This is a genomic window from Campylobacter concisus (assembly GCF_003048835.2).
GTDB classification, from domain to species: Bacteria; Campylobacterota; Campylobacteria; order Campylobacterales; family Campylobacteraceae; genus Campylobacter_A; species Campylobacter_A concisus_D.
Map to the genome: position 1 here is coordinate 1,551,540 of NZ_CP060705.1, position 57,671 is coordinate 1,609,210.

At 39.5% G+C, this 57,671-nt stretch carries 57 protein-coding genes and 1 tRNA gene (2 of these 58 cut by a window edge); 28 read left to right on the forward strand and 30 right to left on the reverse strand.

Annotation, left to right across the window (positions count from 1 at the left end; all coding sequences use genetic code 11):
• From atpG to obgE, 12 genes are all read right to left on the reverse strand, one after another.
• A protein-coding gene (atpG, locus tag CVT08_RS07825) for an ATP synthase F1 subunit gamma (protein WP_107855862.1) crosses the window boundary here: on the reverse strand, positions 1-432 show its 5' end (the start). 456 nt of this gene lie to the left of the window's left edge; the window shows 432 of its 888 coding nt (coding positions 1-432); its start codon is at positions 430-432; its stop codon lies beyond the left edge, outside the window.
• Positions 433-441: 9 nt separating this feature from the next.
• Positions 442-1,959 carry a F0F1 ATP synthase subunit alpha gene (gene atpA / locus CVT08_RS07830; protein WP_103567601.1) on the reverse strand — a complete coding sequence of 506 codons (1,518 nt, stop codon included), beginning with the start codon at positions 1,957-1,959 and terminating at the stop codon, positions 442-444.
• A 14-nt stretch (positions 1,960-1,973) separates the two neighbouring features.
• Positions 1,974-2,504, reverse strand: a complete 531-nt coding sequence (locus CVT08_RS07835) for a F0F1 ATP synthase subunit delta (protein WP_107855861.1) — start codon at positions 2,502-2,504, stop codon at positions 1,974-1,976.
• Complete coding sequence (locus CVT08_RS07840; RefSeq protein WP_021089024.1) at positions 2,504-3,016, reverse strand: F0F1 ATP synthase subunit B; 513 nt, start codon at positions 3,014-3,016, stop codon at positions 2,504-2,506. The genes CVT08_RS07835 and CVT08_RS07840 overlap by 1 nt, the downstream gene beginning before the upstream one ends.
• A 9-nt stretch (positions 3,017-3,025) precedes the next feature.
• Complete coding sequence (locus CVT08_RS07845; protein ID WP_107855860.1) at positions 3,026-3,448, reverse strand: FoF1 ATP synthase subunit B'; 423 nt, start codon at positions 3,446-3,448, stop codon at positions 3,026-3,028.
• A 95-nt stretch (positions 3,449-3,543) separates the two neighbouring features.
• Positions 3,544-4,404: a ParB/RepB/Spo0J family partition protein gene (locus tag CVT08_RS07850; protein WP_009294347.1), complete on the reverse strand. Its 861-nt coding sequence runs from the start codon at positions 4,402-4,404 to the stop codon at positions 3,544-3,546.
• 15 nt (positions 4,405-4,419) lie between these two features.
• Complete coding sequence (locus CVT08_RS07855; RefSeq protein WP_012001330.1) at positions 4,420-5,202, reverse strand: ParA family protein; 783 nt, start codon at positions 5,200-5,202, stop codon at positions 4,420-4,422.
• A complete protein-coding gene (locus CVT08_RS07860; RefSeq protein WP_107855859.1) occupies positions 5,199-5,834 on the reverse strand; it encodes a biotin--[acetyl-CoA-carboxylase] ligase in 636 nt (211 codons plus the stop codon). The genes CVT08_RS07855 and CVT08_RS07860 overlap by 4 nt, the downstream gene beginning before the upstream one ends.
• A 1-nt stretch (position 5,835) precedes the next feature.
• On the reverse strand, positions 5,836-6,624 hold the full coding sequence (gene thiD, locus CVT08_RS07865) for a bifunctional hydroxymethylpyrimidine kinase/phosphomethylpyrimidine kinase (RefSeq protein ID WP_107855858.1): 789 nt from the start codon (positions 6,622-6,624) through the stop codon (positions 5,836-5,838).
• 16 nt (positions 6,625-6,640) lie between these two features.
• Positions 6,641-7,546 carry a methionyl-tRNA formyltransferase gene (gene fmt, locus CVT08_RS07870; RefSeq protein ID WP_107855857.1) on the reverse strand — a complete coding sequence of 302 codons (906 nt, stop codon included), beginning with the start codon at positions 7,544-7,546 and terminating at the stop codon, positions 6,641-6,643.
• Between the two features lie 16 nt (positions 7,547-7,562).
• Positions 7,563-7,898 carry a GDP-mannose dehydrogenase gene (locus tag CVT08_RS07875; protein WP_107855856.1) on the reverse strand — a complete coding sequence of 112 codons (336 nt, stop codon included), beginning with the start codon at positions 7,896-7,898 and terminating at the stop codon, positions 7,563-7,565.
• Between the two features lie 46 nt (positions 7,899-7,944).
• Positions 7,945-9,003, reverse strand: coding sequence for a GTPase ObgE (gene obgE / locus CVT08_RS07880; protein WP_107855855.1), 1,059 nt, complete (start codon positions 9,001-9,003; stop codon positions 7,945-7,947).
• A 175-nt stretch (positions 9,004-9,178) separates the two neighbouring features.
• On the opposite strand from obgE, the gene polA reads away from it, so the two are divergent.
• On the forward strand, positions 9,179-11,815 hold the full coding sequence (gene polA, locus CVT08_RS07885) for a DNA polymerase I (RefSeq protein ID WP_107855854.1): 2,637 nt from the start codon (positions 9,179-9,181) through the stop codon (positions 11,813-11,815).
• An 87-nt stretch (positions 11,816-11,902) separates the two neighbouring features.
• Here polA and CVT08_RS07890 read toward each other — a convergent pair whose 3' ends face one another.
• Positions 11,903-12,337 (reverse strand): DUF2809 domain-containing protein, encoded by a 435-nt coding sequence (locus tag CVT08_RS07890; protein ID WP_230855924.1) that lies wholly within the window; start codon positions 12,335-12,337, stop codon positions 11,903-11,905.
• A 334-nt stretch (positions 12,338-12,671) separates the two neighbouring features.
• Here CVT08_RS07890 and CVT08_RS07895 point away from each other — a divergent pair, with 334 nt between their 5' ends.
• On the forward strand, positions 12,672-14,339 hold the full coding sequence (locus tag CVT08_RS07895; RefSeq protein WP_107855853.1) for an anaerobic C4-dicarboxylate transporter: 1,668 nt from the start codon (positions 12,672-12,674) through the stop codon (positions 14,337-14,339).
• A gap of 44 nt (positions 14,340-14,383) precedes the next feature.
• Here the strand turns inward: CVT08_RS07895 and flhB are convergent, their stop codons facing one another.
• Entirely contained in the window at positions 14,384-15,457 is a 1,074-nt protein-coding gene (gene flhB / locus CVT08_RS07900; protein ID WP_107860947.1) for a flagellar biosynthesis protein FlhB, read from the reverse strand.
• 144 nt (positions 15,458-15,601) lie between these two features.
• Between flhB and CVT08_RS07905 the strand changes: the two genes are divergently transcribed.
• The 3 genes from CVT08_RS07905 (at position 15,602) to rpmA (ending at position 17,254) form a co-directional block, all read left to right on the forward strand.
• The gene (locus tag CVT08_RS07905; RefSeq protein WP_107855852.1) at positions 15,602-16,564 is read left to right on the forward strand and encodes a hypothetical protein; all 963 of its coding nucleotides are present in this window, start codon (positions 15,602-15,604) and stop codon (positions 16,562-16,564) included.
• Positions 16,565-16,670: 106 nt separating this feature from the next.
• Positions 16,671-16,985: a 50S ribosomal protein L21 gene (rplU, locus tag CVT08_RS07910; RefSeq protein ID WP_002942523.1), complete on the forward strand. Its 315-nt coding sequence runs from the start codon at positions 16,671-16,673 to the stop codon at positions 16,983-16,985.
• 11 nt (positions 16,986-16,996) lie between these two features.
• Positions 16,997-17,254, forward strand: coding sequence for a 50S ribosomal protein L27 (gene rpmA / locus CVT08_RS07915; protein ID WP_002942569.1), 258 nt, complete (start codon positions 16,997-16,999; stop codon positions 17,252-17,254).
• 120 nt (positions 17,255-17,374) lie between these two features.
• Here rpmA and uvrA read toward each other — a convergent pair whose 3' ends face one another.
• Positions 17,375-20,203, reverse strand: coding sequence for an excinuclease ABC subunit UvrA (gene uvrA, locus CVT08_RS07920; RefSeq protein ID WP_107855851.1), 2,829 nt, complete (start codon positions 20,201-20,203; stop codon positions 17,375-17,377).
• A gap of 173 nt (positions 20,204-20,376) precedes the next feature.
• Between uvrA and CVT08_RS07925 the strand changes: the two genes are divergently transcribed.
• From CVT08_RS07925 to CVT08_RS07990, 14 genes are all read left to right on the forward strand, one after another.
• Positions 20,377-20,661: an NADH-quinone oxidoreductase subunit I gene (locus tag CVT08_RS07925; protein ID WP_002942606.1), complete on the forward strand. Its 285-nt coding sequence runs from the start codon at positions 20,377-20,379 to the stop codon at positions 20,659-20,661.
• 102 nt (positions 20,662-20,763) lie between these two features.
• Positions 20,764-21,177, forward strand: coding sequence for a nucleoside-diphosphate kinase (gene ndk, locus CVT08_RS07930; RefSeq protein WP_002942517.1), 414 nt, complete (start codon positions 20,764-20,766; stop codon positions 21,175-21,177).
• 14 nt (positions 21,178-21,191) lie between these two features.
• Entirely contained in the window at positions 21,192-21,551 is a 360-nt protein-coding gene (locus CVT08_RS07935; RefSeq protein WP_107855850.1) for a hypothetical protein, read from the forward strand.
• Between the two features lie 11 nt (positions 21,552-21,562).
• A complete protein-coding gene (gene rpmF / locus CVT08_RS07940) occupies positions 21,563-21,709 on the forward strand; it encodes a 50S ribosomal protein L32 (protein WP_002942540.1) in 147 nt (48 codons plus the stop codon).
• A gap of 3 nt (positions 21,710-21,712) precedes the next feature.
• A complete protein-coding gene (gene plsX, locus CVT08_RS07945; protein ID WP_009294377.1) occupies positions 21,713-22,702 on the forward strand; it encodes a phosphate acyltransferase PlsX in 990 nt (329 codons plus the stop codon).
• A gap of 3 nt (positions 22,703-22,705) precedes the next feature.
• Positions 22,706-23,710, forward strand: a complete 1,005-nt coding sequence (locus CVT08_RS07950) for a beta-ketoacyl-ACP synthase III (protein WP_107855849.1) — start codon at positions 22,706-22,708, stop codon at positions 23,708-23,710.
• Between the two features lie 197 nt (positions 23,711-23,907).
• Positions 23,908-24,507, forward strand: a complete 600-nt coding sequence (locus tag CVT08_RS07955) for a peroxiredoxin (protein ID WP_021086863.1) — start codon at positions 23,908-23,910, stop codon at positions 24,505-24,507.
• 122 nt (positions 24,508-24,629) lie between these two features.
• The gene (locus CVT08_RS07960) at positions 24,630-25,712 is read left to right on the forward strand and encodes a PilZ domain-containing protein (RefSeq protein WP_103567624.1); all 1,083 of its coding nucleotides are present in this window, start codon (positions 24,630-24,632) and stop codon (positions 25,710-25,712) included.
• A gap of 8 nt (positions 25,713-25,720) precedes the next feature.
• Positions 25,721-28,009, forward strand: coding sequence for an ATP-binding protein (locus tag CVT08_RS07965; protein WP_107855848.1), 2,289 nt, complete (start codon positions 25,721-25,723; stop codon positions 28,007-28,009).
• Between the two features lie 59 nt (positions 28,010-28,068).
• Positions 28,069-28,680, forward strand: a complete 612-nt coding sequence (gene plsY, locus CVT08_RS07970) for a glycerol-3-phosphate 1-O-acyltransferase PlsY (protein ID WP_107855847.1) — start codon at positions 28,069-28,071, stop codon at positions 28,678-28,680.
• Positions 28,677-29,003 carry a dihydroneopterin aldolase gene (locus tag CVT08_RS07975; protein WP_107855846.1) on the forward strand — a complete coding sequence of 109 codons (327 nt, stop codon included), beginning with the start codon at positions 28,677-28,679 and terminating at the stop codon, positions 29,001-29,003. The genes plsY and CVT08_RS07975 overlap by 4 nt, the downstream gene beginning before the upstream one ends.
• Positions 29,004-29,079: 76 nt before the next feature.
• Positions 29,080-29,751, forward strand: coding sequence for a homeostatic response regulator transcription factor HsrA (hsrA, locus tag CVT08_RS07980; RefSeq protein WP_002942555.1), 672 nt, complete (start codon positions 29,080-29,082; stop codon positions 29,749-29,751).
• A gap of 38 nt (positions 29,752-29,789) precedes the next feature.
• Complete coding sequence (locus CVT08_RS07985; protein ID WP_196381040.1) at positions 29,790-31,007, forward strand: sensor histidine kinase; 1,218 nt, start codon at positions 29,790-29,792, stop codon at positions 31,005-31,007.
• Between the two features lie 3 nt (positions 31,008-31,010).
• Entirely contained in the window at positions 31,011-32,459 is a 1,449-nt protein-coding gene (locus tag CVT08_RS07990) for a Ppx/GppA phosphatase family protein (RefSeq protein ID WP_107855845.1), read from the forward strand.
• 451 nt (positions 32,460-32,910) lie between these two features.
• Here CVT08_RS07990 and CVT08_RS07995 read toward each other — a convergent pair whose 3' ends face one another.
• From CVT08_RS07995 to CVT08_RS08040, 10 genes are all read right to left on the reverse strand, one after another.
• Entirely contained in the window at positions 32,911-33,789 is an 879-nt protein-coding gene (locus CVT08_RS07995) for a hypothetical protein (protein ID WP_002942603.1), read from the reverse strand.
• The gene (fliN, locus tag CVT08_RS08000; RefSeq protein ID WP_002942551.1) at positions 33,786-34,103 is read right to left on the reverse strand and encodes a flagellar motor switch protein FliN; all 318 of its coding nucleotides are present in this window, start codon (positions 34,101-34,103) and stop codon (positions 33,786-33,788) included. Before fliN ends, CVT08_RS07995 begins: the two co-directional genes overlap by 4 nt.
• Complete coding sequence (locus tag CVT08_RS08005; protein WP_107855844.1) at positions 34,100-34,519, reverse strand: chemotaxis protein CheX; 420 nt, start codon at positions 34,517-34,519, stop codon at positions 34,100-34,102. The genes fliN and CVT08_RS08005 overlap by 4 nt, the downstream gene beginning before the upstream one ends.
• A 77-nt stretch (positions 34,520-34,596) precedes the next feature.
• On the reverse strand, positions 34,597-35,346 hold the full coding sequence (trpA, locus tag CVT08_RS08010; protein WP_107855843.1) for a tryptophan synthase subunit alpha: 750 nt from the start codon (positions 35,344-35,346) through the stop codon (positions 34,597-34,599).
• Positions 35,339-36,520, reverse strand: a complete 1,182-nt coding sequence (gene trpB / locus CVT08_RS08015; protein WP_107855842.1) for a tryptophan synthase subunit beta — start codon at positions 36,518-36,520, stop codon at positions 35,339-35,341. Before trpB ends, trpA begins: the two co-directional genes overlap by 8 nt.
• The gene (locus tag CVT08_RS08020; protein ID WP_107855841.1) at positions 36,513-37,124 is read right to left on the reverse strand and encodes a phosphoribosylanthranilate isomerase; all 612 of its coding nucleotides are present in this window, start codon (positions 37,122-37,124) and stop codon (positions 36,513-36,515) included. The genes trpB and CVT08_RS08020 overlap by 8 nt, the downstream gene beginning before the upstream one ends.
• The gene (gene trpD / locus CVT08_RS08025) at positions 37,124-38,728 is read right to left on the reverse strand and encodes an anthranilate phosphoribosyltransferase (RefSeq protein WP_107855840.1); all 1,605 of its coding nucleotides are present in this window, start codon (positions 38,726-38,728) and stop codon (positions 37,124-37,126) included. The genes CVT08_RS08020 and trpD overlap by 1 nt, the downstream gene beginning before the upstream one ends.
• A gap of 83 nt (positions 38,729-38,811) precedes the next feature.
• Positions 38,812-39,384, reverse strand: coding sequence for a recombination mediator RecR (recR, locus tag CVT08_RS08030; RefSeq protein ID WP_103567635.1), 573 nt, complete (start codon positions 39,382-39,384; stop codon positions 38,812-38,814).
• Positions 39,381-40,637: an ArsS family sensor histidine kinase gene (locus CVT08_RS08035; protein WP_021086841.1), complete on the reverse strand. Its 1,257-nt coding sequence runs from the start codon at positions 40,635-40,637 to the stop codon at positions 39,381-39,383. Before CVT08_RS08035 ends, recR begins: the two co-directional genes overlap by 4 nt.
• The gene (locus CVT08_RS08040; protein WP_009294394.1) at positions 40,634-41,305 is read right to left on the reverse strand and encodes a response regulator transcription factor; all 672 of its coding nucleotides are present in this window, start codon (positions 41,303-41,305) and stop codon (positions 40,634-40,636) included. The genes CVT08_RS08035 and CVT08_RS08040 overlap by 4 nt, the downstream gene beginning before the upstream one ends.
• 123 nt (positions 41,306-41,428) lie before the next feature.
• Here CVT08_RS08040 and dnaJ point away from each other — a divergent pair, with 123 nt between their 5' ends.
• Complete coding sequence (dnaJ, locus tag CVT08_RS08045; protein ID WP_107855839.1) at positions 41,429-42,571, forward strand: molecular chaperone DnaJ; 1,143 nt, start codon at positions 41,429-41,431, stop codon at positions 42,569-42,571.
• Positions 42,572-43,593: 1,022 nt separating this feature from the next.
• Here dnaJ and pyk read toward each other — a convergent pair.
• Entirely contained in the window at positions 43,594-45,045 is a 1,452-nt protein-coding gene (gene pyk / locus CVT08_RS08050) for a pyruvate kinase (RefSeq protein ID WP_107855838.1), read from the reverse strand.
• Between the two features lie 92 nt (positions 45,046-45,137).
• Between pyk and CVT08_RS08055 the strand changes: the two genes are divergently transcribed.
• The 5 genes from CVT08_RS08055 (at position 45,138) to CVT08_RS08075 (ending at position 51,164) form a co-directional block, all read left to right on the forward strand.
• On the forward strand, positions 45,138-46,199 hold the full coding sequence (locus tag CVT08_RS08055; RefSeq protein WP_021089010.1) for a TRAP transporter substrate-binding protein: 1,062 nt from the start codon (positions 45,138-45,140) through the stop codon (positions 46,197-46,199).
• Between the two features lie 116 nt (positions 46,200-46,315).
• Entirely contained in the window at positions 46,316-47,065 is a 750-nt protein-coding gene (locus tag CVT08_RS08060; protein ID WP_107855837.1) for a hypothetical protein, read from the forward strand.
• Between the two features lie 10 nt (positions 47,066-47,075).
• On the forward strand, positions 47,076-47,258 hold the full coding sequence (locus CVT08_RS08065) for a hypothetical protein (protein WP_107855836.1): 183 nt from the start codon (positions 47,076-47,078) through the stop codon (positions 47,256-47,258).
• A gap of 67 nt (positions 47,259-47,325) precedes the next feature.
• A complete protein-coding gene (locus tag CVT08_RS08070; RefSeq protein ID WP_107855835.1) occupies positions 47,326-47,973 on the forward strand; it encodes a hypothetical protein in 648 nt (215 codons plus the stop codon).
• The gene (locus CVT08_RS08075) at positions 47,970-51,164 is read left to right on the forward strand and encodes an Mbeg1-like protein (protein WP_107855834.1); all 3,195 of its coding nucleotides are present in this window, start codon (positions 47,970-47,972) and stop codon (positions 51,162-51,164) included. The genes CVT08_RS08070 and CVT08_RS08075 overlap by 4 nt, the downstream gene beginning before the upstream one ends.
• Before the next feature lie 41 nt (positions 51,165-51,205).
• On the opposite strand, the gene CVT08_RS08080 is transcribed toward CVT08_RS08075, so the two are convergent.
• Positions 51,206-52,405 (reverse strand): molybdopterin molybdotransferase MoeA, encoded by a 1,200-nt coding sequence (locus CVT08_RS08080; protein ID WP_107855833.1) that lies wholly within the window; start codon positions 52,403-52,405, stop codon positions 51,206-51,208.
• Between the two features lie 135 nt (positions 52,406-52,540).
• Between CVT08_RS08080 and yedE the strand changes: the two genes are divergently transcribed.
• From yedE to CVT08_RS08095, 3 genes are all read left to right on the forward strand, one after another.
• Positions 52,541-53,599, forward strand: coding sequence for a YedE family putative selenium transporter (gene yedE / locus CVT08_RS08085; RefSeq protein ID WP_107855832.1), 1,059 nt, complete (start codon positions 52,541-52,543; stop codon positions 53,597-53,599).
• A 113-nt stretch (positions 53,600-53,712) separates the two neighbouring features.
• Positions 53,713-53,789, forward strand: a tRNA-Met gene (locus CVT08_RS08090).
• A gap of 1,454 nt (positions 53,790-55,243) precedes the next feature.
• Entirely contained in the window at positions 55,244-55,468 is a 225-nt protein-coding gene (locus CVT08_RS08095) for a hypothetical protein (protein WP_107855831.1), read from the forward strand.
• A gap of 235 nt (positions 55,469-55,703) precedes the next feature.
• On the opposite strand, the gene CVT08_RS08100 is transcribed toward CVT08_RS08095, so the two are convergent.
• The 3 genes in view from CVT08_RS08100 to CVT08_RS08110 are tightly spaced (at most 41 nt apart) and all read right to left on the reverse strand, a layout consistent with a single transcriptional unit that may run on beyond the window.
• Positions 55,704-56,924 (reverse strand): site-specific integrase, encoded by a 1,221-nt coding sequence (locus tag CVT08_RS08100; protein ID WP_107855830.1) that lies wholly within the window; start codon positions 56,922-56,924, stop codon positions 55,704-55,706.
• Positions 56,917-57,399 (reverse strand): hypothetical protein, encoded by a 483-nt coding sequence (locus CVT08_RS08105; RefSeq protein ID WP_159070984.1) that lies wholly within the window; start codon positions 57,397-57,399, stop codon positions 56,917-56,919. Before CVT08_RS08105 ends, CVT08_RS08100 begins: the two co-directional genes overlap by 8 nt.
• Positions 57,400-57,440: 41 nt before the next feature.
• On the reverse strand, positions 57,441-57,671 hold the end of the coding sequence (locus CVT08_RS08110; protein WP_103643807.1) for a tyrosine-type recombinase/integrase. 1,338 nt of this gene lie beyond the right edge of the window; 231 of the gene's 1,569 nt are visible here — the last part of the coding sequence; its start codon lies off the right edge, out of view — the gene reads right to left on this strand; the stop codon is at positions 57,441-57,443.

Genomic DNA, 57,671 nt, shown 5'->3' on the forward strand with positions numbered 1-57,671 from the left:
GACATAAGTCTCAAGTAGTTCAACACCTTGGAAATTGAAAAATTCTATACCTTTTTTACCAACAGCTCTTAGTCTAACTTTGATCTTTTTGGCTTTTAGCTCATCGATCATGCGTCTAACTGTCTTTATAGTCTGGACGTTAAAGCCACCGCAAAGCCCTTTATCAGCCGTCACAAATATAATATCAACCTTTTCTACACTCTTTGTTGTATTAAAGAATTTACTCTCAGCCATAACTGAAGCGTATTGATTGATCTTATAAGCTATCTCTGATAAAACCTCATTGATCTTAAGTGCGTAAACTCTAGAGTAGCGTGCAGCCTCTTCAGCTTTACGAAGCTTTGCTGTTGAGACAAGCTTCATCGCACGCGTCGTCTTTTGAGTGTTCTGGACGCTCTTGATCTTTCGTTTTATATCTTTTAAATTTGACATATCTTAGCCCTAGTTAGCGGCAAAAGTCGCTTTAAAATCTTTCAACGCTTTATGTAAAATTTCTTCTACTTCTTTATCAAGAACCTTTTTAGTTCTGATCTGCTCAAAAATTTCAGGGTATTTTGCCTCGATATATGGATATAGCTCAGCTTCAAATTTTGTTACATTTGTAGTTGCAACGTCATCTAAATAGCCCTTAGCACCAGCAAATATAATAACTACTTGATTCTCAACTGGAAGTGGAGAGTATGGAGGTTGTTTTAGTACTTCAACCATCTTTTGACCGCGCTCTAGTTGTTTTCTTGAGCTCTCATCAAGATCACTTGCAAACTGAGCAAATGCTTGTAGTTCGCGATACTGAGCAAGGTCTAGTCTTAGGTTGCCAGAAACTTGTTTGATAGCTTTGATCTGAGCTGCACCACCGACACGAGAAACAGAAAGGCCAACGTTGATCGCTGGGCGGATACCTGAGTTAAATAGGTCACTCTCAAGGAAAATTTGACCATCTGTAATAGAAATAACGTTTGTTGGAATATAAGCCGAAACGTCGCCCGCTTGAGTCTCGATAATAGGTAGAGCTGTTAAAGATCCCGCGCCTAGTGCGTCATTTAGCTTGCTTGCTCTTTCTAGAAGTCTTGAGTGAAGATAGAAAACGTCGCCTGGATAAGCTTCACGGCCTGGTGGTCTTCTTAGGATCAAAGACATCTCACGATAAGCAACCGCGTGTTTTGACAAGTCATCATAGATGATTAGCGCGTGGCGAGAGTTATCTCTAAAGTATTCACCCATTGTTACGCCAGCATATGGAGCAAGGTATTGAAGTGCAGCTGCATCACTAGCACCAGCATTTACAACTATCGTGTAGTCCATAGCGCCGTATTCTTCAAGCTTTTTAACGACTTGAGCAACGGTTGATTGTTTTTGACCGATAGCTACATAGATGCAAATGACATCTTGACCTTTTTGGTTGATGATAGTATCGATAGCAACTGTTGTTTTACCAGTTTGGCGGTCGCCAATGATTAACTCTCTTTGACCTCTACCAATTGGCACAAGTGCATCGATAGCTTTGATACCTGTTTGAAGTGGCTCATGAACGCTTTTTCTTGCCATGATACCTTTTGCTTTTTCTTCGACGAAGCGAGATTCAGTAGCTTCGATTGGCCCTTTTGCATCGATTGGCTCACCGAGTGAATTTACAACACGGCCGATCAATGCGTCGCCAACTGGAACGCGTAGAAGTTTTTTAAGTCTTTTTACAGAGCTGCCTTCTGTGATACCGCTAGTTTTTCCAAGGATAACTATACCAACACTGCTCTCTTCAAGGTTAAGAGCCATACCTTTTTCGCCGCTTTCAAATTCAACCATCTCGCCAGCCATAACGTTTTTCAAACCATAAACGTTAGCAACGCCATCAGCGACTGAGATGACTTTACCGGTCTCTTCTACATCAACACTTAAATCAAAATTTTCAATACGCTCTTTGATTATCGTGCTAATTTCGTCAGCTTTAATTTTTGCACTCACGCTTTCACTCCTTTTTAAATTGCTTTTAATATATATTCACTCATTTGACTTTTTAGTCTGTCGATAGAGAAATTTACCTCGACACCTAAATCATCTAACTCAACTTTTACGCCGTTGTAATCGCTCTTTGAGCCATCAAGCTTGATCTTAGAGTCAAATTTCTTAGAGAAATTCTCTTCTAAAGCTTTTAGCTGCTCAGCACTTAGATCAAAATTTCCAATAACCTCGCCGCGATATGTATTTTCAAGCAAAGATTGCTCTATCTTCATCTCATTTAATATCGCTGGGATAAGCTCTAGTCTTTTGTTTGCACCAAGAAGCTTTATAAAATTTGCAAATTTGGCGTCTGAATTTTTTACTAGAGAAAGTATAAATTCTACCTTTTTTGCAGCTTTTAGAGTTGGCAAGCTTATAATGCTCTTAAATTTTTCGCTTCCAAAAGCGGCAGCTAGCTCAACTAAATTTTCAATAAATGCGTTTAGTTCACCGGGCTTTGCATCGCTCAGGATCGCTTTAACATATTTTTTGGCTACTACTTCATTCATTAGCTAACCTTTTTAAGTATGATATTTACAAGCTCTTTTTGATCGACTTTTAGGCTATCGCTTGAGAAAATGTCACTCAAAATTTCATTTACAACGCCTTTTGTCATCTTGCGCTCTTCAAATTCTTTTTGCTCTTTGTAACCTTTTTCGATATTTGCGATATCGTTTTGAGCCTCTTTTTTAACTTTAGCAGCTAAATTTACAGCCTCTTTTTTCGCAGTTTCTATTAGGGCATTTGCATTTTGCTTAGCCTCTTCTACACGCTTTAGAACGTCATCTTTTTTAGCTTTAGAGTCGCGAAGCTTCTCTTGGATGCTCTCGAGCTTATTTGCGATCCTGTCGATCCTGCTTTGATAAAGAGCTTTTAGTGGCTTAGCAGCAAAATAGACCAAAATACCAAAGAAAAGTAAGAAGTTTAGCGTTCTCTCAACTATATCGTAGTTTGTTCCGCCATGCTCGCTCGCATATGCCAGAAACGGAAGTGCTAGAAAAAATAAAATTTTTATCTTCATAAATTTCCTTTAAATTTTAGAGAGCTTAGCATTTAAAGCAGCCCTAAGTTCTGGTAGTTTAGCTGCTAGATCTGCTTTTAAGCTATCTTTTTGAGAGCTTAGAGCATTTAGGAATTCGTTGTAGTCAGCTTCTAGGCTACTTTTCACAGCATTAACCTCTTTTGAAGACTCTTCTCTTGCCAGATTTAAGGCCTCTTGTCTTATTTTGTTGGCCTCTGCTCTTGCGTTTTGTATGATCTCTTCGATCTCTTTTTCATGAACGCTTAGATCACTTGCGTTTTTGCTCGTACTCTCTTCGTCATGTTTTATAGAGGCATTTCTGTCATCTATAAATTTGAGCATTGGCTTATATAGCAAGGGATTTAAAATGGCGATCAGGGCAAAGAAAACGATAGCCGTTAAAAGCATCAAAGGCACATCTATTTCTAACATCCGCTCTCCTTATTTTGTTATTAAGTTTTGTTTAATATTCAAATCAAAGTCTGATTTTACAATAAATTACTAAAAATAAAAATAAATTTGTAATTCTATTTTAGCTTAGCTATAAATTCTTCTACCTGTGAAATGTCGCTAAATTCTAATATTAAATTTTTAGATTTTACTTTCGTCTTTATCTTTAAATTTTTAAAAATTTCTTGTAAATTTGATAATTTCTTGCTCATTTCTTCTGAAATTTGAGGTTTTGGCTCTTTTACTTCTTCTTTATTTTTTATCTTTTTTACTAAAATTTCTGTATCTCTAACACTTAGTTTTTGTCCAATGATCGTATCAACAACCATTCTTTCTTCTTCGCTACTAAGTCCTACGATGACTTTAGCGTGGCCTTGCGTGAGCTTATCTTCTTGCAAAAGTCTTTGCGTGTAGTCGCTAAGCAGCAAAAGCCTCATCGTATTTGTTATCTGAGTTCTGCTCTTGTGGATGATGTTTGCTAGGCCATCTTGCGTGATCTTATACTCGTTTATGAGCTCTTTATATGACTTTGCAAGTTCTATTGGATTTAAATTTTCACGTTGTATGTTTTCGATAAGCGCAAGCTCTCTTAAATTTTGAGACTTGATATCAGCGATGATCGCCTTTATCTTGCTTGCTCCAAGCATCTTTGTAGCACGGTATCTACGTTCACCAGCTATTAGCATGTAACCGTCATCTTTTTTGATGACGATTATTGGTTGTATTAGTCCGTGCCTTTTGATGCTAGCACTTAGCTCTTTTAAAGCCTCTTCGTCAAAATGCGTTCTTGGTTGGTATGGGTTTGGTAAAATTTCATCTATATTTATCTCTTCGACTATCTCAGAGTCGTTTAAATTTGCGATCTCTTTGCTGTAGGCCTGCTCTACATCTTCAAGTATCGCGCTAAGTCCGCGCCCTAATCCACCTTTTTTCGCCATTTTTTTCCTTATTTTTTAGTTTAAAATACAATATGCCAAATTTTGATATGCGATCGAGCCTGGTGATTTTATATCATAAAGTATCACCGGCTTGCCAAAACTTGGGCTTTCAGCAAGTTTTACGTTTCTTGGAACGACTACAAATTCGTCTTTTCCGTCCTTGCTCTTAAAGAGCTTATTTTCAAAATGCTGCTTTAAATTTGCAATGGTCTCTTTTGAGAGATTGTTTTGCGAGCTAAACATTGTCGGTAAAAAGCCCTTTATATTTAGCTTTGGATTTATCGTTTTTTTGATGATCTTTACAGTGTTTAGGATCTGCGCCAAGCCCTCAAGTGCGTAAAATTCGCACTGGATCGGGATGATCACACTATCGCTTGCACTAAGAGCATTTATCGTGATACTACCAAGTGCCGGAGGACTATCGATGATGATAAAATCATAGTCGTCTACAACTTCTGAAATTTTGTTTTTAAGGATTAGTTTATAGTCTTTGCTTTGGTCGTTAAATTCTTGCTCGATGCCGACAAGTCCGATATTTGACGGAGCTAAAAAAAGCGTTGGTATCTCAGTTTTTAGTACGATTTGTGAGAGCTTTTTTCTATCTGTTAAGACGTGATAGATGTTAAACTCATAATCGCTTCTGCTAAAACCAAGTCCTGTCGTTGCGTTTGCCTGCGGATCGATGTCTATTAATAATACTTTTTTCTCAGCAACCGCCAGTGATGCGGCTAAATTTACGGCCGTTGTGGTCTTGCCAACGCCGCCTTTTTGGTTAGCTATTGTTATTATCTCGCTCATCTTAAAGAATATACCTTTTCCCCGTTTAATAATATCGCTCCATCCTCGCAAATTTCAGCATCCTGAAGCGAAACAGCTCTATTTGCAATATGCGTAATAAAACTTTTTGACTTGCAAAAGTCTATCCTAAATTTGCTAAAAATTGGCTTCCATAAAATCTTTTTATCAAGCATGCTAACAAAGCCCCAAACTAGCTCATCTACACTAGCTTTTATGTCTAAAATGCCCGCATTTTCGGGCGCGCTAGCTAAATTTATCCCCATGCCACAAATGTAAATTTCATCCACTTTATTTGTCAAAGTGCCGCCTATTTTGCGCTCATCTACGTAAAAATCATTTGGCCATTTCAGCCAACACTTTGAGCCAAGATCGCTCAATACCTCACGCATCAGCATAGAAAAATATATCGAGATCGAGGGCGGAGGTATGTCGCTTGGCAGCTCATCTTCGCTTATGCAAAATGACATAAATAAATTTCCACCAAGGCCCTCCCAGCTGTTGCCGCGGCTGCCGACCCCTTTTGTTTGATTGTACGCCACGACCATGTGCGGAGGCTTTATCTCGCCGTTTTTTAGGGCGTCTATCAAAAATTCCTGCGTCGAAGGCAGACTTTGAAAAAACTCAACCTTCAAATCACACCTTAAATTTATAGAAGTGATTTACTGGATTTTGTCCGCCGCCGATAATGACTGCGTTTTTAATAGCATTAAAGATATAATCATGCGCGTTTTTCACGCTCTCTTTTAAACTATGGCCATTTGCTAAATTTGAAGCGATCGCGCTTGATAGCGAACAGCCTGAGCCATGTGTCGCTGTCGTTTTTATGCGCTCGTCGCTAAAAATTTCATACTCGTTGCCATCATAAAATATATCAAGCGACTTGCCTTCTATCTCGCCACATTTTAGATAGACGCTCTTTGTGCCAAATTTTAAAAGATCTTTACAAGCCTCTTTTAGCTCGCTCTCGCCCTTTAGCTCATGCTTTAAAATTTCACGCGCTTCAAAGATATTTGGCGTGATCACGCTCGCAAGCGGGAAAAGCTCCTCCACGATCGCATCTTTTGCAGCACCTTCTAGCCAGATGTCGCCATTTTTACAGCTCATGACTGGATCAAGCACGACTGGCGGTAAATTTTTGATCTCTCTTAGCGTTTTTGCGACGCTTTTGATGATCTCAACGCTTGGGACGACGCCTATTTTTATCACATCAACTCTTATATCATCAAATATCGCCTTGATCTGATCCTCAATGAGCTTTGGCTCAACTAGCTGCATGCCAAATATGCCCTTTGTATTTTGAGCAGTGACTGCCGTAATCGCTCCCATCGCATATACGCCGTGTGCTATAAAGACCTTTATATCAGCTAAAACTCCAGCTCCACCGCTTGGATCAACACCTGCTATACTTAGCGCATTTTTCATAACCGCTCCTTTAAATTTATTTTAATTCATCACCAACGCTAAGGTGCTTACCATTTATATATGCTTTTGCGTTTGTTGGCTTTTTGCTTGGCTCTTGAAGCTCGTAAATTTTAACTGCACCACCCTTACAAGCTACCACAACGTGATCTTTTTCTACGCTTAAAATTTCTCCACTTTTGCCACTTTTTTCACTTAGCTCAAGAGATAAAATTTTAAGACCACTTGCTAGATAAAGTCCTGGCCAAGGTGTGAGCGCACGAAATTTATTATAAATTTGCACTGCCTCTTCATCAAAGCTAAAAAGTCCGTCGCTCTTACTTATCTTTTTGCAGTGCGTGGCCTTGCTCTCATCTTGCTTTTGTGGCTTTAAATTTTCAAAATTTCTTAGCACTTTTACGATTAGCTCGCCACCAAGCTCGCCTAGCTCACTAAAAAGCTCGCTTGACATCTTACTCTCGCAACGCATGTAGATGAAGTCTAGCATATCGCCAGTATCAAGGCCAGCATCCATTAGCATTGCAGTCACGCCAGTTTGCTTCTCGCCTGCTAGTATGGCGCTTTGTATCGGGCTAGCACCTCTATATTTTGGCAAGATCGAGGCATGTAAATTTATACAAGTCGCCACGTCAAGCACACTTTGTGGCAAAATTTTGCCATAAGCTGCCACTACGATAAAATCAGGCTCAAATGCCTTTAGCTCGGCAATCACCGCCTCATCTTTTAGCGTATTTGGTGTAAAGACTGGCACGCCTACTAGCTCATTTTGTGCGTAAATTTTGACCTCGCTTGGGGTTAAAATTTGCTTTCTGCCAACTGGCTTATCAGGCTGGGTAAAGACCGCTTTTATGTTAAAGCCAGCTTCTTTTAGGTGTCTAAGTATCCTAACCGCATAATCAGGCGTCCCCATAAAAACTACATTCATCACTTTCCTTTAAATTTCAACGACTTTTATTTTGATCTGCGTTTTGCCTGCTTGGCGGCCAAGAGGCGCATGGATCTTTCTGCCAGCTAATCTTTTGCAATACTAAATTTCTTAGCTCATTAACGCTAACTTTGCCACTACAATCAAGATCCAGCCTTTTAAATTCATCACTAGTGCATAGATCTGGCGCTATTTTTAGTTCAGATGGCGCCTTACATGCTCTCCACTCATCTAAATTTAGCATGCCGTCACGATCTATGTCATTAAAATCCAAAAACATATATATTGGATCCGCTGGATCACAGCTATATGCACCAAGGCAAAATAGCATAATGCAAAAAACTTTCTTCATTTTATCTTCTTAAATTTCTATGCTCAAAGCACTAAAAAGTCGCAACTCAAAGCTCTTTTTTTAGCAGCTCAAGCAGTGCAAATTTAAGCTCGTCGATGTTCTCATTTGTCGCTGAAGAGATCGGCAAAACAAAGTATGGTTTTTTGGCGTCAAAGCTGTATAGGTCTTGCTTATAGACAAATTTACCATCTTGATTTGGCTCTAAATTTATGTTTTTCATAAATTCTCTTATATTCTCATCTAAATTTTCAGCCGCATCGACTCTGGTGATCGCGATAGCATAGTCCCTGCTGGCAAGCACGCTTGAAAATTTAGCCACCTCTTCTTTTAGCACGCTAAACTGCTCGCTCATGCTTCTGTAATTCGCACTATCTATCATAAAAAGCAAAATTTTATTTCTCTCGATGTGCTTTAAAAACTGCACGCCAAGGCCGCGTCCGTCGCTCGCTCCCTCTATGATACCAGGGATGTCGGCCATGACAAAGCCACTAAACTCATCTACCTCGACAAGTCCAAGCTTTGGCGTAAGTGTCGTGAATTCGTAGTTTGCTATCTGTGGCTTGGCGTTTGAGACGGCTGAAATTAGGGTTGATTTGCCAACATTTGGAAAGCCAACAAGGCCCACGTCAGCTATTAGCTTTAGCTCGAGCCTGACCTCTATGCTCTCTTCTGGCATGCCCTTTTGAGCGTATTCTGGAGCTTGGTTGATAGAGTTTTTAAAGTGAAAATTTCCTAGTCCGCCCTTGCCACCTTTTAAAAATAGCGTCCTTTGCCCCTCTTCTACCATGTCGCAAAGCAGCTCGTTTGTCTGTGCGTCATAGACTGCCGTTCCTGGTGGCACGATGAGCTCTAAGCTCTCGCCTTTTTTGCCAGTCATGCGTCTGCCCATGCCAGCCTCGCCGTCGCTCGCTCTCATCGCCCTTTTGCCCTTGTAGTTTGCCAGTGTGTGGGTGTTATTGTCGCAGACAAAATATACATCTCCGCCGTCACCGCCATCTCCGCCGTCTGGGCCGCCTAAAATGACGTGCTTTTCGCGGCGAAAGCTTACTGCACCAGCTCCGCCGTGGCCTGAGCTTAGGGTTAATTTCACGCTATCTATAAACATTTTTTACCTTAAATTTATCTATTATTTAGTTTGAATTTTAGGCGAGATTATATCTTTTAAATGATTAAAATTTGTTTTGTATTCAAAATGTTATTTTTTTCTTGCCACATCATAAATTTAGAAAATCAGCCAAATTTTTGCCTAAATTTCATAAAATGGCGCAAAAGGATAGAGAATGAAAACACTTACGATTATTGATACTTTTGGCTTCTTTTTTAGGCTTTACTACGCTATGAGCGGGCTTAAAAACAGAGATGGCAAACCAAGTGGCATGATAAGTGGCTTTGCAAATTTTATAGCGAGCCTAAAAGATGAGTACCAAAGCGACTACCTCATCTTCGCACTTGATAGCAAAGGCAAGACCCTGCGCCATGAAATTTTGGGCGAGTACAAGGCAAACAGGAGCGAGCCGCCAGCTCAGCTAAAAGAGCAGCTGCCAGTTTGTATAGATATGATAGAAAAAATGGGGCTTTACAGTCTTAGCCGCGAGGGCTACGAGGCTGATGATATCATCGCAAGTGCGGTTAAAATTTGCAAAGATAAAGATATATTTGTGCGAATAGTCACGCACGATAAAGACCTTTACCAGCTCATAGAAGACGGCAAAGTGAGCATCTACAGCCCACAAAGCAAGATCGACCACGATAGCGCTAGCTGCTTTGAAAAGTATGGCGTCTATCCAGCTCAGGTGAGGGACTTTCTAGCCATCGCAGGAGACAGCTCAGACAATATCCCAGGTGTCAAAGGTATCGGCGCAGTGGGAGCTAAGAAGCTTTTGGCTGAGTATGGCAGCCTAGAGGGAATTTATGAAAATTTAGCCCTTCTTAGAAACGAGCGCACCAAAAATATGCTAGCAGCTGCAAGGGACGAGGCGTTTTTGAGCAAAAAGCTAGCCACGCTCTTTGATGACGCGATCACTTCGCTTGATCTTGAGCACTCTAAATTTCCAGAGCAAAATCCTTTGATAAACATCTCAGAAATTTTAAAAGAGTACGATCTAAACAGGCTTCTTAAGAGCTTGCAAAAAGAGGAAAATGCTGAATTTAAACTTGGCTTTAGAGCAAATTTACTACTTGATGAAGCGAGTGTTGAGAAACTGCTTGCCGACATTACGCCTGAGACCATCGTCGCCTTTGACACCGAGACCACGGGCGTTGATAGCAAGAGCGCAAAGATCGTTGGCTTTAGCTTTTGCTTTAACGACGAGGACGCCTACTACGTGCCAGTAGCTCACAACTACCTAGGCGCACCAAAGCAAATAGGCCTAAAATTTGCCACTTGGGCGGTAGGACAAATTTACAAAGGCTGCGTGATCGGACAAAATTTAAAATATGACTTTGAGATAGTAAAAAACAACCTTGGGCTAAACCCGCCTGCAAATTTCAAAGATACAATGATCCTTGCGTGGCTTAGCGATCCAAACTCGAGCGTTGGCATGGATGCGCTAGCAAAGAGGCTCTATGACTATGACACGATCAAATTTGAAGATGTGGTCAAAAAGGAGCAAACTTTTGGCGATGTTCCACTAGAAAATGCCGCTAAATACGCCGCTGAGGACGCTTGGATAACGCTTAAATTTTATAAAACCTTTCAAAACACGCTTGATAAAAATTTGCTAGACCTTGCCGACACGCACGAGTTTCCTTTTATCCTCACGCTTTTTGACATGGAGCAAAACGGCATCAAGATAAACGAAGCTAAGATGCAAAAGCTCATCCTTGAAAACGACACCAAACTAAAGGCGCTAACAAGTGAAATTTACGAGCTAAGCGGCGAAAATTTTAATATAAACTCAGTAAAACAGCTTGGCGTTATACTTTTTGAGCATCTAAAACTTCCAACCAAAAAGAAGACAAAAACAGGATATAGCACCGATGAGAGCGTGTTAGCTGAGCTTAAGGACGCTCATCCAGTGATCGAGAAAATTTTGGCTTACAGAGAGCTATATAAACTGCAAAGCACCTACTGCGAGCCACTTTTAGCGCTTGCGAAAAAGGATGATGGCTCTAGAATTTACACGAGCTTTTTGCAAACTGGCACGAGCACCGGGAGACTTTCAAGTAAAAATCCAAATTTACAAAATATCCCAGCTCGTGGCAGCCTCGCAAAGGACGTCAGAGAGTGCTTTGAGGCGCGCGAGGGGTATAGCTTTGTGGGGCTTGACTACAGCCAGATCGAGCTTAGACTGCTAGCTCACTTTAGCCGTGATCCTGCGCTTCTTGAGGCGTTTAAAAATGACGAGGATATCCACGCAAGGACGGCTATTAGTATATTTGGTAGCAGTGACGGGCAAAATAGAGCCGTGGCAAAGAGTATAAATTTTGGCCTCATTTACGGCATGGGCTCAAGCAAGCTCGCAAATCAAGTAAATATCACAAGAGCCGAGGCAAAAGAGTATATAGAGCGCTATTTTAAGGCATTTGAGACGATCAAAGAGTTTTTGGAGAGCATAAAAATTTCAGCTAAAAACGAGGGCTTTGTGCAGACACTGCTTGGCAGAAGGCGCTACTTTGACTTTAAAAGTGCCACGCCTATGCAAATAGCTATGTTTGAGCGCGAGGCGGTAAATACGGTCTTTCAAGGCTCTGCGGCGGATCTTGTCAAGATGGCGATGGTAAAAGTTAGAGCAAATTTAGATGAAAACGCAAAAATGCTGCTTCAGATCCACGACGAGCTAATTTTCGAGGTCAAAGACGAATTTGCGCAGGAATTCGGAGAAACGACACAAAAGACGATGGAGGAAATTTACACGTTAAATGTGCCACTTAAAACATCGCTAAATATCGCGAAAAACTGGGGCGAGTTAAAATAGAGCAATTTTGGCTAGCTCATTTAAATTTGAGCGAGCTAGTCAAATTTGATTTTAAAATAAAAAACATATATGAATAGGTATTTAAATTTACCATGCTTTGCTTTTTTGCATAGATAAATTTTCAAACAGATAAGCTAAAATGCAGCCAGCTAAGTAGCAAATAATGTCTGTCAAGTCAAATGTCCCACCAAAAATTATCCGTAATGTAGAGCTTTTCACATCTAAAATTTCAAGAATTTTGAGGTATTGCGCGGCTTCTATAAAAAGTGAAATGATAAAGACAAAAATGGCTAAATTTATAGGAGCCACCCTAAATATAGCTCGCCCAAACGCATAAAGCATCGCAGTAGCTAGCACATCGCCAATATAATGTCTTATAAAACCACCTTTAATAAAAATCGCAATATAAATTTCCATCGCCAAAATAATAATGCCTATCACCGACCAGATTACTCTTTTATTTTGGCTAAATTTGCTTTTGTTTATAGATAAAGGTATCGCTTCTTTAGTATTTTCTCTCAAATTTATCCTTTTAAATTTATCTTGCAGATTTTAACATAGATAAAAAATGCTTCTCAAATTTTAGAATTATATAAAAGAAAACTTAAATTTTTATATTAATAATTTTTAAAAACAAAGCATGAAAAATTTAGATTTTATAGTTTATACAAAGTAAAATTTATAAATTTAGAAAGAGTGACAATGATACAAAAAAATAGACCAAGAGGACCTATCAACAAGCTTTCAACTAATACAAAACTATCGCTTTTGTCAAATTAATCTTAAAATATAAGTTTAATCTCAATTCATAAGAGATATAATCAACATTAAATTTACATTTAACTTAGGAGGTTTCATGGATTTTCTCATGAATTTAAGTGAAGGCGTGCAGTTTGCTATCCAGCTTCTCATCGTCCTTATCTGTTTGTTCTACGGAGCTAAAAAAGGCGGTATAGCGCTTGGTATGCTAGGCGGTATCGGTCTTATAGTTTTAGTTTTTGGATTTAATATCGAGCCTGGTAAGCCTGCTATCGATGTTATGCTAACCATTTTAGCCGTTGTTGTGGCTAGTGCTACACTTCAAGCTAGTGGTGGTCTTGACGTTATGCTTCAAATAGCAGAAACCATACTTAGAAAAAATCCAAAATATGTAAGTATCCTAGCTCCATTTGTAACATGTACGCTTACTATTTTATGCGGAACTGGACACGTTGTTTATACTGTGCTTCCTATCGTTTATGACATCGCTATCAAAAACGGCATCCGCCCAGAGCGTCCTATGGCTGCAAGCTCAATAGCTTCGCAAATGGGTATCATCGCTAGCCCAGTTTCAGTCGCTGTTGTAACCCTTACTAGCTTTCTTATCAACGCTAAAACTCACTTAGCTGGTTTTGATGGATACTTAGACCTTTTAAAGATCACTATCCCATCAACATTTTGTGGCGTTTTGGCGATAGGTATTTTTAGCTGGTTTAGAGGCAAAGACCTTGATAAAGACGAAGTCTTTCAAGCAAAACTTCAAGATCCTGAGTTTAAAAAATACGTTTATGGCGATAGCGCAACACTTCTAGGCAAAAAACTTCCTATGCACCAATGGGCTGCAATGTGGATATTTTTAGGCTCTATCCTTGTAGTCGCACTTCTTGGATACTTTAAAGATCTTCGCCCAAGCTGGACTACTTATAAAGACGCAACAGTCGTTCAAGTAATAGCAAACCTTCCAACTGAGCAAAAAGTCTTAAAAACCTTAAAGATCAAAGACGCCAGCATCCAAACAGAAGCTGCTGAGCTAAAAGTTTCAAACGATAAGTTAAACTCAAATCAAAAAGCTCAATCAGTGAAAATTGTCGGCAAAGACGGCACACAAACTCTTACTCGCACAGCTGATGGTGCAGTAACATATATAAATGAAAAAGGTGCAAAAGAGGAATTTCAAGGCGCTTATATTAACATAAGCAACAAACTAGCCTCTTCAAAGAGCCTAAGCATGGTTCATGTTATCCAAATTTTCATGCTTTTAACTGGCGCTATAATATTGATATTTACTCCAACAGATGCTAGCAAGATCGGCAAAAATGAGATCTTTAGATCAGGTATGATCGCGCTTGTTGCGGTATTTGGTATCTCTTGGATGGCTGAGACTATGTTTGCAGTACATACTCCGATGATGAAAGAAGCGCTTGGTGGCATCGTAAAAGAGCATCCTTGGACCTATGCGGTTATGCTACTTATCATCTCTAAATTTGTTAACTCTCAAGCTGCAGCCTTGGTTGCATTCGTGCCATTAGCACTAAACATCGACGTTAACCCTGCTGTAATCCTAGCCTTTGCGCCAGCTTGCTATGGATACTACATCCTACCAACATACCCAAGCGACCTTGCGGCTATTCAGTTTGACAGAAGTGGCACGACACACATTGGTAAATTTGTTATCAACCACAGCTTCATATTCCCAGGCCTTATCGGCGTTATAGTCTCTTGTATATTTGGCTATATCTTCGCTACTGCATTTGGCTATCTATAATAGATAAATTTCTTGCTACCCTTTGGTGGCAAGAAATTTCTTCATCAAAGTTTATCTTGAAATTTCTGCTTATTACTCATATAAACAAAGCTTAGCACTTCAGCCACAGCCCTAAAAAGATGCGCTGGTATCGTATCATCGACCTCACAAACTCTATAAAGTTCCCTTGCAAGAGGTGGATTTTCATAAATTTGCACTCCGTTTTCAACCGCTACCTTTTTTATCTGAAGCGCTAAAAAATCAACCCCTTTAGCAAGTATTATCGGTGCCTCGTCACGGCTCTTATCGTATCTGATCGCCACGGCGTAATGAGTTGGGTTTGTGATGACGACGTCAGCTTGTGGGATGTTTTGCATCATTCGTCGTTTGGCTGCACGCATTTGCGCTTGGCGGATCCTGCCTTTTACCTGCGGGTCACCCTCCATCTGCTTGTACTCGTCCTTGATCTCTTGCTTGCTCATGCGAAGATCCTTAAAATACTGAAAACGCACGATAAGCAAGTCAGCAAGACCGATCACAAAAAGTATAAAAAGCATAACACTAACTAGGATGATGAGTTTCTCTTTTAGCCACGCAAGCTGGTCAAACATAGAAAAAAATAGCGTGTGTGGAAGCTCTTTGATAAACTGCAAGAAAAAGTAAAATCCAACTCCAAAGACGATGCTTACTTTAACGACGATCTTGACGCTCTCGATCGCCTTTTTCATAGAAAATAAATTTTTTAGCCCTTTTAGTGGATTTATCTTGCCAAAATTTGGCGTTATGGGCTTTGTGGTAAATATAAAACCAAACTGCATTACATTTGCGATTATGCCGGCAACCGCGACGCAGATGCAAACTGGCAGGATCATCAAAAGCGCCCTGCCAAAGGTATTTACAACGATCATCTTTACCGTTGGCAAGGTCAGTGGCTGACCGATAAATTTAGAGTAGTAGATGTAAAGCGAGATGACCTGATCTTTCATGAAATTTAGCATAGCAAGCAACACACCAATAGCGATAACTAGGGTCACGAAGCCTGATAGGTCCTGACTTTTGGGGACGTTGCCGTCCTTACGGGAGTCTTCTATCTTTTTGGGGGTCGCTTCTTCGGTTTTTTCCTGATCTTCGCCTGCCATTTTTGTCCTAGGGGTGCTTAAATTTGGGGCGATTATAGCCAAAATGCGGTTAAAATATCCGCTAAATTTAACTTTTTGTGGGCCAAAAAACTAAGCCATTTTAGGCGTTTTTGGCTAAAATTAGCAAAAATAAGGAGAGGTAAAATGTCATTTTTAGAAAGCTTGTTTAACATTTTTAGAGCCAAAAAACCACCAAAAAGCGATGAAGAGCTACTTTTAGACGAGTACGCAAGCATTTACGCCGAGATAAAAGAAAAAAATTTAGACGAATACGACTTTTTATGTGAGCTCATACGATTACTCTCTTTTTCAAGAGCCAGACGCTACGACTTTTGCCTTGAAAAGTGTCTAGCTGATGGCGACGCCGAGGCACTAAATGATCTCATTTTTCAATACGCTAAGCTAAATTTACTCCCAGGATGCAGCGGTGGATATGACCAGTGTGAGAAGCTCATACCGGCATTTTTTGCTATCGCTTGTGGCAACACAGATAGCATGGCAAGTATCTTTCCAAAAGGCCTGCCACCTAGCAAAAACGGCTATAAATTTCTATGTGTTATGCATGATCTGCTCACGGCGATGCTTTGGCAAGATGAAAATTTACTTGACCCTGCCATAGAAAAAGCACGCGCTTTTGCAGAGTCCAAAAAGCCAGCAAACGAAAGAGAGGCGGTTAAATTTGTACTAGCCTTACATGAAAAAGATACGGCTGCCATGAGCGAGCATTTGCAGAAATTTTGCTCCACTTTTGGCAGGACAGATGCGCCTAAATTTGAAAAACGCCTCTACATTTTTGCGCATGGACTTCACGCTTTGGCGCGCTACTTTTTACCGCTTGAACTCTTTAAAGAGATAAAGCTACCAAAAAATGAAAATTTCAGTAAATTTTACGCACAAAGGCTCTTTCAAAATGAAATTCCCAAGCCAAAACTTTATTTTGTTTTTCCGCCTGAGCTTGAACTAATAAATGTGATCTTAAGCGCACCAGTAGCCAAAACGCTGATATATCAGCCACATTTGCCAAATGACAAAACATTTTTCTTAGATCATACATCTATGATAAGAAATTTAGCTGACGAGATCGTAAGATCAGGGGCATTAAAGTAGAATTTATAAACTTTTAGCTAATATTCACACCTTACAACCAACAAAGCTCCATAAATCTTTTGCAAAAAAGTGCTTTTTGGTCTTACCAAATTTAGAAAGGTAGAGTATGTCAAAATACGCTATATTTAAGCATGGTGGTAAGCAATATCGTGTTAGCGAGGGCGAGTTCCTTAAGCTAGATCACTTTAGCGCTGAAGCTAAATCAACCGTTGAGATTACAGAAGTTTTAGCTGTAAACGACGGCGAAGTAAAGGTAGGTGCGCCATTTGTTAAGGGTGCAAAAGTTGTTCTTGAGGTCGTTAATGAAGGCAAAGACAAAAAAGTAGTTATCTACAAAAAACGCAGACGTAAAGACTCAAAACTAAAACGCGGCTTTAGAAGACAATTTACACGTGTAAAAGTCGTAAGTATCGCAGCTTAAGGAGATAAGATATGGCACACAAAAAAGGTCAAGGTTCAACCCAAAATAACCGTGATAGTATCGGACGCCGATTAGGTGTTAAGAAATTTGGTGGCGAGTTCGTTCGTGCTGGAAATATAATCATCCGCCAAAGAGGAACAGCAACTCACGCTGGAAATAACGTAGGTCTTGGCAAAGATCACACTATTTTTGCATTAGTCGATGGCTTTGTAAAATTTGAAAGACTTGATAAAAACAGAAAAAAAGTATCTGTTTATCCAGCTGCATAATCCCAGGGGCATTCGCCCCTTTTTCTTTTTAAATCTACTAAAAATTTAACAAATTTAATTTATCTTACTTATTATATATAGCTTGGCATTTTAGACAAACACCAAACTATTAAATTTATTTTATTTCGCTTTTAATAAAGCAAGCTCTTGCGCTAGAAATTCCCCTGTGTAGCTGCCAGTTTTTTTGTAGTTTTTAGCCACCTCTTTTACATTGCCACACGCTATTACTTTACCGCCTTTTGCGCCGCCTTCTGGTCCCATATCTACGATATAGTCGCAGTTTTTGATGACGTCCATATTATGCTCGATCACAAAAACAGAATTTCCAAGATCAACTAGGTGATTTAGCACCTTTACAAGCCTATCTACGTCAGCAAAATGAAGTCCCGTCGTTGGCTCATCAAGGATATAAAGCGTATTTCCAGTGTCACTTCTACTAAGCTCCTTTGCTAGCTTTACGCGCTGCGCCTCGCCGCCGCTAAGTGTGACTGCATTCTGTCCAAGCGTGATGTAGCCAAGCCCCACGTCTTGCAGTGTCGTGAGCTTTGAAGCGATCTTTGGCACAGCCTTAAAGAACTCAACCGCCTCATCAATGCTCATATTTAGCACCTCGGCGATGTTTTTGCCTTTGTATAAAATTTCCAAGGTCTGAGCGTTATATCTGGCGCCATTACAAACGTCACAAACCACGTTAATGTCAGGCAAAAAGTGCATCTCGATCGTGATCTCGCCCTCGCCTTGACACTTCTCGCAGCGCCCACCTTTGACGTTGAAGCTAAAGCGCCCTATTTTATAGCCCCTAAGTTTAGCCTCTTTGGTCTGCGCAAACAAATTTCTTATCTCATCCATCACGCCAGTGTATGTCGCTGGATTTGAGCGTGGAGTGCGGCCTATCGGGCTTTGATCGAGGTATATGACCTTGTCTAAATTCTCAAGTCCGCTTAAATTTACCCCAGCTATCTTTTTTACTTTTTTGGCTCTATTTAGCTGCTCCTGAGCCTCTGGAAGCAAGGTCTGAAGCACTAGCGAGCTCTTACCAGATCCTGAGACACCGGTGATGCCAACTAAATTTCTAAGTGGAAATTTAGCGGTTAAATTTGAGATATTGTTGATATTTACATTTGAAATTTCAAGCCACTTCTCAGCTTTTCTATTTTTTTGATAGTCGATCTTTTTCTTACCATTTATGTATTGTGCAGTCTGGGTGTTTGAGCTTAAAAGCTCTTTTGCCGTGCCTGCAAAGACCACACTACCGCCAAATTTACCAGCTCCAGGGCCGATATCTACGATATAGTCAGCCTCTTCTATCGTCTTTTTATCATGCTCGACGACGATTACGGAGTTGCCTTTGGCTTGCAAATTTCTAAGCGTTTTTATAAGTTTTAGAGTATCTCGCTCGTGCAGGCCGATACTTGGCTCATCAAGCACATACATGACGCCACTTAGCCCGCTTCCTATCTGGCTTGCGATCCTGATGCGCTGTGCCTCGCCACCGCTGATCGTCCTAGCATCACGCCCAAGCGACAAGTAGCCAAGCCCTACGTCGTACAAAAAGAAAAGCCTTTCGTTGATCTCTTTTAAGATAGGTTTTGCGATCGCCTTGTCATAGTCGCTAAGATAGGCAAAATTTTTCTCATTTGAGAAAAAAGCAGTGCAATTTTCTATACTCATATCCAAAATTTCACCAAGCCCAAGGCCAGCGACCTTGACCGCTAGACTTTGAGGCTTTAACCTGTGGCCATTACAAGCGTCACAAATTTTCTCACTCATATACTCATCAAAGTCTTTGTAATCCTTCAAAAGTCCGTGTGAAATTTTAACCACTCCGTCAAATTTTCTAAGCAGTTTGTTCCGCTTCCAAAAAAACGAAACCTCCTTGACGTTGCCGTATAAAACGAGCCTTTTTTCATCTTCACTAAGCTCATAATAAGGCTTTTTAATGTCGATCTCATTTTGCTCACAAAAAGCAAGTAAAAATTTATAGTAATAGCTCATATTGTAACCGTAAAGTAGCTTGATAGCACCGTTTTCTATCGACTTTTCCTCGTCGATGATCTTGCTCATATCTAGGCTATACCTTATACCAAGTCCGTCGCAGTGCTCGCAAGCACCCTTTGGCGAGTTAAAGCTGAAGCTTAGCGGCTCAAGCGGCGTAAATGAAATTTTGCAGTCAAAACAAGCCATGTGCTCGCTGTAATGTATAAAACTCTCTTTTAAGCCCAGCTCGTCGGCATTTGCGATCTCTATCTCGACCTCGCCAAAGCTCTCATTTAGCGCCTTTTCCACGTCGCTTGCAAGGCGTTCGTGATTTTGCTCATCGATAGCGATCCTATCAACGATAACCTTTATCGTATGTTTTTTCGTTTTTGCAAGCTCGATCTCCTCATCAAGCCTCACCACTACGCCATCTATCTGTGCTCTAACAAAGCCTTTTTGGCGTAAATTTTCTATCAAGTCCGCCCATGCACCCTTTTTCTCACGAACTAGCGGCGCATAGATGATCACTTTTGCGCCAAGTGGGAGCTTTGAAATTTCATTTATGATGTCGCTCGCACTCATTTTTGAGATAGGTTTGCCGCACTTATGGCAGTGTTGCACGCCCACTCTTGCGTATAAAAGCCTTAGATAATCATAAATTTCAGTGATCGTGCCAACCGTTGAGCGAGGGTTTTTAGAGGTTGTCTTTTGATCGATCGCAATAGCAGGCGTTAAACCCTCAATCTTATCGACGTCAGGCTTGCCCACGCGGTCTAAAAACTGCCTAGCGTAGCTACTAAGGCTCTCCATATATCTGCGCTGCCCCTCAGCATAGAGCGTGTCAAAGGCTAGTGTGCTCTTGCCACTGCCACTAAGACCAGTAAAAACTACTAATTTATTTTTAGGAATTTCAAGGTTTAAATTTTTAAGATTGTGCTCTCTTGCACCAGTTATTTTTATAGTATCATTCATTAAATTTATACGACCTTTTTAAAATTTTAATCTGTAAATTTAGTCTAAAAGTGATAAAAACTTTATAAAGTAGTTTAGAGAAATTAAGCGTGCTATGAAAATTTAAGAGTATATTTATATCATTTTCAGTTTTTTTTGATATTCTACGCCAAAATTTTATTTAAGGAGAAAAAATGTCTGTAAAAATAACCGATATATGCATAAGCTGTGGCTCATGCATCGATGAGTGCCCAGTTTCAGCTATTGTAGATGATAGCGACAACCCAACTGGAGCAGATACATACTATGTTTATTCAAACAAATGCGTTGAGTGCGTAGGCTACAACGATGAGCCAGCCTGTGCATCTGCCTGTCCAACTGATGGATGCATCGTTTGGGACGCCGTAGTAGCAGGACAACCTTCACGTGATCAAATCGGTGCTGACGCTCGCACTGGCAGCACTCCAGTTATCCAATAAATTTACAAAATTTAGGCTCAAATTTGAGCCTATTTTATTTTTAAGCTTTATTTGATATAATTGCCAACTTCATTTAAATAACCTAAATTTTAAGGAAAATTTATGCAAAGAACACTTTCTATTATTAAGCCTGACGCTGTTAAGAAAAATGTTGTTGGAAAGATTATAGATAGATTTGAAAGCAACGGCTTAAGAATCGCAGCTGCAAAGAAAATCAAACTTAGCAAATGCGATGCAAAAGCATTTTATGCAGTTCATAAAGATAGACCTTTCTTCAACGATCTAGTTGATTTTATGGTAAGCGGACCAGTCGTAGTTATGGTTTTAGAGGGCGAAAATGCAGTTGCTAAAAACCGCGAGCTAATGGGCGCAACCAACCCAAAAGAAGCAGCTCCTGGCACTATCAGAGCTGATTTTGCTGATAGCATTGACGCAAATGCAGTTCACGGAAGCGACAGCCTAGAAAACGCTGTAAATGAGATAAATTTCTTCTTTGCTTCAAGAGAAATTTGCTAATTTTGGACTAAAATTTGATTATTCCATTTTCTAAAATAGCAAACAAAGAGATAAACTTTGAGCTAGTAAGAAACAATGATCTAATTTTTAGTGGAATTTTAAAAAGAAAAGACTCTTTTTTGGTAAAATGTCAAGGCACCATAAAGGGTGAGATAAAATATATTTGCGATCGATGCGGTGATGAATTTATGTTGCCAGTCGATCAAGACGTAGAGCTAAATTTAAGCGATGGTGTCTATAAAGACAGAGAAAACGAGCTTAGCGATACGGTTGAATTTTTTGATGGCAATATTGATTTAAAAGAAGTTTTTGAAAGTGAGCTAGAAGCTTTTAAGAGCGATTATTTTTATTGTGAAAAATGTAAAAATTTATAAAGGAGAGTAAAATGGCAGTACCAAAGCGTAGAGTGAGTCATTCTCGTGCAGCAAAACGTAGAACACATTACAAAGTTACACTTCCAGTGCCTGTAAAAGACAAAGATGGTTCTTGGAAAATGCCTCACCGCATAAACAAAACAACAGGTGAATACTAAAATATGATTCGCATTGCTATTGATGCTATGGGTGGTGATTTTGGTGCAGATCCTATAATATCTGGCGTTATTGAAGCACTAAAAGAGACAGAATTTAAAGCTGTATTAGTTGGCGATAGCAATGCCATAAAACCGCTCATCCCACAACCCTATTTAAAAAATATAGAATTTATAGAAGCTACTGAAGTCATCTCTATGGCTGACGGAGCAACAGACGCACTAAAAAGAAAAGATAGCACGATCTACAAAGCTGTTGAACTTTTAAAAGAAAAAGAAGTCGATGCTGTCGTTTCTGCTGGTCACAGCGGTGCTACTATGAGTTTAGCTACATTAAGAGTTGGTAGATTAAAAAATGTATCTCGTCCAGCGATCGCAACACTTATGCCTAATTCAAAAGAGACAGCTACTTTGGTTTTGGATGTTGGCGCAAATGTTGATTGCAGAAGCGAACACTTGTTTCAATTTGCCATAATGGGTGAAGCCTATGCAAAAGAAATTTTAGGCAGAAAAGAGCCAAAAGTAGGTCTTTTGTCAAATGGCGAAGAAGAGAGTAAAGGCAATGAAGTCAGCAAAGAGGCTTTTAAACTAGTTTCTAGACTTGATAGCTTTGTTGGCAATGCAGAGGGCAATCAAATTTTTGATGGTAGCATTGATGTCATGGTCTGCGACGGTTTTATGGGAAATATCCTATTAAAAACGAGCGAAGGCGTCGCTGATGCCATAGGCAAGATCATCAAAAAGCAAGTCAAAAAATCACCCCTTGCTATGGCTGGATCAGTACTTATGAGAAAAGTTTTCAAAACTCTAAAAAAACAGGTCAGTTACGATGAGTATGGCGGTGCTCCGCTTCTTGGCGTAAATGGCTGCGTCATCATAAGTCACGGCAAAAGTAACTCAAAAGCTATAAAAAATGCAATCTTTCAAGCAATTAAATTTGCTAACTCGAATATAAATAAAGTTATAGAAGAAGAACTTTCACACTTTGCAAGGTAAAATATGCCAAAAGCTTCATTGATCTCCATTGCGTCATATGTCCCAGAAAAAATTTTAACAAATTTTGATTTTGAAAAAATGGTCGACACGAGCGATGAGTGGATAGTGAAGCGAACCGGTATAGAGCAAAGACATATCGCAACGACTGAGATAACAAGCGATCTTGGCACAAAAGCTGCCGAGCTAGCTATAAAGCGATCAGGCCTTGAAAAATCACAAATCGATGCAGTGATATGCGCTACGATATCTCCAGATCATCTTTGCATGCCTTCAACCGCTTGTAAGATAGCTGCAAATTTGGATTTAAATTTTGGCATCACAGCTTTTGACATAAGTGCGGCTTGCACTGGCTTTATCTATCTTTTGGAGCTTGCAAATTCCCTTATTACAAGTGGTGCTAAGAAAAATGTTTTGATCATAGGAGCTGAAAAACTAAGCTCGATGATCGACTACACAGATAGAAGCACTTGCATACTTTTTGGTGACGGAGCTGGTGCTGCTGTGATAAGTGCGAGCGAAGAAAACGAGATCATTGACATCCACACTGCAAGCGATGGCAGACAGGCTGAGCTTTTGATAACTCCAGGATGTGGCAGTGCATTTCCAGCTAGCGAAGAGACGCTAAAAAATAGGCTAAATTTCATTCACATGAGCGGAAATGAGGTCTTTAAGATAGCAGTTCAAACGCTTAGCAAAAGCGTGATAGAAATTTTACACGCAAACAAAATGCAAAGCGAAGATATCGACTTTTTCATACCTCATCAAGCAAATATCAGGATAATAGACGCCGTAAAAAACAGGCTAAATTTCACCGACGAGCAGTGCGTTTTGACGGTTGCAAAATACGGCAACACAAGCTCTGCTTCGATCCCGATGGCGATGAATGATGCTTACGAGGATGGACGCATTAAAAATGGTTCAGTTTTACTTCTTGACGCATTTGGTGGTGGCTTTACTTGGGGTTCAGCGATACTAAAATTTGGCGGAAAAAATTTTAGCGATCTCTAAATAGCCGCTTTTGCACCCAAAACTCTAAATTTAATAAAATTTCTACAACACCCTCTATAAATTTTTAAAAATTTCCATTCATTTTCAAATGCATATTAAAATTACAATGTTTTAAATTTTCAGATCTATTTAATTAGAATTTAAATTTTTATGGATATAATTTCGCAATCAATAAAATTTATTATTAAGGAGAAAAAATGTTAGTAACAAAAAAAGCACCTGACTTTACAGCTGCAGCAGTTTTAGGAAACAATCAAATTGTAAATGATTTCAACCTCTACAAAAACATCGGCGAAAAGGGCGCTGTTGTATTTTTCTACCCAATGGACTTTACATTTGTTTGCCCAAGCGAGATCATCGCGTTTGATAAAAGATACGACGAGTTCAAGTCACGCGGTATCGAAGTTATCGCAGTTTCTTGCGACAACCAGTTCTCACACTTTGCATGGAAAGAGACTCCAGTAAATAAAGGCGGTATCGGCAAAGTTCGCTTCCCAATCGTAGCTGACATGACAAAATCAATCGCTCGTGGCTTTGACGTACTTCTAGAAGACGCTGGCGTGGCACTTCGCGGTTCATTCCTACTTGACAAAGATGGCACAGTTCGCCACGCAGTTATAAATGACCTACCACTTGGCAGAAACATCGACGAGATGATCAGAATGGTAGATACTATGCTATTTACAAATGAGCACGGCGAAGTTTGCCCAGCTGGCTGGCACAAAGGTGATTCTGGTATGAAACCAAGCACTGAAGGTGTTGCTGACTACCTTTCACACAACGAAAGCAAACTATAATTATTCAAATTTCTAGGCAGCTTTGCCTAGAAATTCTCTCTCTACACAAATTTAAATATTTTTTTAATATAACTTTATATATGATAGCAATGTTTTAATAAATAACCTTTTTTGGAGACCCCATGGAGTTTAAGGGCAGGCAAGAACTTGTCGAAAATTGCGAGGATTGCATACTTGGTTTAAGAGCTAAATTTATAGATGAGGGCATCAAATTTTGCAGACAATTAACCCTTGTGGTGCCACACGAGCAGATGAAAATTTGCCTTGAGAGTATATTTGATGCGCTACTCATCCAAAAACCAAATGCCACACAAATTCGCGACGACTTAAACAGCCTAATACCAAAACTAAACGCGAAAGACGAGCTGATAAATTTCCTACTTTTAAATTTGACACTAAATTTTAGTCACGCCTGCGACGATGCAGTCTATGTGGGCTACTTTGTAAATGCCGTCTCAAGGTTGAAAGAAATTTTATATAACGCCGAAAATCATCAAGAGACCACAGTAAAAGAGATGATCGATACTGGCTCATTTTTCTACGAAGATCCGATCAACACATTTACACGCATGAAAAACGCCAAGGTCCGCCCTGAATTTTTAAATTTATACGACGGACTAAATATAAAATACGAAGCCGAAATTTTAGAAGTTAAAGAAGATAGCGTCGTTTTTCGCGTAGATATGATGCAAATTTTAGCCATGAAGCAAGATGGTAAGGGCTTCATCCTACCAAATAGCTTCTTCTCAAAGCAACTTCGCGCCGACATCATTGACTACAATATCGCCGATAAAAGCGTCACTCTTTCAAATTTCTCGCGCACAGCGACCATGCATGCAAACAAGAGAAAATTCCAGCGCGTCTTACCAAACCGCTTTACCAAAATTTCTCTAAAAGGAGAGCAAGGCGAGCTTGTTGGCAGCCTTTACGACATCTCAGAGGGCGGCATAAGTATATTGAGCTCACAAGCTACAAATTTTAAAGACGGCGAAGAGTTAGAGGCAAATTTTGACATCTTGCTCTCACCAGATGAAGTAAAAAATGTCTCCTTAAAGCTAAAACTTGTCACAGAGCTAGCATACAAGGGCTACATCAGATACTGCATGCAGCTAGTTGATGATGACAAAACGATAAAAGACTTCACGCAAAAGCGCGTCAAAGAGACGCTTGACGAGCTTCGCTCACGCATAAATTTATACGAATAAGGCAATTAGTGAAAACCATACAAGAAAATTTAAAACTTTTTTACATCGGACTAAAAGACAAAGAGCCATTTTTTTATAAAAACAAGGACCTAACCACCCATGCAGCCATCATTGGTATGACTGGTAGCGGCAAAACAGGCCTTGGTATCACGCTTTTAGAAGAGGCCTGCATAGACAACATCCCCTCTATCATCATCGATCCAAAGGGCGACATCACAAATTTAGCCCTCACCTTTCCGCAGATGAGAGCGGAGGATTTTTTACCTTATGCCGATGAAGCAGAAGCGGCAAACAAAGGTCAAAGCGTAGAGGAATTTGCCGCCTCTCAGGCCGAGCTTTGGAGAAACGGCATAGAGTCTAGCTTTCAAGACCTTGAGCGCGTAAAAATTTTAAAAGATAGTGCTAGCTTTAACATCTACACACCAAAAAGCTCATCTGGCATAGGCGTGGCACTACTTAGCGACTTTGCTTGCCCAAATATTAGTGACGAAGAAATTTTTAGCAACTATATAAATTCACTCGCAGCGTCAGTGCTCTCGCTTATTGGCATGAGTTCTGAGGATATGAGCTCAAAAGAACAGCTGCTAATATCCACTATATTTGAGAGCAAATTTAAAGAGCAAAAAGACGTCAGCATCGAAGAGCTCATAAATTTCATAGCAAATCCGCCGTTTAAAAAGATAGGCGTTTTTGACGTGGATACCTTCTATCCAAGCAGTGAGCGTCTAAAGCTTGCCATAAAGATAAACGCACTCATCGCAAGCCCAAGTTTTAAGGGCTGGACGCAGGGCGTTAGACTTGAAATTTCAAAGATGCTTTTTGACGAAAATGGCAAAGCAAAGTGCAATATCTTTACGATCTCACACCTAAATGACGCTGAGAGGATGTTTTTTGTCACGCTTTTACTAAACGAGATCATCGCGTGGATGCGTGGCACAGAGGGCACTAGCTCACTTAGAGCGATCCTATATATGGATGAAATTTTTGGCTTTTTCCCGCCAAACGCAAATCCGCCGTCAAAAACGCCTATGCTCACGCTTTTAAAACAAGCCCGTGCATTTGGTCTTGGCTGCGTTTTAAGCACGCAAAACCCGGTCGATCTTGACTACAAAGGCCTTAGCAACATCGGCACTTGGTTCATCGGTCGCCTCCAAACAGCGCAGGATAAAGCCCGCGTGATCGACGGCCTAAGCGGCATCGCAGGCTCAAACCTAGACAAAGCCTCACTTGAAAATCTCATATCAAATTTAGCCAAAAGAAATTTCTTACTCAAAAATATAAACGAGGACGGCTTAAATGTCATCTCCACGCGCTGGGCACTTAGCTATCTAAAAGGCCCGCTAAGCCGTGAGCAAATTTCAAATTTAATGAAAGATAAAAAAGAGAATTTAAACAGCCAAAATATAGATAAAAGCGAGATGAAATTTAGTGCAAAGCCTATCATCTCAAATGCGATCACGCAGCTTTATGCTAGCTCAAAAAGCCTCACACCAAATTTACTAGCAAGCGCAAAAGTGAGAATTTATGACGCCAAAAAAGGCATAGATAGCGTTTGTGAGGTGAGCTATCTTTACGAGCTTAGTGAAAACGACAAAGAGCCAAACTGGAGCGAGGCTAGCGAAGGCATGCACGTTGATGCGAGCGAAAATGAACCAAGCGGTGCAAGCTTTGCTGCTGTGCCAAATTTCATAACGAGCGCTAAAAATTTTGACGCTTTAGAGAAAGATTTTAAAGAGTTTTTGTATAGAAATTTCAAATTTAACACCTTTGAGGCGATGGGAATTTACTCAAAAGAAAACGAGTCAAAAGAGGAGTTTTTCATAAGGCTTCAGGATAAGTGCAATGAAATTTTAGAAGAGCAAACCGCAAAGCTCACGGCTAAATTTGAAAAAGAGCAAAAAAGCTTGCAAGACAAGCTAAACAAAGCCCTTGCAAAGCTTGATAAAGAGCAAAAAGATATGACAGCAAGCGGCCTTGACGCAGCTATAAATATAGGCGCAAGCATATTTGGAGCGATATTTGGCAACAAGCTCTTATCTCGCCAAAACGCCGGCAAGATCGCATCAAGTGCTAGAAGCGCAAACAAGGTCTTAAAAGAGCGAAGCGACGTCAAGCTTAGCGAGCAAAGCGTAAATGATATAAATTTGGCCATAAGCGAGCTTGAAGAGAAATTTGCAAAAGAGTGCGATGCACTAAAAGAGGCAAATGATATTAAAAACATCACGATAAATGAAACACAAATTTCACCAAAGAAAAGCGACATCTACGACGAAAAAGTCGTGCTTTTGTGGAGATGATTTATAAAAAAATTAGTATTTTTTTATTATCATTTCTCTTTAAATTTAAAAGGTAAAATATGCAAAATTTAATACTTTATGCCATTAGCTACCTGCTTGGCAGCATCCCATCAGGGCTCATACTAGCAAAAATTTTTGGACATGTTGATATAAAAAAAGAGGGTAGCAAAAGCATAGGTGCGACAAATGTTTTAAGGGTTTTAAAGCAAACTAACCCAAAACTCGCCAAAAAGCTAGCCATTTTAACCGTAGTTTGTGACGTGTTAAAAGGCGTTTTGCCACTCATCGTAGCCTCTTCTCTTGGTGCAAGCCAAAGTACGCTTTGGACGATGGCGGTTTTAAGCGTTGTGGGGCATTGTTTTTCTATATTTTTAGGCTTTCAAGGCGGCAAAGGCGTGGCAACCGGAGCTGGCGTACTTGCATTTTTCTTACCAGTTGAGATAATAATCGCTCTTGTCGTTTGGTTTTTGGTTGGTAAGTTTTTAAAGATAAGCTCTCTAGCCTCGCTATGCGCGCTGATAGCTCTCATCGCATCAAGCTTCATCATCCACCCAGAGCTTGATGAAATTTACACTCACGCGCCGATCCTTATCATCGCATTTTTGGTAGTTTATAAGCACATACCAAATATCGTTCGCCTGCTTTCAGGCAAGGAGCAAAAAGTAGTATGAAAAGTGAAATAACAACGATCATTAAAGATTACAAATTTCAAACTGTCATCGGGATGTTTGACTTTGAGCGAGTTGCAAAGCAAGAGGTAAAAGTAAGCTTAGAATTTCGCTCGACTAGCTTGATTGATTATGTTTTGGTGGCTGATTTTATAAAAGAATTTTACAATGAGATGAAATTTCAAAGCGTAGAAGAGTCACTGGAAGCAACCTGCAAAGCGCTAAAAGAGAGGTTTGGCTCGCTTACTAGCTTGGATATGGAGATTTTAAAAACCGAGATTTTACCAAATGCAATTGTCGGTGCAAAAATCAGCACTATTTTTTAAAAATTTATTAAAGTATCTTGAAATATTTCTTAATTTATGATACAATCGACCATAAATTTTAGTTTAAGGAAAAGAAATGCGTATTTTAATAGTAGAAGACGAAGTAACGCTAAATAAGACGATTGCTGAGGGGTTGCAAGAGTTTGGTTATCAGACAGATAGCTCTGAAAATTTCAAAGACGCTGAGTACTACATCGGCATCAGAAACTACGACCTAGTTTTGACTGACTGGATGCTTCAAGATGGCGACGGCGTTGATCTTATAAACATCATAAAACATAAATCTCCACGCACTTCAGTCGTAGTTCTTTCTGCAAAAGACGACAAAGAGAGCGAGATAAAAGCACTTAGAGCTGGCGCTGATGACTACATCAAAAAGCCGTTTGATTTTGACATTTTAGTAGCTAGACTTGAGGCCAGACTACGCTTTGGTGGCACAAATATCATCAAGATAGACGAGCTTATCATCAACCCAGATGAAGAGAAGATCACATACCTTGGTCGCGACATCGAGTTAAAAGGTAAGCCATTTGAGGTATTAACTCACCTTGCAAGACACTCAGATCAGATCGTATCTAAAGAGCAACTACTTGACGCTATCTGGGAAGAGCCAGAGCTTGTAACTCCAAACGTTATCGAGGTTGCTATCAACCAAATCCGCCAAAAAATGGACAAACCGCTAAATATTTCAACAATAGAAACTGTTAGAAGACGCGGATATAGATTTTGCTTTCCCAAAAAAGCTTAAGAAATAGATTTATACTGCAATTAGCGTCTGGTGCGATGATGCTAATTGCCGTTGTTTCGGTGATGCTCTATCACTACATAAGAGTCACCGTTTTTCAAAGTGTAGTTAGCGAGCTAAACCAGCAAGCCATATCTTACAAAAACAATCCTCAAAATTTTAATCCAAACAATCTAAAAACTTTTACTATAGAAACCCCAAACAAAACTCTAGCCACCATAAAAGCAGGCGAGCTTAAAGGTGAAAAGCCCTACCTTGTGATGCAAAAGATAAAAGATGAGAGCACAACCACGCTAACAACAAGGCTAGATGATAGTAACTACTTAGTCCTAGAGAAAGAGACGACGCTTCAAAGCCAGATAGTAGAAGAAATTTTTATAGATATTATAATCGTAAATGTCACAGCGATACTTTTGGTGCTATTTTATGCACTATTTTTATCAAGAATGCTTTTAATACCTATAAAAATTTTAAGTCACAAGCTTACAAATTTAGATGAGAAATTTCTAAAAGAGATCGATATCAAAAGCTTGCCAGACGAGTTTTTACCACTTGGCAATAGCATAAATAGGCTGATCTCTCGCATACAAACTTTCGTTTTATACCAAAAAGAGCTCTTTGTAGGCGTTGCTCACGAGCTAAAGACGCCGCTTGCCGTTATGAAAACCAAAAACGAAGTGACACTTTTAAAACCAAGAGATAGCGAAAAATATATAGAAGCGCTAAAATCAAACAACGAAGCGATCAACGGCATGAATGCGATGATAGGCTCAGTCCTTGAGATAGGCCGTCAAGAGGGTGCGCAGTTTGAAGAGCCAGTAAATACCGACGTGATCGCATTTTTGAAAAAACTAGGAAAAAACTACGAGGTGCTCGCAAAAGGTGAAGAAAAAAATCTCGTACTCGATCTAAAACCTGAAATTTTAAATCTCAACATCCAAACTAGCCTACTAACTCACATCGTGCAAAATTTCGTCCAAAATGCTATCAAATTTTCTCCAAAAAATAGCACCATTACCATTAGCTCAAGGCTTGAAAAGAGCAAATTTATCATCGAAGTAACCGACGAGGGCGTGGGCATAGATGAGAGCAAGGACTTGTTTGCTCCATTTAAAAGATACGGCAACAAAGGTGGTGCTGGACTTGGACTATTTCTCGCAAAAGGTGCAGCACAGGCACTTGACGCTGAGATATCTATCAAAAATAGAGAGGGTGCAAACGGAGCAGTTGCAAGCCTCGTTTTAAATTTAAAAGGATAAAAAATGGCAAAGAGAACCGCAGTGATCGATCTTGGCTCAAATTCTATGCGTATGGCAATATTTGAGCGCACATCACGCTTAGCATTTTTTATACTAGCTGAATACAAAACCAAAGTGCGACTGGGTGAAGGCGGATACGGCTCAAACAACGAAATTTCAGAAGCTTCAATGCAAAAAGCGATCAAAGCCTTTAGCGAATTTGATAACATCATAAAAAGCTATAAATGCTCCAAAGTCCTATGTGTCGGTACTTCAGCGCTTAGAGATGCTCCAAACTCATGCGTTTTGATCTCGCTTTTAAGAAAAAAACTTGGCATAAATTTAAAAGTGATTGACGGCAAAGAAGAGGCTACTTTTGGAGCGATAGCGGCTAAAAATTTGCTTTACAATCTAGCCGAGTGCGTCACTGTCGATATCGGCGGAGGCTCGACCGAGCTTGCTAGGATAAGTAACGGCAAGATAGTCGATGTCCTCTCGCTTGATATAGGCACAGTGAGGCTAAAAGAGCTATTTTTTGATAAGAAAAATTTAAACAAACTACCTAAATTTCTGTCGCAGATCACGGCGCAGATAGATGAGCGATTTAAGTGTCCAAATTTAATAGCGATCGGCGGCTCTTTAAGAGCGATCTCATCGGCCATAATGAGCAAAAATTTATATCCGCTCTCGTCGCTACATGGCTTTTGCTACAAGCTTAGCGACGAACAAGCCTACATCGAGAGCATCGCAAACGTTAGCGTGCTTGAGCTAAATAAATTCCCTATAAAAAAAGATAGATATGACACCATCAGAGAGGGTGCGCATATATTTTTAGCCCTTGCTAAGGCGCTAAACGCCAAAAACGTTATCACAAGTGGCGTTGGCGTAAGAGAGGGCGTCTTTTTAAAAGACTTTTTGCGTCCAAGTCTTAAATTTCCAGAAAATTTTAACCCAAGCGTCAAAAGCCTGCAAGATCGCTTCATCCTCTCTTGTAATAAAGCCGTGGTAAGATACGCAAAGGATATTTTTGTGGCGCTTAAAAAGCTTCATGGACTAAATGAGAGCTATCTTGAGACGCTGCTAATTGCTGCAAAGCTCCACAACGTCGGTCAAGAGATAGGCTTTTACGGTGATCACAAAAACTCAGCCTATATCATACTAAATGCCCTAAACTACGGCTTTTCACACGAACAAAAGACGCTAATAGCCGCGGTCATCGGAACAAACGGCAAGAAAAATATTTATGAGTTTGAAAAGTATAAAAATTTATTGCCAAAGGCTGAGTGTGTAAGGTGGCTAAGCTTCATCCTTGCGCTAGCCAAGGCACTTGATATAACCTGCGAGAAGCTAAATTTAAGCTTCGAGTTTAGCGGTCATACGCTAAAAATAGAGGGAGCAAAAGAATTTGCCATGGCAAAAGAAGAGATAAAAAAGATCGCAAAGCCTGAAATTTTCGCAATTTCGTTTGTGTAGGATAAAAGTAGCTGCGTTTTTAAAATTTGCTAGCATTTTGGCAAAAATTAAATTTTTATTATGGACTGGATGAAATATGTAAAGTGTTTTAAAATTTGCGTTTCATGTCCGCAAATATAAAGCAAACACAAAGTCCATCCTACTTGCCCCCACTCTTTTAATACGCTTAAGCGCCACTTTATCGATAGCGTCAAATAAATTTTAAAATTTCATGAACGAGTAATTTCGGCTCTGATTTTAGTGGCAAGCTTTGCGAGGCCTAAAATCAGTAGTCAATTCTTGCTAGTGAGTGGAATTTTAAAATTTTGCTCACAATATAAATTTATCAAAAGTGAAACAAAAAAGGTCTCGAGGTTTGCTTTGTAAGCTAACACCAGCATAGCAGGCACAAAACTGCTTTTAAATTTTACAAAAAGAGTTTATAAAATTTTAGCAGCACAACGAAGCGGGGCTAAAATTCCCCGCTCATTTTATCTTTGTAGTTATTTAGGCTATTTTGGCGCTCTTGTAAAAATGAACCAAGTTTTTTCTTATTTTCTTCAAAGAAAACAGCAAAGTCTTGCTCATTTTGGATCTTATCCTCGCCAAAGCTATCAAGCATGACGTTTGAGCTGCCTACGATGACCAGATAGCGCCTATTTTCGTAGCTTAGAAGCATTAGCTTGTTTGTGCGGTCAAGATATTTTTCGTATATGATATTGACGCCACTATTTTGGTTTTTAAGCAGCCAGTTCATCGACTTTGTGTCATTTTGTGGCTGATTTTGTGGCGTTTTAAACCCGCTAAAATCACTACTTTTTGAAGTGATATATCGTTTAAAAACATATAAAAATATAAGAAGCGCGATGAGCACACTTAGGACGATGAAGTATCTCGAATCAATATTTACCATAGGTTCATTTTCTGTCTTTGGCGTGCTAGCAGTTTCTATCTTTGCGCTAGCTTGTGGCATATTTTGCACCTGCGTTTTTGTGTTTTTTAGTGTTACGCGGATGCGAAGTCCGAAGCTGTCAGTTGTCTTTGACGCATTTACGATGATGGCATCATTTGATCGCAAATTTAGCACTAGCGAGTTTTGTTTTGGCTCAATATCTAGCTCTTGAATGATCTTTGAGTTTATATCTTTGCTCGCGCTTTGATCGTAGCTTAGAGAATTTAGTATCAAAGAGGTCGTATCTTTTTCACGCTTTTGAAAGATGTTGCCCTCATACGGCGCATCAAAGCTAAGCATGATATCGACCCTGTCGGTACGCTCATAGATATTGTATGTTAGCAAGTTTGAGGCAAAGATCTGCGTAGCAAAAAGCACAAAAAATAGTATAAATTTCATAAAAGTTCTTTTTTGAAGTACTGAATAACTGACTTTGAGTCCAAAATTTCATTTATCCTGATGGCTAAATTTTTCTCATAAACCATTACTTCGCCTTTTCCAAAAATTCTATTATTTATATATAGCTCCACGCTCTCACCAGCTGGCTTTTCTAGGTCTATGACCGAGCCAGCTTCAAATTTCAAAAGCTCATTTATGCTAACTGTGGTAGTTCCTAGCTCAGCTATAAAATCAACGCTTATATCCATAAGCTCATCATAACTCTTAAAAAGCCCTAGCTGTTCTAGTGTCTCTATCGCACCTTCGTCGTTCATTGTATCTTGTAGCCTATTTGAAATGTTCTATTTTTTATCTTATATATAAATCTCTCTTTTAGCTTTATGCCAAAATTCTCAACCTCACCCAAAAACTCAGGCGTTCCAAGCTTATAAGCATTTGACTCTTTTTCATTTAGTAGATTTTTAGCCTTACCGATGATCTGATTGGCTATCTCTTTGCAAAGATCGTCCAGATCTCCACCATCAACATCTTCGTGACCAAAAAAGGCATTCATGAAAATTTTTAAAGTATCTTTTTTAAAAAAAAGATAAAACTGATACTCGTTTTTACCCTTATAAACTGGTATGCTAGCCCCGTAAAATCCTTTACCAAGGCTCTTGCCAAACTCTAAATCCAACCCCAAAGTATCCTTGCAAAGATAGCTTGTGGCTTCATCTATAACTTTTCTCATATCTCTTCCTTAAGACTTGAAATGCGCGTTAATTATACTTTGGCTTTACTAAATTAGCTATAAATTTATTAAGCATTTTAAAAGAGTTTATCGACCTCTTTCACTAGCTCTTTTGCGCTAAATTTAGCACAAAGCTTGACTATTTGCGTGCCTATGATCGCAGCGTCAGCATATTTTTTCACTTCACTAACATCATCTTTGTTTTTGATGCCAAAACCCACAGCCACTGGCAGATCGCTCTTTTTCTTAAGCTCTAGGACTAAATTTTTTATCCTATCTTCATCAGCTCTTTTTGAACCGCTAACGCCGATAGCACCTAGCACGTAGATAAATCCTGAGCCAAATTTTAATATCTCATCCGCCCTGCCCCCAGAAGTGACGCTGATAAGTGGCACAAGGCATAAATTTAGCTCCTTGCACTTTAGAGCAAACTCCTCGCACTCCTCACAAGGCAGATCCGGCACGATAAAGCCGCTCACTCCTACTTCACATGATCTTTTTAGAAATTTATCCACGCCATAAGCAAAGATGATGTTGTAATAAACTAAAAAGACAAGTGGCTTTGTCACTTTTGCCTTGCATCCCTCAAGCATGTCAAAGACAACGTCGGTATTTACGCCACTTTGAACTGTCTCAAAGCTAGCTTGCGCGATGAGTTTGCCGTCAGCCAGCGGGTCAGAATATGGGATACCGATCTCCAGTAGATCAAGTGTGCTCTCATCTAAATTTTCTAAAAATTCCTTAGTTTTCTCTAAGCTTGGATATCCAGCCACGATGTAGCCTATATTTGCCTTTTTACCGTTAAATGCGCTTCTAACCTTATCCATAAATTTTTCCTTTTTCGTAGCCGATGACTGTGTTTATGTCCTTATCGCCCCTGCCTGAGACATTTACGACGATGACGCTTTTTTTATCAAGTTTTGGGCAAAGCTTCTCCAGATACGCCACCGCATGCGCGCTCTCGATAGCTGGGATGATGCCCTCCATCTTACTTAGAAAATACAAGGCGTTTATGCACTCATCATCGGTCACCGCTTCGTATCTTACCCTTTTGATGTCATTTAGATGGGCGTGCTCTGGGCCGATGCCTGGGTAGTCAAGGCCTGCTGAGATGCTATGCACTGGCGAGATCATGCCGTATTCATCTTGTAAGACCGTCGTTTTCATGCCGTGGATGATGCCGGTTTTGCCTTTGCTAAGCGTAGCTGCGTGATAAGGCGTATCTATGCCAAGGCCGCCAGCTTCTATACCTACTAAATTTACACTCTCATCGTCCAAAAACGCGCTAAAAATGCCAATAGCATTACTGCCGCCGCCAACGCAGGCGATGACGTAGTCGGCCTTTTTGCCATACTCTGCTAGCTGAGCTTTTGCCTCTGTGCCGATGATGCTTTGAAAGTCACGCACGATCTTTGGATATGGGTGTGGGCCAACGGCTGAGCCGATGACGTAAAATGCGCTCTCTATCTCATTTACCCACGCTTGTATGGCCGCCGTAGTAGCCTCTTTTAGCGTTTTTAAGCCATCTTCTACGCTCACCACCTTTGCGCCAAGAAGCTGCATGCGAAAGGCATTTAGCTGCTGTCTAGCAACGTCAGTTGCACCCATATAGACGTCACACTCTAGCCCCAAAAGTGCCGCTGCAGTCGCTGTTGCTACGCCGTGCTGACCAGCTCCAGTCTCAGCTAAAATTTTCTTTTTACCCATTTTTTTAGCAAGCAATGCTTGAGCAAGAGCGTTATTTATCTTATGTGCGCCCGTGTGGTTTAAATCCTCTCTTTTTAGGTAAATTTCATGTCCGTAGTGCTCGCTCAGACGCTTTGCAAAAAAGAGCGGACTAGGCCTGCCAACGTAGTTTTTCAAAAGATCATCAAGCTCGTCTTTAAACTCTTTTGTCTTTGCGATGCTAGCATAAGCACTCTCCAGCTCATCAAGTGCAAACATCACCGTCTCAGGCACGAACTGCCCGCCAAATTTTCCAAAATATGCTTTACTATTCATCTTCTACCTCACCTATGATCTTTAAAATTCTCTCTATCTTTTGCGCATCTTTTATGCCGTTTTCGTCCTCGACTTTTGAGTTGATATCGACTAGGTATGGCCTAAATTTCAGCGCCTCTTTTATATTGTGCTCGCCTATACCCCCAGCCATGCCAAATTTAAACTTAAGCTCTTTTAAAATTTCCCACTCAAAGCTAGTGCCATTTCCGCCGGCATTTTCGCCCTTGCAGTCAAAAAGCGCCATGTCAAAATGCTTAAAATCAATCTCTGGCAAGCTATCTTTCACGCTAAAAACCTGCCAAATCTCAAGCCCCATATCTTTTAAATTTGCATGCAAATTTTCACTGATCGCTCCGTGCACCTGAGCCACGTCAAGCCCTGCAAACTGGCAAATTTCCATTATCTCGCACTCGCTTTGCAAAGCAAAGACGCCAACTGCTTTTTTGCCCTTGCTGTGAGCAAATTTAGCTATCTGCCTAGCTAAATTTAGCTCGACCCTTCTTTTGCTTTTGGCAAATATCAGCCCGATAAAATCAACATCCAAAGCGCAAACCGCACTCGCCTCATCTAGCGTCTTGATGCCACAAATTTTAACTAGCGCCATTACGCCTGTGCCTTTATAAACTCTTCATAAAATTTATACGCCTTGCCAGAATTTATCGCCTCAAGCACCATTTTTTTGGCCTCGTCTGGGCTCTTTGCCCCATCAGCCGCGTATAGCGCAAACATCGCATTAAAGACCACGATGTCAAATTTCGCCCCCTGCTCTTCGCCTTTTAGCGTGCGTATCAAAGTTTTGGCGTTTTCTTCTGGTGTGCCGCCCTCGATATCGCTGTGAAGCGCTCTTTTAAAGCCAAACTGCTCTGGCGTGATGCTATACTCAAAAAATTCACCATTTTTTAGCTCCACAACGCTCGTTTCGCTACAAAGCGTGATCTCGTCTAGCCCGTCATCGCCACGAACGACCAAAGCGTGCTTTCTGCCAAGGATCTTAAGCGTCTGGGCGTAGAGTTTTAGAACGGGCTTATGATAGACGCCAACTAGCTGGTTTGTAAGGTTTAAATTTGGATTTAAAAGAGGTCCAAGAACGTTAAATACGGTCCTTATGCCAAGTCTTTGGCGCACTTCTCTCACCTCGCCAACTAGCGGATGGAAAAATGGCGCATGGAAAAAGGCTAAATTTTTATTTGCTAAATTTTCACGCTGTTTTGCCAGTGATTTTTCACTTTTTACGCCTAAAATTTCAAGCACATCAGAGCTACCTGACTTACTTGAAACTGCCTTGTTGCCGTGTTTTGCGACCTTTACACCAAGGCTTGCAAGGATGAAAGCCACAGTAGTTGAAATATTTATCGTCTTAAAGCCATCGCCTCCAGTGCCGCAAAGATCGATCATAGGCGTATCATCGCGGTAGGTTTGTGAGTATTTTAGGATATTTTTTGCAAGTGCAGCGAGGCTTTTTGGATAGAGGCTCTTTTCGCTAATGAGCACCAAAAGTGCCGAAAGCTGCACGATCTCATACTCTTTACTGGCTATTATCTCGCAAATTTGCTCAAAGTCGCTATCATCAAGTGGGATGTTTTCTTGAAGCTTGATAAGATAAGGCTTAAGTGAGCGGATTTTAGGCTCTTTTACCTCATCTTTTGCTTTGAAATTTACAAAATTTTCAACGATCTTTTTGCCGTATTGTGTGAAGTAGCTTTCAGGGTGAAACTGGATGCCAAAGATCGGCTTATCTTTAACGCTAAGCGCCATAACTACGCCATCATCGCTCACCGCATCAGCGCTTAAGCTAGCTGGGAGCTCATCGACATAGAGCGAGTGGTAGCGCATAACCTCAAAGCGTTCAGGCAGCCCTGCAAAGAGTGGCTCTTTGTTTTTCACGTCGATAAACGAGGTCTTGCCGTGAAGCGGGTCATCTAGTCTTTTTATCTTTGCGCCGTAGCTTAGACCGATGGCTTGGTGTCCAAGGCAAATGCCAAGCACTGGCACGCCAAGGTCTGCCTGCAAAATTTCTAAGCAAACTCCGCTATCTTTTGGGTGCTTTGGACCTGGGCTTAGGATGATCTTACTTGGACTTAGTTTTTTGATCTCTTCAAGCGTTATCTTATCGTTTCTAACGCATCTAACCTCTTCGCTGGTGAGCTCTTTTACGTACTGCTCGACGTTGAAGACAAAACTATCGTAGTTATCTATAAGTAAAATCAATCTCTATCCTTTTAAATTTAGCAGCGGCTACGCGGACTAAATATTATAAATTTAGGTGAGATTATAACTAAAAGAAATTTTAATTAGGCTTTTGTGCGGCTCTCGTAGGCTTTTAAGAGCGAGAGCATATCGACGTTTTCTAAATTTACGCCAGTTGGCACGCCTTGAGCGATCTTGCTAAATGAAATTTCACTCATTCCAAGCTTATCCTCTACGTAAAGCATGAGCGCGTCTGAATTTAGCCCCGGCGTAAAGGCAAAGACGACCTCTTTTGAGCCATTTTGCGTGATAGCACTTCGCAGCCTCTCTATGGCGTCCTCGTCGATCTCGTCAAGTACGAAGTAAAGGCCATTGTAGATGCCATTTTGCTCAAAAACCAAGATATCTTTTGGGCTTTCAACCAGTAAGATGACTTCGCTGTCCCTGCTCTCGTCGCTGCAAATGTCACAAATTTCATTTTCGCTTAGCCCACCGCAACGCTCACAGCGCTTGATAAATCTCACCGCATCTTCGATATTTTGCGCGAGCCTTAGCCCTGCAAAGCTATCTTGCATGCAGACAAAGTAGGCAAATCTTGCGGCTGATTTTTTTCCCACACCTGGAAGCCTGGCAAAAGACTCAGTTAGCTCGTTAAATTTCTCTAAGCCCCTTTTCATGCGCGTTTTGCCTTTGCACGAAGTAAAATTTTAAAGACGTGATAGCCATCTTCATAGTCGTAAGCAAGCTCAAATTTTTGCATCTGGCAAATTTGCTCGATGATGTAAAGTCCAAGCCCCATGCCGCTTCCAGCACTCACCTTGTCGCCTCTAACAAAGGCTTGTTTGTAGTAATCAATCGGGTGATTTAGCTTTTTGCCTAAATTTTTAACCGCTATAAATTCGCTATCGCAGATTAAGATAGCCTTTTTATCTTCTGCGTATTTTAGGGCGTTATCTATCAAATTTTTAATCGCCAAACTAAAAAGCTGAAAATCAACTCTTAATATAACGTCATCTCTGATGTCACAGCTCACTCGCTCTTCAAATTTATCAAGCATGAGCATATCTTGCACTTGCTCTAAAATGAGCGAGAAATGGCACTCTTGATAGTTTAGTGCATAGCTTTTTGAAAGGAGCTGCTCTACCTTGCTAAATTCATTTATAAGCATCTCAAGGCGCTCAAAAACGTTTATGAGCCTCATCTTTTGGGTGTCGTTTGCGACCATCTCAGAGACGATCCTACCCTTGCCAATAGGCGTCTTTAGCTCATGCATGATCGCACGTAAAAATAACTGCCTTGAGCGGATGAGCTCTCTGATCTTGCAAACGGCGTTGTCAAACTCGACCGCCACCTGCCCGATCTCGTCTTGCTCGTTTTCATTTAGCCTTGCAGTCATCGCCATCTCCATGTTTCCGCTGGCAAATTTTCTGATATCTTTGCTAAGTCTTCTAAGCGGCAAGAGGCTTCTAAGCACCGAGACGTAAAGCGAGATAAGTAGAGCCGAGATGATCAAAAATGCCACCCAAAGCGGGTCATTTACGTGTCTTGCATCGTTGCTCTCAAGTAGCAGCTGAAAAGATGGATTTTTGATAAGTAGATACAAATCGCCTTTGTAATTAACCGACTGCATCATGCCAAGAGGCGTATGCTGCGTAAAAATGGCGTTTCCGCTTGTAGTAACTGAGGTGGCTAAATTTTTGTTGCCGACATATTCTAGATTGAAATTTTTAAAGTAGTGCTCCAAATCTCTTGGGGGATTGCCACGCTCGTAAAGCGCCACAAGATAGTTCATAGCGCTTATTTGTTTGTCTTTTAGCTTCTCAAGTGCACTTTCTTGCTGAATGTTTGCAAATGTCACAAAGAGCAAGCACATCAGCGAGAAAGCGATGGCAAAGATGATAGTTATCTTGGTTGTTATGGAGTATTTCATCCGATAAGCTTATATCCTATGCCTCTAACTGAAAATATATGTTTTGGCGCTTTTGAGCTGTCGCCGATCTTTGTTCTAAGGCGTCCAATGATGACATCTAGGCTCTTTGAGTCCTTATCTTTTAGGCTCTTGCAGTTATAAACTAGCTGCTCGCGAGATACTGAAAAGCTGTGCTGTTTGATGAGATAGGTTAAAATTTCATACTCAGCAGGTGTTAGAGCAAGGGCTTCATTATTAAAGTAAATTTCATGGCGCTTGTCGTCTATCCTAAATGCGCTATCAACGACCTCTTCTTGAACTTCATTTGTCTTTTTATATCTTCTGATAAGACTTGTGATGCGAGCATACATCTCTTTTGGATCGTATGGTTTTGGCAAATAATCATCCGCGCCAAGCTGAAGCCCAACAACCTTGTCGCTGATGTCACTGCGAGCTGAGCTTATGATGATAGGGATGTCGTATTTTTGGCGAATTTCTTTACAAACTTCAAGACCGTCTATGCCAGGCAAAGTAAGGTCAAGTATGAGCAGGTCATAGTTTTTTATCCCTGCGCTTAGTCCTAGATATGGGTCTTCAAAGTTAGTCACTTTTATATTAAAGCTATCAAGATATTCAGATAAAATTTGAGCAAATTCTGGATCGTCTTCGATCATTAAAACGTTAATCATAAATCATCCTTTTCATTGAAAAATAGTAGAGATTATACGGCAAAAATGTAAATTTTTTTTTAAATTTAAACTTTTTTGGATAAAATCTCACATTTAAAATAAGCTTAATAAACAAGGAAAAATGTGGAGTTTGATTATTACGAGATCCTTGAAATTTCAAGAAATGCAACTGGCGACGAGATAAAAAAAGCCTTTAGGAAGCTCGCTTTAAAATACCATCCAGACAGAAACGCTGGCGACAAAGAGGCTGAGCAGAAATTTAAACAGATAAACGAAGCCTATCAGGTCTTAAGCGACGAGCAAAAGCGCTCTATCTACGACAGATACGGCAAAGAAGGGCTTGAGGGCAGATTTGGCAGTGGCGGTGGCTTTAGCGCTGATTTTGACCTTTCAGACATTTTTGACTCATTTTTTGGAGGCGGTTTTGGCGGTGGTTCTAGACAGAGAAAAAGACGAACTGAAAAGTACTCGGCTGATCTTGAAATTCCTATAAATTTAGAGTTTAACGAAGCTGTTTTTGGCTGCGAAAAAGAGATCAAATTTGATCAAAAAGTGCCTTGCCCAACATGCAATGCCACAGGTAGCAAAGACGGCAAAAACAAAACTTGCCAGCACTGCGGCGGAAGCGGCAGGATCACGCGCGGAAATGGCTTTATGAATATCGTTCAAGAGTGCCCATACTGCCACGGATCTGGCGAAGTGATAAGCGAGCCATGCCCTGATTGCAACGCAAAAGCTTATAAAATCCAGCAACAAAGCGTCAAGATCACGATCCCAGAGGGCGTCGATAGTGGCATGAGGATGAGGGTCGCTGGTAAAGGCAACATCGGTGCAAACGGCGTTCAAGGCGATCTTTATGTGAGCATAAATGTAAAAGACGATAAGCACTTTATCCGCCACAATGACGACGTTTATATAGAAATTCCAGTATTTTTTACCCAAGCTGTTCTTGGTGAGAGTATAAAAATCCCAACACTTCGCGGTGAAGCCGAGCTAAAACTACCAGTTGGCGCGAAAGATAAACAGCAATTTATCTTTGAAAATGAGGGTATCAAGGGCGTAAATTCACGCAAAAAAGGCAGACTTGTAGCTCAAATTTCTATCCAAACGCCTGACAAACTAAGCGACGAACAAAAAGAGCTTTTAAACAAGCTTCAAGCTAGCTTTGGCATAGAATCAGGCAAGTCAAGCACCGATGAGAGCGTCTTTGACAAGATAAAAAGCTGGTTTAAAGGCGACGAGCCAAAAGGTAAAAAGAAAAAATAAATCTAAATTTGTGGCACTAAATTTGGCGTCACAAATTCTTTCAAAATAAATTTTATATCCTAATTTTTACAAGTAAATTTCATACAAATTTTAAAATTTCATGAGTGAGTATATCACACTTCTAAATTTAGTGGCGAATAGTTATGAGCCCTAAATTTAGTAAGTTGCTAAGGCGAGTGAGTAAAGTTTTAAAATTTGCAAAGCAATCTAATCAAATTTAAATGTTTGTTTCTTTGTTAAGGGGGAAGAGGCTTGAATTACGGTCTGCTTGCAGTTGCGAGCTAGCGACGCAAAGAAGCTCTCTTCCCCCTTAACGATCCCCTAACTCTGACAACGTTAGAAGGGCATGCTTTAGTGCTTCGCACTGCATGCGGTTTATTTTTAGAAAATTCTGACAAATTTTAAAATTTCATGAACGAGTAATTTCGGCTCTAAAATTTGAGCTAAGCAATAAGCGAAGCCAAATTTTAGTAGTCAATTCTTGCGAGTGAATGAAAGTTTTAAAATTTGCAAAATAGTGTGTTTCTCTTTTTTGAAAAATGGACTTTAAATTTAAAAGCTTTTCTTCTAAAGGAAGACAAGGGGGACTTGAATTACGGTCTGCTTGCAGTTACAAGGCGAAGCCCGAGTAAAATCCCCCAAACCCCCTCGCACGTTAGAAGTGCATGCTTTAGTGCTTTGCGATGCATGCATTTTATTGAAATTCCAGTAAATTTTAAAATTTCATGAACGAGCAATTTCGGCTCTAAAATTTGAGCTAAGCGATGAGCGAAGCCAAATTTTAGTAGTCAATTCTTGCGAGTGAGTGAAAATTTAAAATTTGTCGCTACGAACTAAAAAATTTAATTTTTACAAAAAAGTTCAAGCGAATTTTAAAATTTACGGGCGAGCATATCACGCTTCTAAATTTAGTGGCAAAATAAAGAATTTAAATTCGGTAGATTTTCAAGGCGAGTGTATAAAAGCGCATAAATTTAAAAGAAATTTTAGTGCCCAAAATATCAGGCACTAAATCCATAAATTTACTCAGTTGCAAGATCAAGGTAATAATCAAGCTGGTCGCGTCTGATGATACGTATGAGGTTTGTGCTGCCCTCTACGCCTGTTGGGTGGCCAGCTGTAACGAGATAGGTCTTGTCATGCTCGACGTATCCAGCGTCGTAAGCCTTTTTGATGACATTTGCAAGTAGGATATTTAGCTTTGTCTTTTCAAGCACGAGCGCTGGCGTCACACCCCAAGCAAGGGTAAGCATGTGAGCTGTCTGCTCGTCGTGTGCGATAGCGATGATGTCGATACTTGTGCGGTTTCTAGCTAGTTTTATGGCCGATTTGCCAGAGCCTGTGATAGAGAGTATCGCATTTGCCTTGATACGCACGGCTAGCGAAGCTGCGCTATTTGCAACCATGTCTGTCTCGTCAAAAAAGTCAAATTCGTCAAATTTATTATAAGGATAGATACTTTGCGTCTGGATGATCGTCTTACTCATCGCCTCTACGACTGCGACTGGGTTTTTGCCGATCGCACTCTCCTCGCTTAGCATAACTGCGTCAGTGCCGTCTAGCACGGCGTTTGCAACGTCACTGATCTCCGCTCTTGTAGCAGTTTCATGCTCAGCCATGCTTAGCATCATCTGAGTTGCTGTGATGACTGGCTTGCTGGCTGCATTTGCCTTTTTGATGATGAGCTTTTGTATGGTTGGGACCTTGTAAAATGGCACTTCTATGCCAAGATCACCACGAGCTACCATGATGCCATCGCTCTTTGCGATGATATCATCTATGTTTTCAACCGCGTCAAATTTCTCGATCTTAGATAAGATAGCCGCTTTGGAGCCAAATTCTTTTAAGATATTTCTCGCTTTTATCACGTCATTTGCGTCTTGTACGAAGCTAATGGCGACGAAATTTACGCCATGTTTTGCGCCAAATTCCATATCTTCTTTATCTTTTGGCGTGATGATCTCGATACCAAGAGCGGTGTTTGGGAAATTTACCCCTTTGTTTGAGTTTAAAATTCCGTCATTTTCGATGATGGTTTTTACCACATCTTTGCCCTCGCCTATAACTCTTGCTCTGATCGAGCCATCGTAGAGATAGACGTACTCGCCAGCCTTTAGCATAGGTAAAATTTGAGGCTGATTTAGGCTCACTCTATAAACACCCTTTTCGATCTTTTCGCCCACGATATCCTCTGCGTATATGCTAAGCTCGTCGCCAGCTTTTAAGTAAAATGGCTCGCTAAGCTTGCCAACTCTGATCTTTGGACCGCAGATATCTTGCAAGATGCCTATGCGTTTGTTTAGTCTTTTTTCGATGTTTCTGATCTTGTCGATGTTTGATTTGTGGTATTCGTGTGTTCCGTGGCTAAAATTTAAACGAAAAACATTAACACCTGCTTTAACCATCGCTTCCATCGTCTCTTCGTTATCACTTGCTGGCCCTAAAGTCGCTACAATTTTCGTCTTTTTTATCATTTTTATGCCCTGTAATTTGATTTTTGCGATTATAACACATTTTAATAATGTAAATTTTTTGTATAATATGCAAAATTTTTAAAGGAGAGAGTATGAATAAATTTTTATTAGCGTCTCTTGGCCTAGCAGCTCTTGCTTGCGCTGCCATGGGAGATGACAAAGTCTATAAGCTCAAGCTTGCAACCTCATGGGAGAGCACTATGCCAGTGCTTGGTGACGTGCCAAAAGAGTTAAAAGAGAAGGTCGAAAAGATGAGTAACGGCCGCATCGAGATCAGGATCGACTACCCGTCAAAGCACAAGTCACCTTTTGCGATGCTTGACTTTGCAAAGAGCGGTCAGTACGACATCGGCTACACAGCTAGCTACTACTACAAGGGCAAAGATCCTAAGACTATGTTCTTTACAGCGACACCATTTATGATGAATACCGACGAGCAAACAGCTTGGTATGAATTTGGCGGCGGCAAAGAGCTAGAGGCGAAAGTTTTTGACCCATATAACATCAAAATTTTTAGAGCTGGCAACACTGGCATGCAAATGGGCGGCTGGTTTAAAAAAGAGATCAAGTCAGTTGATGATATCAAAGGCTTAAAGATAAGAATTCCAGGCTTTGGCGGTGAAATTTACGCTAAACTTGGTGCAAATATCAACACTATCCCAACTGGCGAGCTATACATGGCACTTGAGATGGGCACGATCGATGCAGTCGAGTGGGTTAGCCCAGCTTACGATATGGCGCTTGGCTTTCACAAAGTGGCAAAATACTACTACACAGGCTGGCAAGAGCCAGATGGCGAAACTCAGTTTTTCTTCAACAAAAATGCGTATGAAAAACTTCCAGATGATCTAAAAGCTATCTTTGAAGCGGCTGCTGCTGAGGTGGCAAGAGATGTGAATACTAAGGTATTTTACGCAAACGTAGAGTACTGGGACAAGATGAAGGCTGAGTATCCAGACATCCAAGTAAAATCTTTCCCACCAGAGGTCATCGCAGCTCTTAAAAAGGCTACAAATGAGCTACTTGATGAAGAGAGCGCGAAAGATCCACTATTTAAAGAGATCGTCGAGTCTCAAAGAGCTTTCCTTAAAAAAGCAAGAGAGTGGACTAAAATTTCTGACTACGCTTACATTAAAACAAACGAAGAGAAATAACCACAGCAGGGAGCTCTCCCTGCTTTTTAAAATTTAAAACCACCACAAAAACTAATCACAATAAGACTTTAAAGCAAAAGATAAGACAATAGTGAAAATTTCATAGGGAAAAAGAGATGAAAAAAGTCAAATTTATAGTTTTTATCTGCTTGTTTATACTGCTACCACTTGCTTATTTTAATGGCTTTATAAGAATTTCTGATCTAACTAGCGAACAAGAGAGCATTGCTAAGAAGTATGGTGGTGTTTATGTATTTGATGAGAAGTTAGAGAAGGAGATAGATAAGAGAGAGGAAGAGATAAAAGAGTTAAGAGATTGTTATACCACCAAAACAATAAACGAGTGTGAGCTTATTGTCAAAAAACAGGTTACCACTGATGGATATTTTTTAAACAAAGTTTGGAACAATAATAAAGAAAAATTTAGGCAAAGATATAATACTGAGAGCGATAGTGAAGCACAAGATAAATTTATAAAAGATACTGCAAATCAACAATCAACGCCTATTCAGACATTATCTAATGGTAAAAAGTATTATGTAACCACAAGAGATTATGGAAATGATTTTAAAAAACAAGCTTGGATGCCTAGAGAATACTCTGAAAAAATAAACGAATTTATTGGAAAAGAAAATTTAGAAAAGATTAAACCAAGTAAGCTTTTATCTTATTTTTATGCAGATAATGACAATGGCGATATAGTGCCTATTGTTGTATCTGTATATTACAATGTGCCAACGATAGTATTTGGACTATATGGAGATGAAGCAAGTGGGATAAAATTTTCTAAAACAATAATAAATGATGTAGGTGGAGATGATTACTTTTACCTAATAGATAACAAATTTCAAAAGATAAATAAATAGGAATAAGTATATGAATACTCTTAAAAATTTAACAAATAAAGAGATGGTAAATAAGATAAAAGACTATGCTGATATAGCTGATGTTAGTTATGCTTTTTTTGAGTATATAGATGAGAATGAAATTTGGAGTGTGTCTGATAAATTTTATAATCAACAAACCTCAACTAAGCATAATAAATTAATAATATTATAAATATAATCACAATAAAATTAAAAGAAATTTTCTATCTTGTATAGTTTTAAATTTAAAAGGATTTATGATGAAAAAAGTCAAATTTATAGTTTTTATCTGCTTATTTATACTACTGCCACTTGCTTATTTTAATGGCTTTATAAGAATTTCTGATCTAACTAGCGAGCAAGAGAGCATTGCTAAGAAATATGGTGGTGTTTATGTATTTGATGAGAAGCTGGAGAGGGAGATAGATAAGAGAGAAGGTGAGAGGAATAAAGTTAATAAAGAAATACTAAAAGAAGTCTCAAATATACAAGACAAAGAAGAACAAAACAAACAACTAAGGTTACTACTACAAGAGAGATTTTATGATAATCCTAAACTAGAAAGGGTTTTATCTAATGGCAAAAGATATTACTCCAGAAAAGACAATATAAAAATAGATAACTATAAAATTTTAAATAACTATGAAGAAAAACTAAAAGAATTTATGGGCAAAGATTACGATCAATATGAAAACTATCTAAGTATAAATTTAGGATATTTCTATATAGACAATGACACTATTGTGCCTATAAGTATAGGAATTTCTACACTTTATACAGAAGTTATATTTGGACTATATGGAGATGAAGCAAGTGGAATAAAATTTACTAAAGAAAACACTCAAAGACTAATTGGAGATAATAAATTTTACTTCATAGACAACAAATTTCAAAAGATAAATAAATGAACACTCTTAAAAATTTAACAAATAAAGATATGGTAAATAAGATAAAAGACTATGCTGATATAGCCGATGTTGCTTATGCGTTTTTTGAATACATAGACGAGAATGAAATTTGGAGTTTTTCGGATAAATTTCATAATGAGAGAATTTTAAAAAAACCTAACCCTAGATGGGATTATGCCGATGGGATAAACTGGAAAAGTGAAATTACAAAAGATAATGAAACCATTCTATCGAAAAATAACAAAAGAGAAATAGGGCAACCTACTGCCTACGCTCTTTGCGTCGAAGCTAGATTTATGCAGGATTTAAAAATATTTAAACCGAGCGAACTTAAAAAACCAAACCCTAAACCACAAAAAATAGACAACAGTATCCACTCATTTATAGATGTTGATGAAACAACAAAAGAACAAATGCTGTTCTACACAATAGACAATCTCTCCAAACGTACCAAAAATTTCACATCAAGATTTAAACTTCTAAAACATCAAAAAAATGATAATGAAGGTTTTAGTGCCACGCTTTTTGAAGATACAAATGATAACAACAAAAAAATACTAGCTTTTAGAGGCACTGAGATCACTCCAGAGGACTTATATGCAGATGTTCAGTTAACAACTAACCGCATAACAAACCAGGCAACCTCTTTAATATATTTTTTTATGGATAATGTGATACCTATCTTAAAAGAAGGTGAAAAGATAAACATTTGTGGTCACTCTCTTGGTGGATATCTAACTCAGGTATGTGCCTTTACCTTTGCTGAATATATAGATGAAATTTATACATTTAATTCACCTGGATTATTAAGCAAGCTCAATATCGAAGAAGGTCTTTCTAGCCAAATATTTATAATAAGCCAAGCATTAAGAGATCCCTCTCTTGATGCTAGAATCAGAACTAATATAAATTATAAAAAAACGCTTTACTTGAATATGTATTCTGCAAACGAAGACCACACCTACCTACCAGCACTTTTAAATTTTAACAACATATACCACATGAAAACAGACAATGATAGCCTAGCTTTTAATAATAAACTCTATGAGAACGCTATACAAGACCTTGGGGTTGATATAAATGGCAATGAAGTGCTAATAAATATAGGCAACGTAGATGCGATACTAAAAACAAATGTAAGTATGAGCTCGCACTTTCTTACCTATACGGCTACTACACTATACTTTTTCTCATATCTTTTAAATGAAAAAGATAATGACGAAAAGACAAAAAATGTAAGCCTAAAGGGTACGTTTTTATATCTAAATGAATTTATGGAGCAAAACTATAAGCTTATATTTGATCTTGATACAAATTTATTAATAGAATATAAAAACAAAACATCCTATATAGATAACAAAGCTACACTTCCACCTCTTTTATATAACAAAAACAAAAATTGGATGTTGCTTATACTAATAAATAACATAAAACACGACTTCAAGATATTAAATCACAATTTAGAAGACGAGCAAGAAGCTTTAATAATAGAAGATATATTTGAGCTTAGTGAAGAGAAGCGATATACAAAGATAATAAGCAAAGATGAAGTTGAGAAATTTAAAGAAGGTGGTTGTGAAACTATAGAAGATCAAAGGGCTATGCATAAGTGCAGGACATATAAGGTAGTAGATGAGAGCTCTAGTGATATCACTACCACTAAGGCTGATGCTAGCAAGCTCTACACCTATGCGTCAAATTTCACAAGATCGCTTTCATCACAAGACAACAAAGCATATTTTATGAAAAAATCAGAGCAGACCTACTCTCTTTTATTTGACAAAGGCACGCAGAGTGGCTCTATAAATTTATATGATGTAAAAGATAGAGGCGAGATAAAATTTGGCTTTTTATCAGCTAGCTCTAGCGTATATGTGGATAAAGATAAAGAGAGTTTAGCCATATTTACAAAAGATAAGGACATAGTGGATATTGAGAGGATATATGACAAGATAAGAGATAAATTTGATATAGATAGTCTAGAAAACTACAAGGTCGATCTTTTCTTAAACGCCACACTTCTAAAAGGTGCAAATGAAGCTAAAGACTATAAATTTGGCTTTACAAATTTCAAAGATGAAAAAGAGCATGATCTATATGAAAACAAAGATGAGCAAAAGCCATTTTACTACTTTAGCCCAAGAGATGATGAAAGCTCTAAAGGCTCTCTTGATATCACAAACAAAAACACAAGCATAAGAGTGCTTGGCTATGATATAGATATGGGTAGCTTGGATGTAAAGCTAAAAAGAGCTAACAATGATGAGAAAAAAGAGAGCCAAATGCAAAACAAAGAGGTGCTAGATCATCAAAGCTTGCCTTTGGGTGCAGTAGCTACAAATTTCACCGCTCACCCAGTCATAGAAGATGATATCATCACTTGCCCGCATGGTGGCAGAGTGGTGCTAAAAAGCAAAGCTGGCAAGAGTATCAAATCTCAGGATATAGCGCTTATACTAGGTCGAGACTTCCTTGGCTCGCCGATAGTTGGCTGCTCGGCAAATTCGCCATGCACCTGCGTAGCACACGTGCCAAAGAGCGCCCTAAGTGCCAAAAGAGTAAATGAAGACTACGCTCTCATGCAAGACCTAGTCCATCACTGCTTAAGCGATAGAAACTGCACGCTATCCATAGCCAAAAAGTCAAATTTGCTAAATTTTGAAGGGATAAAATACCTTGATGGCAGCAGCAACGAGGTAGCTCCAAAAGAGGTGCAGATCACGCAAAATCCAAGGCTAAGGTTTTTCATGAAGAGTGCTGCATCGCAAAGAGATAACATGCACGTCGCCATATACTCCATAAATGGCACCGAGTACAAAGAGCCAAACGGAGCTGACGAGATCGTGCTAAAAGAGAGCGACGCAAAAGATGTTAGCGACAAGGCACTTTTAAAGCTACTAAATGAAAATTTCAAAACAACCAGCCAAAGAAAATATGAATTTAAAGAGTACTCTTTCAAATACGGCGCCGATGTTTTTAGGCTAAATTTCATCAAGCCAGAGTATAAGAGCAAGCACGGCGTAAACGGCTACTACGAAAGACTGAGCGAATACGAAAACGACGTTAGAAATTTGATCTTTCTAACGCCAAATCAAACAAAAGATATCACTATAAAAATAGCCAAAGGGCTAGACGCTAAGATAGAAAAAGACGCCGAGATAACCGACGTCGTAGTGCTTCAAGGGCTATAAATTTGCCAAAGCAACTCTAGCAAATTTAAATTTCACCCACTTTAGCAAGGCATCTTTAAAACTTCTACCACTTCACCTTTTGCGATAAATTCTGTCTCTTTTGGGATGATAAGCAGTGCAGCTTCGTTTGTTAGGTTATTTACGATCGCTGAGCTGCCTAGCTTTTTACCGTTTAAATTTACGAAAATTTTGCCATCTCTGTTTTCTAAATTTACCGCTGTAAATTCCAAAAATGGCGAGCGTTTTTTGTAGTCTTCGTCCATTATCGCCGTGATCTTTGGCTCTTCTTGGCTAAACCAAGTGTTTATAAGCACTCTTACATAAAGCACGCACATAACCATCGCCGAGTACGGAAATCCCGGCAGCGCAAAGATGTATTTGTCGCCTGATTTTGCCACTCTGATATGGCGGCCTGGTTTTATCGCAGCGCCCTCGATGATGAGACTAAAATTTTCATTTAAAGCGCCCTTTACAAAGTCATAGTCTCCCATGCTGATGCCACCAGTAGTCACCAAGATATCGGCTGATTTTAGCGCGTTTATGATCGCTTTTTCGACAAGCTCGGCCTTATCTCTTACGATCTCACAAAGGATCGGCTCCGCGCCCATTTTACGTATCTGCATAGCGATACCTACGTGGTTTGAGCTGTGAATTTGCGCTGGACTATCAAGCGGTTCGCCAAGGTCTTTTATCTCGCTGCCAGTTGCTAGTATCGCCACTCTTGGGCGGACAAAGACGCTTACGTGAAAGACGCCAAGCTCGGCAAGAAGCGCAATCTCAGAGTATGTTAGACGTGTGCCTTTTTTTATTAAAATTTCGCCTTTTTTGTAGCTCTCGCCCACTGCTCGCACGGCAAAGCCCTTTGGCACGCTCTTTTTGATGATTATTTTTGAGCCGCTAACCTCGACATTTTCAACCGGCACAAGAGTGTCAGTACCTTCGCTCATTAGCGAGCCAGTGAAGGTTTTGACGCATTTGCCACCCTCTACATGTAGCCCTTTGTCGCTACCTGCTGGCAGATCTGTGATGAGCTCAAGCTCGCTTAGGCCCTCTTTAAAGGCAAAAGCGTAACCATCCATCGCCGAAACTGGCTTTGCTGGGTAGTTTTCAGTAGCTGTGACATCATAGGCGATATTTCTATCAAGCGCATCTGTGATGGCTACTTTTTCAACCTTTTCCCACGCATTTATCGTGTCTTTTAGAATTTTCAGGCTATCTGCATAGCTCATAAAGTCTTTCATCATTTATCCTTTTTATGAAATTGTTGCATATTTTAGCCACTTTGCTCTTAAAAAAATTAATCTTTGTTTTATTTAATGATTATTAAAATGTCGTTTAAGAAACCGGTCTGGTTTTACTTTTACACAGGAATTTACATGAGCAAAACATTGCTTTACATCATCGCAGGTGCGAGCCTTGGCATACTTGCTCCAGTGCTCGTTCATTTTGGCAACCCAGCAAACATGGGCGTTTGCGCGGCTTGCTTTTTACGAGATAGCATGGGTGCACTTGGCTTTCACCAGGCAAAAGTCGTGCAGTATCTAAGACCTGAAATTTTAGGGCTTATCATCGGAGGCTTTCTAGCTAGCATGCTTTGGAGTAGAAATTTCACTCCAGTATCTGGTAGCGCGGCATTTTCTAGGTTTTTCTTAGGCGTGTTTGCGATGATAGGCTGCCTCATATTTTTAGGCTGCCCTTGGAGGGCGTTTTTGCGCCTTGGAGGCGGAGATATGACCGCTATTGCTGGCGTTGTTGGCCTATTTGCTGGCGTCTTTGTGGGACGAACTTTTAAGAAAAACGGCTACGTTTTGCCAGAGAGCGAAACCACTGCAAAGGCGATAGGATTTTTGCCAACTATCATCGCGATTTTACTTTTGATGGCACTTATCTTTGGGCTAAAACTTGGCGAAAATGGCGCGTTATTTAGCTCAGAAAAAGGTCCAGGCTCACAGCATGCAAATTTATTTATCTCGCTTATTTGTGCCATCATCATCGGCGCATTTATGCAAAGAAGTAAATTTTGCTCAGTGGGAGCTATCAGCAAAATTTTTGAACGTGACTTTTCGATGTTTTATGGCATAGTCTCTATCGTTCTTTTTGCAAGCATCACAAATTTAGTGCTAAATCAATACAAATTTGGCTTTGAAGGACAACCTATCGCTCACAATGATATGTTTTGGAACTTCTTAGGCATGACGCTCGCTGGTCTTTGCTTTAGTCTAAGCTACGGCTGCCCTGGCAAACATCTAGTGCAGATGGGAGCTGGAAATTTAAGCTCAGCCGTATTTGTTTTAGGCATGGGCGCAGGTGCTGCTATAAGTCACAACTTCGTGCTTGCAAGCTCAGGAGCTGGCATCACACCTTTTGCCCCGTATGCCGTAGTGATCGGTTTTATATACGCTATTTATGTTGGATTTTTCACTAAAAAAGCTTAAATAAATTTGGCTGCTTTTGCAGTCAAATTTGCTTTTTATATATAAAATTTGTGAGATAAATTTTAGCTAAAAATAAGTTCTTAGGTTGTATAATCCAAAACTTATTTTAAGTTGTCACGGTAGCTCAGCTGGTTAGAGCGCTGGTCTCATAAGCCGGAGGTCGGGAGTTCAAGTCTCCCCCGTGACACCATAAACCTACATCAATTAAACCCCTAAAATACGATACTATCTAGCGATTTAAAGCGATATTGTTTTTAATATGATCTGAAGTTATACCATATTTTTTACATTTTTTCTAGGCGATTTGTGTATCACTTTGTGTATCACAATACCTCTGTCTTCTATTTCTATAGTATATGTCATTTACTCTTACGCTATTTATAGTAGCTTTGAGAGTACTTGCGGATGGATATAATACACAATAGGAGATGGTAAGCTTGGAGGTAAAACCTGCTTTATGTTATGTGGTAAAGGTTTTTGATGTAGTTATTAAGCGAGTACTTGTGAAGTATTAAAATGCAGAAGCTTGTATTTAGAAGTAACTTGAGGGGGCTAGGGGGGGTATATGGTTTGTCTTGGTATTGTCTGAGTATCCAAATATTTTTATCATTTTATTAAATCAGAGCTAGAGTAAATTTCAGGATGATATTGTCCTTGTGTAGATACATTTTGATCTACCTCATTTTAAAAGCGTAGAGTATGGCAAGGAATTATTAGAGTTATTGGAGAGTATATTTATTGGACATCTTTAGGCTTTGTTTTAAAGATACCTATAACAATCTTTAATAATCCCAAAAGGCTATATTTTTAAGTAAGTTAAAGGTATCTTATAGCTATCTTTAAAGCTATTATGCTTATCTTAAGGACATCCTTTATAAATATTCTTTATAGGATTTAGATTAAGAACTCCTAAACAATCCCTAAACTATCCCTATGACTATCACAGAATATATCTCTGTGTTATCCTAGAGTATCCTTTAGATTATCCTAGAGTTATCTTTACCCCCTCTGCTCCTCCTATAAGTGGCGTGTGTTAGGGAGTAAAAAGATTAAAATCTTCACGATTAAGATTAACCTAAGCTAACAATAGTAATAAGAATAGGCTCAATTCTTTCTACTTTAGGCAACCTATAAACAGTATAAAACATCGAGGAACTATTGATCTATTTCAAGTAACAACAAGATAGATTTATTCTATGCTTCTCTTTAAAACTATTATGCTTATCTTAAGGACATCCTTTTATAGATATATTTATAGGATTTAGATTAAGAACTCCTAAACAATCCCTAAACTATCCCTAGAGTATCACAGGATATATCTCTGTGTTATCCTAGAGTATCCTTTAGATTATCCTTAGGATATCTTATAGATTATCTAAGAGTTATCTTTAAGTTTAAGCCTCTCTCCCCCTACCCCCTCTCTCCCCTAAGGGGCAGGGTTCTGCAAACAGCGTATTTTAGGGCTATTCAGCGTTTAAGGAAAAAGTTTAGATAGAACTACATTATTGGTGTATTTTTAGTAAATATTAAGTAGCATTGGGGTATATTTTCTATACCATGAAATACACGTATAATGTGCCTATTACTTTATATAACCTACACTATCTAATGCAAGACCTAGTAAGGGGAGACGAAATAGTCTTGATGAGTATCAAGCTTCTAGGTAAGAATGTTAAAGAAGCCCTAAGAAACTTTGGCTCTCTTAGCACAAAGGCTAAGGTTTATACAGCAGCAGGACTAAGAGTGGATAGGACACTAATAAAGAGAGAGTTTAAGCCCCCTAAGCCAGCTTCTCGTTTCTCTGTGGCTGATATGGATTATATACTTCCTTTTACTGAACCTAGATTTGATTATATGAATAACAAATAGAAAATCAATTCTAAGGGGTCTAGGAGGCTCTAGGTTAAACGAAAGGGTTGCTAGAGGTATAATCTATCGTCCAAAGGCGTTCGTTGATTGTAGAGCTTCCTAGACCCCTTTATGAATGTTTTTGGTATTATGCCTATGCTTCATTTTAGAAAATCAAGAAAAATGTCTTAACTTTATAAAGTGAAAAAATGGAGAAGCATTTAGCTTCCCCTTATTAACTTGTTATCAATGGAGCCTAAACGCTAATCCCCACACCATCACGTATATCATCTACATTTAGATGTATGTAATGTAAGCTACTTTTAATATCTGAGTAACCCATAAAAGCCATTAATTTATAAGCGTTAAATCCTTTTAATTTTACTAACCTAGAAGCCACCGTATGGCGTAATACGTAAAGTCCGTGAGTGTTGCTAGTCCCTAAATATCCAAGATGGTTTCTCACAGCCCACCACATACGATTTGCTGTATCGTGATTTAGGTGGGTTATAGGACACTTATCTAGGGGTAAGTCTTTGCAGTTATCATAAGCCCCTTGAGATACCCAGTAGTATGTCATACGAAGCACATCGTTACCCTTTATTTCTCTGAGGAGTTTTAGGGCTTCTACTTTACTTACGCTTCTAGCTATCTCCAATCTGTGTCTTATATTTCTAAAAACCTCCATAACATTCTCTCCACAAGGTAGGGTTCTGCTTTGTCCGTTCTTAGGAGCTCCTATGATAGTACCAGTGCCTTTGTGTGTCTTAACTGCCTTAGAGATAGTGATAGTATCATACTCAAAACTAATATCTCCTAGCTCAATAGCAAAGTATTCAGCAGGTCTTAGCCCAAGATTAGATAGGACTATAAAGAGTTCGTATAGCTCTACGCTAGATAGTGCTTTAGATTTTTTAGTTCTGTTATATAAAAACTCTTTAGCTCTTAGAAGCTCATCGTCTCTTAGAGCAGGTCTTTTACCTACCACTTGCCTAACTTGAAGTCCTTTGAAGTTTGGTTTAGATTTAAACTTAACTACTTCAAGACCCTCAAGTATTCTAAAGGCTGTTCCAAGAGCTACTAGAGATGAGTTAAAAGAGTGTGGCGAATATATCTTGCCATTAACTCCTTTGTTTAGCATCTTATCTTTTAGCTCATATAGGTCAGCTGTTGTAAGCGTAGATACTTCCTTGTCTCCTATGGCTTTTATAACTCTGTTAAGGCATACTCTATAATGTGTTGTATCATCTAGGTATTTCCAGTATCTATCGTGTAAGAAGCTTAAAGCCTCTGATAGTTTCATACCGCCTCTAGCTGAGCTTACATTGGTCTCCCATACACCTTTGCGTATAGCTTCTTTCCACTCTTTCTCTAGTTTTAGAGCTTCTGTTTCAGTGCTATTAGGATATCTCCTTTGAAATCTAACACCATCCATTATAAAATCACTGCACCAAGTGCCATTTTTATTTTTATACATCCTTACGCTCCTTTCTGCACCTTAAGCCTTTAGAGGTTCTCTTTTTTCTATCTAGCTCATACATATCATAGTAGTATTTAAGGCGTTTATAGATAGCATCAGCTCCGCCATATTGAGCCTGCTTCTCTAGTATCCTTATAAGATACTCCTCATCGCTTTCCCCTTTAAGACGTCTTGTATAGTGCCTAGATGGCTTAGGCTCTGTCTTTATTCTATGCTGTCTTATAAGACCTGCTCTGTAATTGTCTAGGTTGTCGTGAGCAGCCCCATAGCCACTAAGAGAGCATAAGCAGTAAAAGAAATAGAATATGCCTATGTTTTCCCACTTGTAGTGGTAAGTGTTTGCTAGCCACCAAGCCACTATAAAAGTTCCCATAGTAATCACTACCCAAACCTGTGGTAAAAAAACTATGTACCAACCTATGAAGTCTTTTTCTTCTTTGGTTAGCTCTTGTCCTTTGTAGGTTATAAGCATTTGCCTACCCTCTCTTTTATAATCAACTTCCAAAAATATATTTAAATACTCAAAGTCTCAATAGCCTCTTTTAATATATGCACGTCATAGGAGCTAGCATACCTTTGAAGTGTCATAGTTTGATGTGAATGACCCATAAGCTCAGAGATAACGTTAGGGTCTATTCTATTGTTCTTAAGGTCTGTAGCAAAACTATGCCTTAAAGAGTATAGTACTTTTCTTTTGTCATCAGAAATATGGCTTCTAATAAGCTCATTAACCCTTTTACTAAA

What these genes read in the sequence shown, in the direction of transcription:
- CVT08_RS07950 (WP_107855849.1), top strand. Translation starts at nt 22,706, where the DNA reads ATGCCAAAAGCTTCATTGATCTCCATTGCGTCATATGTCCCAGAAAAA.
- CVT08_RS07905 (WP_107855852.1), top strand. Translation starts at nt 15,602, where the DNA reads ATGTCATTTTTAGAAAGCTTGTTTAACATTTTTAGAGCCAAAAAACCA.
- CVT08_RS07855 (WP_012001330.1), bottom strand. Translation starts at nt 5,202, where the DNA reads ATGAGCGAGATAATAACAATAGCTAACCAAAAAGGCGGCGTTGGCAAG.
- uvrA (WP_107855851.1), bottom strand. Translation starts at nt 20,203, where the DNA reads ATGAATGATACTATAAAAATAACTGGTGCAAGAGAGCACAATCTTAAA.
- CVT08_RS07960 (WP_103567624.1), top strand. Translation starts at nt 24,630, where the DNA reads ATGGAGTTTAAGGGCAGGCAAGAACTTGTCGAAAATTGCGAGGATTGC.
- fliN (WP_002942551.1), bottom strand. Translation starts at nt 34,103, where the DNA reads ATGAACGACGAAGGTGCGATAGAGACACTAGAACAGCTAGGGCTTTTT.
- CVT08_RS08065 (WP_107855836.1), top strand. Translation starts at nt 47,076, where the DNA reads ATGAATACTCTTAAAAATTTAACAAATAAAGAGATGGTAAATAAGATA.
- plsX (WP_009294377.1), top strand. Translation starts at nt 21,713, where the DNA reads ATGATTCGCATTGCTATTGATGCTATGGGTGGTGATTTTGGTGCAGAT.
- recR (WP_103567635.1), bottom strand. Translation starts at nt 39,384, where the DNA reads ATGAAAAGGGGCTTAGAGAAATTTAACGAGCTAACTGAGTCTTTTGCC.
- obgE (WP_107855855.1), bottom strand. Translation starts at nt 9,003, where the DNA reads ATGTTTATAGATAGCGTGAAATTAACCCTAAGCTCAGGCCACGGCGGA.
- CVT08_RS08005 (WP_107855844.1), bottom strand. Translation starts at nt 34,519, where the DNA reads ATGAGAAAAGTTATAGATGAAGCCACAAGCTATCTTTGCAAGGATACT.
- CVT08_RS07990 (WP_107855845.1), top strand. Translation starts at nt 31,011, where the DNA reads ATGGCAAAGAGAACCGCAGTGATCGATCTTGGCTCAAATTCTATGCGT.
- pyk (WP_107855838.1), bottom strand. Translation starts at nt 45,045, where the DNA reads ATGATAAAAAAGACGAAAATTGTAGCGACTTTAGGGCCAGCAAGTGAT.
- thiD (WP_107855858.1), bottom strand. Translation starts at nt 6,624, where the DNA reads ATGAAAAATGCGCTAAGTATAGCAGGTGTTGATCCAAGCGGTGGAGCT.
- CVT08_RS08080 (WP_107855833.1), bottom strand. Translation starts at nt 52,405, where the DNA reads ATGAAAGACTTTATGAGCTATGCAGATAGCCTGAAAATTCTAAAAGAC.
- CVT08_RS07895 (WP_107855853.1), top strand. Translation starts at nt 12,672, where the DNA reads ATGGATTTTCTCATGAATTTAAGTGAAGGCGTGCAGTTTGCTATCCAG.
- rpmF (WP_002942540.1), top strand. Translation starts at nt 21,563, where the DNA reads ATGGCAGTACCAAAGCGTAGAGTGAGTCATTCTCGTGCAGCAAAACGT.
- CVT08_RS08040 (WP_009294394.1), bottom strand. Translation starts at nt 41,305, where the DNA reads ATGATTAACGTTTTAATGATCGAAGACGATCCAGAATTTGCTCAAATT.
- CVT08_RS08060 (WP_107855837.1), top strand. Translation starts at nt 46,316, where the DNA reads ATGAAAAAAGTCAAATTTATAGTTTTTATCTGCTTGTTTATACTGCTA.
- CVT08_RS07985 (WP_196381040.1), top strand. Translation starts at nt 29,790, where the DNA reads ATGCTAATTGCCGTTGTTTCGGTGATGCTCTATCACTACATAAGAGTC.
- CVT08_RS08095 (WP_107855831.1), top strand. Translation starts at nt 55,244, where the DNA reads ATGAGTATCAAGCTTCTAGGTAAGAATGTTAAAGAAGCCCTAAGAAAC.
- CVT08_RS07845 (WP_107855860.1), bottom strand. Translation starts at nt 3,448, where the DNA reads ATGTTAGAAATAGATGTGCCTTTGATGCTTTTAACGGCTATCGTTTTC.
- CVT08_RS08020 (WP_107855841.1), bottom strand. Translation starts at nt 37,124, where the DNA reads ATGGCGCTAGTTAAAATTTGTGGCATCAAGACGCTAGATGAGGCGAGT.
- CVT08_RS08105 (WP_159070984.1), bottom strand. Translation starts at nt 57,399, where the DNA reads ATGCTTATAACCTACAAAGGACAAGAGCTAACCAAAGAAGAAAAAGAC.
- ndk (WP_002942517.1), top strand. Translation starts at nt 20,764, where the DNA reads ATGCAAAGAACACTTTCTATTATTAAGCCTGACGCTGTTAAGAAAAAT.
- CVT08_RS08055 (WP_021089010.1), top strand. Translation starts at nt 45,138, where the DNA reads ATGAATAAATTTTTATTAGCGTCTCTTGGCCTAGCAGCTCTTGCTTGC.
- yedE (WP_107855832.1), top strand. Translation starts at nt 52,541, where the DNA reads ATGAGCAAAACATTGCTTTACATCATCGCAGGTGCGAGCCTTGGCATA.
- CVT08_RS07840 (WP_021089024.1), bottom strand. Translation starts at nt 3,016, where the DNA reads ATGAAGATAAAAATTTTATTTTTTCTAGCACTTCCGTTTCTGGCATAT.
- plsY (WP_107855847.1), top strand. Translation starts at nt 28,069, where the DNA reads ATGCAAAATTTAATACTTTATGCCATTAGCTACCTGCTTGGCAGCATC.
- polA (WP_107855854.1), top strand. Translation starts at nt 9,179, where the DNA reads ATGAAAACACTTACGATTATTGATACTTTTGGCTTCTTTTTTAGGCTT.
- CVT08_RS07995 (WP_002942603.1), bottom strand. Translation starts at nt 33,789, where the DNA reads ATGAAATTTATACTATTTTTTGTGCTTTTTGCTACGCAGATCTTTGCC.
- rplU (WP_002942523.1), top strand. Translation starts at nt 16,671, where the DNA reads ATGTCAAAATACGCTATATTTAAGCATGGTGGTAAGCAATATCGTGTT.
- rpmA (WP_002942569.1), top strand. Translation starts at nt 16,997, where the DNA reads ATGGCACACAAAAAAGGTCAAGGTTCAACCCAAAATAACCGTGATAGT.
- flhB (WP_107860947.1), bottom strand. Translation starts at nt 15,457, where the DNA reads ATGGCAGGCGAAGATCAGGAAAAAACCGAAGAAGCGACCCCCAAAAAG.
- CVT08_RS07975 (WP_107855846.1), top strand. Translation starts at nt 28,677, where the DNA reads ATGAAAAGTGAAATAACAACGATCATTAAAGATTACAAATTTCAAACT.
- CVT08_RS08075 (WP_107855834.1), top strand. Translation starts at nt 47,970, where the DNA reads ATGAACACTCTTAAAAATTTAACAAATAAAGATATGGTAAATAAGATA.
- hsrA (WP_002942555.1), top strand. Translation starts at nt 29,080, where the DNA reads ATGCGTATTTTAATAGTAGAAGACGAAGTAACGCTAAATAAGACGATT.
- fmt (WP_107855857.1), bottom strand. Translation starts at nt 7,546, where the DNA reads ATGAATGTAGTTTTTATGGGGACGCCTGATTATGCGGTTAGGATACTT.
- CVT08_RS08100 (WP_107855830.1), bottom strand. Translation starts at nt 56,924, where the DNA reads ATGTATAAAAATAAAAATGGCACTTGGTGCAGTGATTTTATAATGGAT.
- trpA (WP_107855843.1), bottom strand. Translation starts at nt 35,346, where the DNA reads ATGGATAAGGTTAGAAGCGCATTTAACGGTAAAAAGGCAAATATAGGC.
- CVT08_RS07955 (WP_021086863.1), top strand. Translation starts at nt 23,908, where the DNA reads ATGTTAGTAACAAAAAAAGCACCTGACTTTACAGCTGCAGCAGTTTTA.
- CVT08_RS07875 (WP_107855856.1), bottom strand. Translation starts at nt 7,898, where the DNA reads ATGAAGAAAGTTTTTTGCATTATGCTATTTTGCCTTGGTGCATATAGC.
- CVT08_RS07925 (WP_002942606.1), top strand. Translation starts at nt 20,377, where the DNA reads ATGTCTGTAAAAATAACCGATATATGCATAAGCTGTGGCTCATGCATC.
- CVT08_RS08070 (WP_107855835.1), top strand. Translation starts at nt 47,326, where the DNA reads ATGAAAAAAGTCAAATTTATAGTTTTTATCTGCTTATTTATACTACTG.
- CVT08_RS08035 (WP_021086841.1), bottom strand. Translation starts at nt 40,637, where the DNA reads ATGAAATACTCCATAACAACCAAGATAACTATCATCTTTGCCATCGCT.
- CVT08_RS07835 (WP_107855861.1), bottom strand. Translation starts at nt 2,504, where the DNA reads ATGAATGAAGTAGTAGCCAAAAAATATGTTAAAGCGATCCTGAGCGAT.
- trpB (WP_107855842.1), bottom strand. Translation starts at nt 36,520, where the DNA reads ATGAATAGTAAAGCATATTTTGGAAAATTTGGCGGGCAGTTCGTGCCT.
- CVT08_RS07850 (WP_009294347.1), bottom strand. Translation starts at nt 4,404, where the DNA reads ATGGCGAAAAAAGGTGGATTAGGGCGCGGACTTAGCGCGATACTTGAA.